The organism is Eubacterium sp. BIOML-A2, from assembly GCF_009680135.1.
GTDB classification, from domain to species: domain Bacteria; phylum Bacillota; class Clostridia; order Lachnospirales; family Lachnospiraceae; genus Faecalicatena; species Faecalicatena contortus_B.
The window spans coordinates 1-57,671 of the sequence record NZ_WKZK01000019.1 but is presented as its reverse complement, the minus strand read 5'-3'; the positions used below and the strand labels follow the sequence as shown (position 1 = coordinate 57,671).

Below are 57,671 nucleotides of genomic sequence, written 5' to 3'. Positions count from 1 at the left end.
AGACGTTCCCTTACCACCTGGAAATGGTTCAGATGATGAAAGAAAGAAACGTGGAAGAAGCACTGAAACGATACGATAAAATAGTGGCACTGGATTTGGAGATTTATAAGCGGATCGAGTAGGGGAGGGGCGCTGAGCAAAAGGAGACCAGATTCCGGCCGGATCTGTGTATGTTATTTCAGAACCCGCACTGTGTGTTTAGAATCAGTAACAGAAAAAAATAGAGGGCAATATTTGATGCGGTCATCAAATATTGCCCTCTATTTTTTTCTGTTACTGATTCTATAGCACACCTAAACGATATCTTTCACCCGCTCACAGTAGTACTGTACAATTTCCCACTTTGCGTCTTCGGGAATTCTGTGATCCGGACAGGGGATATAGCCCAATTCTTCTGCCATTGGTTTTAGCCTTTGGATTTCTTCGTCGATGGCGGCATAATCAAGGGACAGGAGGTGTTTGCGCATACCGCCGATTCCTTTCACTTGTTTTCCATACTTGGCACGCCAAGGGGATATGCTGGCGTCCCAGGTACCTACTTCGATGGGAAACATGGTGTTGACTCCGTTTTCCAGCCAGGCGGGGAGGAGGGAATCTACCAGGCCGTCACAGTCTACGCTGACGATGCGGATATGATGCGTGTATAAAAGATCTGTGATCTTTTTGTAATAGGGGGCGGTGTATTCTTCAAACATCATGGGAGAGAGCAGGGGGCCGTTTTTGTAGCAGACATCTTCCCAGAAATGTGCATAATCGAACTGCACGCCTGTTTCCAGTGTACGCTTTACGGACTGATAGCAGAGATCGCCCACGGTGCGGAACATTTCCTCCAGCAGCTCTTCGTCATCGGCCATCAGATAACTGAGGCCTACGATTCCAAGATAATCCCGGATCCGGCCGCAGAGGCTGCCGCAGTGGAGACCGATGGGGCGCCCCTTGGCCTGCTCTGTCTTTGCATATTCTAATTCGGCCTGAGAAAATCGCTCCTCTGTGTAGGTGAGCCTGGGAAGATAATGTTTTTCCCAAGAGTCTCTGTCGGTTAAGAGATGGTCTACTTCGGCGGGAATAGATTTTGCACCGGTTCTCTGGAGGACATAGACGCCGTCACAGTTCAGATATTTGTCAAAGCCATTGTCCAGGTGTTCTACTACTTTTTCCTCAAAGAAAGGAAATAATTCCGTCGTGGTTATACGGTTGGCATGCCATCCGAAATCAAACCCCAGCTTTTCGGAGAGAATGGCCTCGGCCTCAAAGGAGTACTCTTCGAGATCCAGTATGTCTTTGCTGACATGTCCCTCCCGGACCCATTTTTCAACGACCTCCGGCGTAAATCCAAAGTGTACAGCGGGCATGCGGTCCGGTTTTTCATAATTCATAATTGCGTGCAGACGTTCACGGTTGCTCATAATGACCTCCTATAAAATAATTGATTTATGCACTATCATTTTATATAATAATATCATCTATAACAAAGGAAATGTTTTGGATTGTTGCTTTAAAATATAGGAAAATTGCTATAAAGGAGACGGGATGAAACTACAATATCATTATGCATTGTCGGGAGATTCCTACGATGTGAGGCATACGTCTGGCGCGATTGCAAAGAACCTGAATTTTCATGTGGATTCGCTGGGGCATTACCATGCATATCCGGGATACTACACCGACAGAGAAGGGCTCGATACCTATCTGCTTTTATTTACTTTATCCGGTCAGGGGTATCTGGAATATCAGGAGCGGGAATATTTTCTGACGAAGGATACTGCGGCGCTGATCAGCTGCAGCGAACATCAGTTTTACCGCACAGAGTCTGAGGATTGGGAATTCAAATATATCCATTTTTATGGCAGCTCCGCCGATAAATACTATGAGATGCTGCGAACCCAGGGAGCAGTATTTCTTAATATTTCGGATCCCATCAGGATGAATGAACTCCTGAAAGAACTAAAGAGCTGGGCGGCCAAGAGCGGAGGATCCGCGGACATCAGGACGGCCAGTACCATGGAAAATATTTTCGCAGAACTTCTGGTAGAACAGCTGAATCCCAAACAGGATAAAGCATATATCCTTCACAGAAAAGCGATTATGGAAATAACCGATTATATACAGGAACATTATCAGGAAGACCTGACAGTAGATCTACTGGCAGATAAAGTATCCATGAGCAAGTATTATTTTATAAGAGTCTTCAAGAAAGCAACGGGGATATCCCCCTATGAGTATCTGAAATGCTGCCGTATCAATGAATCCAAGCGGCTGTTAAAAGAAACGGCCTATTCCGTGGGCCAGATCGCAGACATGACGGGATATAAAAATGTAAATATCTATATCCAAAACTTCAAACAATGCGTGGGGACAACACCGCTAAGGTATCGGAAGAAGGCGGTTTAAGGGGGGAGGTCGCCTGTCGGGCGCGGGACTTCTGCCGCGGCCCGGGAAACTTCTGTGTCCCTTTCCGGCTGCGGGACGTTTGCCTAGGCTCTCTAAATAAAAACTACATCCGATTGGGAGGCACCGGCGGCATTCACCCCGCAATTCTGATGAATTGCGCGGCTCAGGCCGCCTTAAATGCTGCTTCGGAAGCAGCATTTAGCCTCCCAATCGGATGTAGTTTTTATTAAGAGAGCCTACGGCGCACTCTATGCATCCGGAAAGGGACACAGAAGTTTCCCGGGCCGCGGCAGAAGTCCCGTTCCCGACAGGCTAGGTGCCTCCTGGGTGGAACGAGCCGGTAGGGGGAGGGGCGCCAGGGATCGTGTTGGGAGAATCTTTTTTCAACCGGGGCTACGCAGCTCCAAAAAAACGAATCCATCCACTGCCCCCGTAAAGAAGCCCCCCGGGCAACGAGTTATCCCTGCCGTCTGGATGCACCAGCGAAATGAAGGGATGGCCGCAATCCTCCCAAGTGCACACATGCCGTTTTGAAGCGCTAAAGCGGACCTTAGAAATTCTTGGAATCCGACAGCCAAAAAAGCAGGGAGATTTTGTGATCACCAAATCACAAAATCATGCGGCCCAGCGCGAGAAATCATCCGATTTCTCGTGATGTGCCGCATGTGCCCTGCTTTTTTGGCTGGCGGCTTCCTAGAATTTCTTAGGTCCGTGTCCGCGCATCAAAACGGCATGTGTGCACTTGGGAGGATTGCGGCCATCCCTTTATTTCGCGTCCCCCTCTACGCACTCACTCCTTTGCCCCCCTTCCCGCATATAATGATCTGCTGAAGGGTGAACTCCGGAAGTTTGACGATTGTTTTTCCATCCTGTTTTTCTGTTTCCAGAATCCGGGTCTCAGGATATACTATTTCGATCTGTCCAACAGGCTGTGTGATCTCAAGGGTTCCTCCGCTTAAGGGATAGGCATCCCCGTGGAAACGCTTGGGAACCATGGAAATCTGGTGGATGATCCAGCTGTCTTTGGTCTCGAAATAAGCGGTCCTTATGGCCTCGGGCAGGTCAGTTCGGTTCCGGACTGCGGGGGTGATTTCTTCCATTTCCAGAAGATCCCGGAATAGTTCATGTGGATATTGGAAGCTCTCCAGGGATGCCATGGTGAAAAAGTCAAAGGCCATGTAGTAGGTTCGGCCTTTCTCTATGCTGTTGCAGAGCAGGGCCGGAAGTCCTGCATCTTTTCCCGGCGGCGGGCTCCACCAGTTTACCCAGTGCTCTGCGTCACAGGCAACACAGGGGAGCACGAAAGTTAAAAGTGTCTCTGCTGCTGCAGCCGGTTCTGTTTCTATAAAGTGTTCGCTCACCGGTGGAGTGGTGCAGGACAGCAGGCCCGAAAAACTTCTGGTTTCTGTGTTTTTCAGGTAAGCGGACCAGCGGTTCGCGGTATATTCGGTATTAATAGCAGCATTTCCCGTTCCAAACAGCTCACTGATGGAGGATGCGGGACGCTTCGTGGAATCGGCGTTCCAGAGGCCGCTTTGGCCTGAACTGATGAGAAGGCCGCCGTTTGCCACATACTCTTTTAACAGTGCGGCGGTGTCTTCTTCTATGACGTAAACTTCCGGCAAGAGAAGCACATCGTACTGCGCCAGGAGTGACGGGGTTAATGTCCGCTCCGGCAGAACCATGTAGGGAACCTTGGCATGTTCGCACAACTGCATTGCACCCAGTACGGCATTCTGGTGCGGGTTGTGCCGCTTCATGCGGATAATGGCATCCGGATGAAGCGCGGGCAGGTTCACGGTCATGGACAGATCGCTCTGCAGGATGCCGGCACACTTAACAGGGCTGCGTCCCGTCAGATAGGGCTCCATTTTTTCGATCTCGGTAAATGCTTTTCCCAGGCGGCGGGCTTCCTCAAAATCCAGGGTGCCGTCAATGTGCTGGGAGCCGCTGTACATTCCGACGCGGCAGCCCTGGGCTGCGATCGAAGAAAGGTCACAGATGTATTCGTTAACGGAACTGTAGTTGTAGACCTGGGACGCTTCCCCGGGCACCAGGATCGGATACTGTCCGATGGCAGTGTCCCTCGCGTAGGCGGAGGAAAACCAGTTGTCCTTGAGCAGAGGCTCGGAAAACTGATAGTCCAGCATGTCACGGATTTCCTGCGGATAGTGGCAGGAAAAATTGATCGTAACAGCAAGTCCCGGATCAATGGCCTTAACCCGCTGCTTTAGTTCCTCCAGAAAATCTTTTGCGTTTTGATTTAAAAACTGTACGATATCGGCCTTGTGTGCCAGAATATCTTCGGTGGTTTCAGGAAGCGGATAGTGGTAAACAGAAGCAAATTTACTGCGGCAGGCATCACAATAACAGAGTGAAGCGCCGAAAATATCGAGAAACAGAGCGTCCGGTGTGTAATTTTTAACGATTTCTTCCAGCTGCGCGAGGCAGTATTCTCTGTACCCGGTCTGATAGCAGCAGAGGCTCCATTTGGCGAATTCATCGTCCCGGATCAGCGGAGAGCCGTCCGGCTGCCTTACACGCCATTCTGGAAATCTTCGGGCAGCACCCTCATCATATTCAATACAATAGTAGGCGACAAATTCAATGTCTTTTTCTTTCAAAAGAGTACTGACCTCGCGGATCCAGTCTCCTTTGATCCCTTGATGCTTCTGTGCTCCTTTGATATTACTTGGATAATAAGTTACCCCCCAGTGGTCCTTGCAGTATACCATAAGAGAGTCTATATGTGCAGTCTCAAAAAAATCCTCGTATTCTTTGATATCCAGATGGTTAAGTAAAACATCGGGGGGCTGCGGAGAATGATGGTCAATCAGGTAGCATCGCCTTGTGGCAGTGTATTTTTTACTCATCTTTTATTAAGCAATAGACAGTAAAAACTGTGTATTGCCTGCTCCTTTCTGAAATTTGGAAAATAGCAGTGCTAAAAAACTTAAGAAGTGAGAGCAGATAAGGGGAAGTATATTAAGCTAAGAATATAAAAATTAAACAGGGTTGTCAAGCGCATTTTAGAAGATGAGTAATAAAAAATAACCAAAAATGATGCGGATAAATTAGATAAAAAGTATAAAAATTACAAATTTATTGACAATTAATTGGTGAGATGTTAGTATAATTGCATAAGTGGTCAGACCGGAAATACCTCACACCAGTGACCGGCAGGACCAGGTAAGGGAGAAGTGTTACAAAAAAGGAAAAGAGTTCGGATCATTTGGTATTGTGGTCTGAAAAAACAGAAAAAGGAGAGGAAAGTATGAAAAAGAGATTATTGGCGGCACTCATGGCAGCGGTAATGGTAGGCGGTCTGCTTGCAGGATGCGGTTCATCCGAGAAGAAGGAAAAGACCGACTCAGATACGGCAAAAACAGAATCGGAAGTAACACTGCGTTTCATCGATGTCAGCCCCAGCCCTCAGCGTCAGAAGTATTACGAAGGCGTATTTGAGAAGTTCAAAGAGGAGAAAGGCATTACGGTTAAGTATGAGAGTGTTCCGTGGGATGATGCGGCAGATAAACTGACCGTGCTTGGAACATCCGGACAGCTGCCGGATGTTATTACAACACACCCGCTCTGGCTGGGACAGTTCACCGAGGCTGACTGGGTAATTCCGATTGATGATTATGTAGAGGAAAACGGCGACCAGTTCGTAGAGGCAGTACAGAAGATCAACTGGGCGCAGGAAAAAGAGAGATACGGACATGTATACTCCGTACCGGATGGTTTTATGGTTAAGGGTATCTTCTACAGAAAAGACTGGGTAAAAGAGATTGGATATGAGATCCCAACAGGGGATAAGTGGACATACGATGCATATTTTGATCTGATCAAGGCTCTGACGGACAAAGACCAGAAGCGTTATGGCAACTCTTTCAGAGGCGCCAGGGGCGCATTTGATCCGCTGCTTGCTTACTTACAGTCATTTACGGGCGGTTATGTATACGATGAGGAAGGAAACTTCATACTGAACACACCAGAATGCGTAGAAGCAGTAGAAAAATGGTGTGAGATCTATACAGACGGCTATGTGCCGGAAGATTCTGTTAACTGGGGATTTGTTGAGATGGTCGATAACTTTACCGGCGGCCTGACAGGTACAATTTCCAATGACTCAGAAGTGGCAATGGCTTGTGAAGAGAAGATGGATCCGGAACAGTGGGGCGTACTTCCGATGCCGGTATCAACCGTAGACGGAAAGATGATGAACACAGCAGGAAGCCCATATTCCTACACGATTGCAAAGACCTCTGAATATCCGGATGAGGCGCTGGAACTGATTGATTTCTTGGTTAGACCTGACAATAACATTGAGTACTGCAAGATGGGCGGCCTGATTCCGATCAAAAATGATGTCGGCGACGATGATACATATGGTGAAGACGGACCTTATGCAGTATTCTTAGACGAGCTGAATGACCCGAACTTTACAGTTCCGCCGATGTATGGCCCATTCAACTATACAGACCTGCACCAGGATATGTTCCATACTGAACTGCAGAAGTACCTGCTTGGACAGCAGTCAGCAGAAGATGTGCTGAACCACATCGGAGATGAGCTTACAACCAGAATGAAACAATACCTGGCAGATAATGAAGGATCTACGATTGAATCACCCAAGACGATGCAGTAGGCATTGGAAAGGAAATAATTAATCGTAAAGTGAGATATGAGTAACAGCTCAGGCCTGCCTGAACTGTTACAGATAAGAGTTAAAAGGGGGATTTAATGTGGAAACTTAAAAACATTAATCCCCCTGTTTTAGCTTCATAGTTAAAACCATTTGGGCTGCGCCTCGCAGCGGGAGTATCGGGGCATACATGAAAACGAACCGACAAAGGAGAGTGATACCTGCATGAAAAAGAAAATGGAACCGTGGTTATTTTTACTTCCAGTACTAGTTATTTTGCTTCTGCTGTTTGGCTATCCGCTGATTAACAGTATTATTATGGCGTTTCAAAATTATAAGCTGACTGCGCCGAATGATATCCAGTTTAACGGGCTTGAGAACTTTGCCAAGTTGTTTGGTGATCCGGACAGCATGATGATCCTGAAAAATTCCTTCATATATGTGATTGTATCCGTTCTCGGGCAGTTCCTGCTTGGGATGATGCTGGCGCTGGCGCTGAAAAAACAGTTCCGCGGCAGAGGGATTTACCAGTCCATCGTTTTTCTTCCCTGGGCTTTTTCAGGGTTTGTAGTCGGCCTGATCTTCCGCTGGTCCTTTAATGGGGAATATGGTGTTGTGAATAACCTTCTTATGAAATTCGGCTTGACCGATCATAACATCGCATGGCTGGGCACGCCGGGATTCTCATTGGCGGTTGTCATTATGGCCATGATCTGGATGGGAATTCCGTTCTTTGCCATTATGATACTGGCGGCGCTGCAGTCGATCCCTTCCGATGTATATGAGGCGGCGGATGTAGACGGCTGCGGGACGATACGGCAGTTTTTCCAGATTACGCTCCCATACATAAAGCCGACACTGATTACGACGGTTCTTTTGCGGACGATCTGGATCTTCAATTCCCTGGACCTGGTGGTGATTATCACGGACGGCGGACCCGCAAACACCTCGCAGACGCTTCCGGCGTACATGTATTCAAAGGCGTTTGGATCCTATGACTTTGGATTTGCGGCGGCGCTGGGTGTGATTCTGATGCTGATACTGGGAATCTATGCGATGGTATTCCTCAAGGTTACCAAATATGATAAGGCAGGTGATTTTTAAATGAGCAGAAAAACAAAGAATGCAATTGGCGGAACCATACGTGTATTGATTTTAATTTTCTTCTTCTTACTGGTTGTGCTGCCCATTTACTGGATCGTGGTTACCTCCTTTAAATCCAGCGGCGAAATACTGGACCTGAATAACATCACCTATTTTCCAAAGGCATTTACGTGGAAAAACTATACGGATCTGTTTGAGCAGTTTAACTATGGTGTTCTGCTGAAAAACAGCCTCCTGGTATCTGTGGCTTCCGCACTGGTCGTAACTGTATTTTCCATGTTGGGCGGATATTCACTGGCTCGTTATAAGTTTAAAGGAAAACAGACAGTCATCCTCTTTTTCCTGGTAACACAGATGATCCCCGGGATTCTGGTTATAATCCCGCTGTACATCATTTTCTCAAAGATGGGGCTGATCAATACCCATATTGGATTGTTTATCTTTTACGTGACGGCGAATCTTCCGTTCTGTGTCATTACGATGCGGAGTTTCTTTGAACGGATACCGGTAACCCTGGAGGAAGCCGCCAGAGTAGACGGATGCACAAAGATGCAGTCGCTGTTTAAGATTGTATTTCCAATCATGTTCCCGGGAATTGTGTCCGTATTTGTATTCGGATTCATCGGAGCATGGAACGAGCTGATTGCCGGTTCTATCTTTATCAGCACCCCGGAGATGTGGACGATTCCGGTGGGATTGAAGACGTTGATCGGAAAATACAATGTAGAATGGGGCCTTTTGATGGCCGGCGGTGTTATGGCGCTGCTTCCTACTGCGGTCATGTTTGCGGCCATGCAGAAATTTATTGTGGAAGGTATGACGGCCGGAGCCGTGAAAGAATAGGTGGAATCTATGAGAGAAGACAGATTGGCAGTGACACATCTGGGGGAAGACCAGAGCCAGTATTTAAATGCGGTGGTTCCTCCGGTCTTTATGAATTCTCTGCATATATTTGACAGCCTGGAATCCTATGCGGCTCATGGGGAGAACGAGGCCTATGTTTACGGCAGGGCGGCGAATCCAACGGTGAACATCCTGGAAGAAAAGGTGGCTGCCCTGGAGCAGGGCAGCAGAGGGATTGCATTTTCCAGCGGAATGGCGGCGGCATCGGCGGCAATCCTGGCCGTGTGCCGTGCAGGCAGCCATATTATATGTATGCGGGATGTCTACCAGCCGGTAAAAAATATACTGAACACCTATTTTATCCCGCGCATGGGCATGTCGGTTTCGTACTGGGACGGAACCGATATGGATGTGCTGGAGGGGATGATTCAGGACAATACGGATATGATTCTGCTGGAAAGCCCGGCAACCTTCGTATTTACGGTAACAGATATAGCGAAGACGGCGGAAATCGCCAGGGCACATGGAATCAGAACTTATATTGATAATACATTCTGTACGCCGCTGTTTCAGAAACCGCTGACAATGGGCATTGATATCGTGATGCATACGATGTCAAAATACATTGGCGGGCACAGTGATATTATCGGAGGTATCCTCGTTGTAAAAGATGAGAATTTGGGGAAATATCTGAAGGAAACCGTCAGAGCGCTTTTCGGGGGCATTCTCGGGCCGATGGAGGCGTGGCTGGGGATTCGCGGGCTGCGTACTCTGCAGGTGAGGGTGGAAGAACACCAGAGGACCGCCATGGCTGTGGCTCAGTATCTGGAGAAGCATCCGAAGGTAGAAAAAGTATATTATACGGGACTGGCGTCGCATCCGCAGGCTGAACTGATTCAAAGGCAGCAGACGGGACACACAGGCCTTATGAGTTTTGTACTGAGGGAGGCGCCCGAAAAGGCGGCGGAGACAGTCAACCGTCTGAGGGTATTTGAGATCGGATGTTCCTGGGGCGGGTTTGAGAGTCTGGCGCTGTGCCCTCTGCTGCACTACAGCCAGGAAGAATTGGAATTTTTAAATCTGCATGCACATGACAGCGGTCTGATCCGCATTCATTGCGGGCTGGAAGGCGCAGATGTGCTGATCGAGGATCTGGAGCAGGCGCTGCAGGCGAGGTAACGGTATTTAGAGAGGGAATCTATGACAAATCGAGAGAGAGAACAGGCAACTTTGAATTTCGGCCGGCCCCAGGGGCGCGGATCTGTGGAGGAGACATTCTATCCATGGGATCTGACTGTCGGCAGATTTCACGGGGAGGGCCTTCCCGAAGCAATCTGGAAAGGGCTTATACAGCAGGAAGAGGAAGCCTGTGAAAAGTATTTTAAAGTGAGTTTTGGAGAGCCGGTGCTGGCGTACGAATCTTATCTCGGGTTTGATCCGGTCAGGCGGGCGAAGTTTCTGCTTCCCCATGGCGGTGATTCCGGACTGCGGATTGCGTCCTCAAGCGATTGGGAGGCGGTTCGGGAGACCTCTGAAAAAGAAGTCGCGCGCTGGTTTACCGATGAAAACATAGGCAAGGTATATGGAAGCCTTGCGAAAGGGCATAAAGACGGGGATTATTCTGTGCGCATGAATATAGAGGGCTTTTTCTGGGTACCCCGGGAACTGCTGGGCGTGGAAGAGCATCTGTATGCTTTTTATGACGAACCGGAACTCATTCATGAAATTAACAGTTTTACCCTGGAGATATATGAAACATATCTTCCAAAAGTGCTGTCTGTGATACAGCCCGATCTGATCTATATTCAGGAAGACCTGAGCGGGAAGAACGGCCCGATGATATCGCCGGACTGTTTCAGGGAGTTTGTGGGTAATTATTACAGAAAATTAATTCCTTTGTTGAAAAAACACGGCTGCGGCAATGTGTTTGTGGATACGGACGGGGATTTTATGAAGCTGATTCCTGAATTCATTGACGCAGGTGTAGACGGATTTCTTCCCATGGATGTGAACGCGGGCATGGATATTGCTGCTGTGCGCGGCAGCTTCCCAAACCTGAAGTTCGTGGGCGGTTTTAATAAGCTCTGCATTGCAGAAGGGCCGGAGGCAATAGACAGGGAATTCGAACGGATTCTGCCGGTGATCAGGCAGGGCGGGTATATACCCGGGGCCGACCATCAGGTGGCGCCTTCTACTTCTCTGGATCATTACAGATACTATATCAGCAGGCTGCAGGAAGTTATGAAACAGGCAGGGAGGTTGAATCATTGAATAAAAAGGAGATTAGAGACCAGCTGTGCCATCCCCGCAGCGAGACAAGGGGCAGGACGCGATGGTGGTGGTACGGCTGTGCGGCAGATAAAGAAGAAATTGTACGGGAACTGGATCTGATGCAGGAGGCCCGGATTGGCGGAGTGGAGCTTCAGATACTTTATCCACTGCAGCCGGATGATGAGGAGAAAGGCATACATAATTACGAATATCTGTCGCCGGGATTTATGGATATGATACGGTTTGCGGCGGATGAGGCGGCAAAGCGAGACATGCAGTTTGATCTGACCCTTGGTTCGTCCTGGCCTTTTGGAGGCCCGTTCCTTAAGGAAGAGTTAAGCGGACAGAGCGTTCTGCCGTTTACGATTGATGTAGAAGGGCCTTGCACCTTTTATAAAGATCTGACTACGGTTATCTATGGAAAAGTAGTCGGGGCCGTGCTTGGCAAGATGGAAGGAGCCCGTATGCTTCCGGAAACCATTGTGGATATTACGGAGCGGGTGGTGGATAAGTACCTGTTTAACTGGCCCTGGGGAACAGAGATTGGCGAGATCCAGGTGCCGGAAGGACTGCATAAGATCGTACTGTTTGTTTCCAGTGATAAGAAACAGCGGGTGCTCAAACCCCTGCGCGGAGGTGACGGGCTGATTATTGACCACAACAGAAAAGAGTCTCTGCGGGCATTTTTGGAATACGGCGGAGACCCGATTGTGGAAGCAGTGGGAGAGGGGAAGATCGGGAACTTTTTCTGTGATTCCATCGAAGTATTCGGGCATAACTGGACGGATATTCTCTATGAAGAATTCAAAAAGAGGCGCGGATATGAACTCAGGCCGTATATCTATGCGCTCTGGGGAGAAATCCGCGGGATGACAGAGCAGGTAAGATATGATTTTCAGAAGACCATGGCAGAGCTGACGGTGGAGAATTTCTTCCGGGAACTGACGGATTGGTGCCATGAGAAAGGCGCGCTCTCCAGAATCCAGGCGCATGGAACCTGGGGGGATATCCTGCAGGCATATGGCGCGGCAGATATACCGGAGGGAGAGACCTTCTCGGCCTTTGACAGATATGAAGTCAATACGGTGCACAGAAGGCTGGCTGTTTCCGCAGGCCATGTATATCACAGGCCGGTTATATCCAATGAATCCTTCACATGGCTCCGTTTTCCGCGCTTTGTGGTATCACTTGAGAATATCAAGGCGGCCGCAGACAGCATATTCCTGGATGGAATCAACCAGATTGTCAATCACGGCTATAGCTATAGCCGGGCGGACGGTGATGAGATGCTGGCTTTTTATGCATCTACCAACATCAACCATACCAATACATGGTGGAAATACTATAAAAATATCAGCGTTTATATCAACCGGGTATGTGACTTCATGCAGCGCGGCGAGCCAGTTGTTACGACGGCGGTCTATCTGCCCCAGCATGATATCTGGGCAGAGACCCCCCTTGCGGATACGCATATGTGCATGAAGCTGGATGAGAGACTGGATGCGGCCTGTGTAGATGCGGTCCATAAAGCGGGCTACTGGTTTGACTATGTAAATGACGATGTATTGGAACATTGGGATGCATATCTGTACGACACCCTGCTCCTTATAGAATGTGACAGAATTCCGATCAGTACAATGAGAAGAATCCGGGAATTCGCGGAGCATGGCGGTAAGGTGATTGCAGCAGGCCGGCTTCCGAAGAAATCCTGCGGACGCATTGGGTACGAGGAAAATACAGAAGAGGTCCTGAAGATTGGACATGAACTGCAAAGCTGCGGCAGAGTGGTGGTTACGGAAGATAAATATGGCAGCCTCATCGCGGAACTGCGCAGGGTGAAAGTACCGGATGTCAGGATCGGAATGCACCCTGATATGGTGGGATATGTGCATCGCAGAACAGAGACGGAGGATATTTATTTTATATCTAATATCAATAAAAAAGGTTATGAAGAAACTATTAAATTTACAAATAAGAGGAACGGATTCTGCGTATTTGATCCCATGAGCGGTCAGGAAAAAGCGATACGGTCTGTATCGGAAGAGGTGGACGGAATAGAAGTTAAATTATATCTGGAAGCATTTCAATCCCTGATCTTTGTATTTGGCAGCGGGATGGAACAGCCTCTGACTGAGACGAAGCCTGAGGAGAGCGGACTTCTGGATATTTCCTGCGGATGGACGTTGGAAGTACCGGAGAGATCTGTACAGAGAAGCTATGACCAGCTGGAAAGCTGGGAACAGGAGCCGGAGCTTAAGTATTATTCCGGAAGCGGCAAATATGTGAAAGAGTTCCGGATTGAGGAAGGTCAGTGGGAGAAATTTTCGGGTCAGGACAGGATTCTGCTGCAGCTTGAGCATGTTGGGGAAACAGCCGAAATCTATGTGAATGGTCAACTGGCAGATACCCTGATCAAGCGTCCTTATCAGACGGATATTACCGGATTGTTACAGGCGGGAGAGAACAAAATTGAAATTGTCGCTGCAAACCTATTGATTAACAGGATGATAGATCCGGGGTATCCGGAAAAAGAGCTCGAAAAGATGATCCCCCAGTGGCCATATGCGACCGGCGGGCTGGATCAGTGCAGAAAAGAAAGGCTTTTTAACTGGCGGGAGAGAGAGATGATCAAGGAACCGCTTCCATCCGGGCTTTGGGGGAAGATTAAGATCATGGGCCTGAGACAGAAGCATTATGTATACCCGCAGGGTACTCCGTAATACATGCCCTGCGGGCGGATCCGCAGCAAGCTGCGGAATAAGGTATACCCAAAGGGCACCTCGTAATTCATGCCCTGCGGGCTGGCCTGCAGCATAGCTGCAGAATTAGGTATAGAATACACTGCCGGGAGCTGTGTAAAGTGCAGGAAACTGGATGTTGCTGCATTGAGATTTGAAACACTCTCCGGGGCAGAGGTGAAAAGGAGTGGTTGGTATGGCAGAGCAGAATACAATGTGGGCGCTGGTGAAGGAGAAACCGGAACCGGGGCTTTGGATGAGACGCGTGGAGATTCCGCAGGTCGGTAAGAACGAGGTAAAGATCAAGATCCTGAAAACTTCCATCTGCGGAACGGATGTACATATATACAACTGGAACAAATGGGCGCAGGAGACAATCCCCATCGGCCTGACGGCAGGACATGAGTATGTCGGCGAGATTGTTGAAACCGGTGAAAATGTAGAGGGATTCTATGTCGGAGAAAAGGTATCCGGGGAGGGCCACATTGTCTGCGGCAAATGCAGGAACTGCCTGGCAGGACTTCCCCACCTCTGCAGGAACACGCAGGGAGTTGGAGTAAACCGGAACGGGGCGTTTGCGGAGTATCTTGTAATCCCTGCAACGAATGTGTGGAAGTGTTCTCCTCAGATCAAAGAAGAATTGTATTCCTGCTTTGATCCGCTGGGGAATGCGGTGCATACGGCCCTGTCCTTTAACGAAATCGGCGAAGATGTCCTGATAACAGGGGCGGGCCCCATCGGAATTATGGCGGCTGCGATCAGTAAGCATGTGGGGGCCAGGTATGTGGTGATTACGGATGTGAATGAATACCGTCTTGCGCTTGCCAGGGAAATGGGGGCCACCCGTGCCGTCAATATCGCAAAAGAGAATCTGAAAGACGTGATGTATGAGCTGGGGATGAAGGAAGGCTTCGATGTGGGGCTGGAAATGTCCGGAAATGAAGCCGGCTTTAACGATATGGTAAATAATATGAAAAACGGCGGAAAGATTGCGCTTCTCGGACTTCAGAAATCCAATGCCCGGATCGACTGGAGCAAGGTGATCTTCAACGGTCTGACCATCAAGGGGATTTACGGAAGAGAAATGTGGGAGACATGGTACAAGATGGATACTATGCTTCAGAGCGGGCTGGATATTGAGCGAATTATTACTCATAGGTTCAATATTAAGGACTACGAAGAGGGATTTGCCGTTATGAACAGCGGAAATTCCGGCAAAGTAGTATTGGATTGGACATCCTTGTATTAGAGCGTGTCTGACAATTCATTTGCCCTGCCGGTTGTCCGGTAAGCGGGAATGCTCATTTAATAACAGTTCATTCTTGCATGAACTGTTACGATTATACACGTTTTAGCGGTATAGAATATATTGATATTGGGAGGAAGACTGAAATGAAAAGAGAGGACGCTCTTGCATACTATAAAAAAGAAGTGGATGCTATAAAAGAAGCCGGCCTGTTTAAGGGCGAAAAGCTGATCACATCACCGCAGGGGGCTAAAGTAAAACTGGAGGACGGCCGGGAGCTTCTGAATATGTGTGCAAATAATTATCTTGGACTTGCCAATGACTCAAGGGTCATGGCAGCTGCTGCCAAATCCTATGAGGAAAGGGGATATGGGCTTTCTTCTGTAAGATTTATCTGCGGGACGCAGGATGTGCACAAAGAACTGGAGGCTGCCATCAGCCGCTTTTTCGGAACGGAGGATACAATTTTGTATTCATCTTGTTTTGATGCTAACGGCGGGCTGTTTGAAACAATTCTGACATCGGATGACGCGGTGATCAGTGATGAGCTGAACCACGCCAGTATCATCGACGGCGTGCGTCTGTGCAAGGCAAAACGGTTCCGGTATAAGAACAACGATATGGAAGACCTGCGGGAACAGCTGAAAGCGGCGGATGAAGCGGGGGCAAGAATCAAACTGATTGCCACGGACGGCGTATTTTCTATGGATGGTATCATCGCGGACCTGAAGGGGATCTGCGATCTGGCGGACGAATATCAGGCGCTTGTAATGGTGGATGACAGCCATTCGGCCGGTTTTGTGGGCAGGACAGGGCGCGGGACAGCACAACACTGTGGAACCGAAGGCAGAGTGGATGTGATCACAGGGACCCTTGGAAAGGCTTTGGGCGGAGCATCCGGCGGGTATACCACCGGAAGAAAAGAGATCATAGACCTACTGCGCCAGCGCAGCCGCCCTTATCTTTTTTCGAATACGCTTGCACCGGCTATTGCCAGGGCCAGCCTGGAAGTGTTCCGGATACTGGAGAGCGATACTTCTCTGAGGGATCACCTGGAAGAGACCACGGCCTATTACAGAAAAGAGATGACAGAGGCGGGGTTCGATATTATCGAGAGTACGCATCCGATTGTGCCGGTGATGCTTTATGATGAGAAACTGGCGGGGGAGATGGCTGCTAAGATGATGGAGAAAGGGATTTATGTCGTGGCATTTTCTTATCCGGTTGTGCCTAAGGGGAAGGCGCGGATCAGGACACAGGTTAGTGCGGGACATACGAAAGATGATATTGATTATATTGTGAAGTGCTTTAAGGAAGTGCGGGATGAGGTGAAGGGGGACGCTGAGTGAAAGGCGAGTCTGGTTCCCTGCCGGGGAAGTGTATGCCATGTCAATGTCCTTTCCGTTCACGAAGAATCCGTAGGCGAAAAAGCAGGGAATATGGAGGGTGCTTGCCGCAGTTGGCCCGAATGCCGATGCATTCGCGCCGCCGGCGGCAACAGAATTTGCCTGGTAAGGCAAATTCTGCCCTCCATATTCCCTGCTTTTTCACCAACGGATTCTAACGCTTACTCTATGGACTTTGACATGGCATACACTTCCCCGGCAGGGAACCAGACTCGCCTTTCACTACGCTGGGCGCATCCGGGCGGGAGGGCGGCTTCACGGGAGAGTGATGGACGGGGGCGGCGTATTTGGGTGGGCTATTTGGAATGTTGTTTTGTGGGATGTGCATAAATTATTGGTGGTAAAATAGGTGGTTTTTACTATTGTTTTTTTTGTTTTGATTTGTTATAGTACATTTTGTAAGAAAATTGATTATATGGAATGTTATGATTCAGTTCAGCATGATCCGTTAAGATGTTTATTTCATAGTTTATATGGAATCGTCGTACGGGTCTTTTTTATTTTACTTTGGGGGAAAGCAGATGAAGATTTCCAGAGTTTTGAATAATAGTTGTGTGATTGTGTTAGATGATAATGAGAAAGAGCTGGTTCTTTTGGGGAATGGGATTGGGTATGCTAAGCGGCCGAAGGATATGGTGGATAAGACCAAGGTTGAGAAGGTTTTTGTTCTGCAGGAGGGACAGCATGTGGAACGGTTTGCGGAGCTGCTGGAACGGGTGCCGGATGGAATCGTGGATCTTGCAGAGGAATTGATTGAGACGGCACATGAAAGCCTGGGGACGGAACTGGATGAGTCTATTCATATTTCGCTGCCCGATCATATTGCGGGGGCAGTGGATAATTATAAGAATGATGTTGTGCTACACAATACATTGCTTTTGGAAATAAAAAAGTTTTATGAGAAAGAATATCGTGTCGGAGAGGCGGGGCTGAAGTTGATTGAGGAACGCCTGGGAATCAGGATGGCCGAGGATGAGGCGGGGTTTATTGCTATGCATTTTGTGAATGCCCAGTCTAATTCAGAAAATGACCAGACCAGGGCAGTGATTACGCTGGTGGATGAGATGGACAGGATTATTTCTCAGTATTTTGGTAAGAAGATGGCAGCGTTGGATAAGAATTCCCTGATTTATTGCAGATATATGACTCATTTGAAATTCTTTGCGCAAAGGGTGCTTACCAAGACTTATTTTGAAGAGAATGATGTGAAGCCGCTGAACCTTACGCTGAGGAAATATAAAGAAGAGTACGCATGTAGCAAGAAGGTGTGCGGGTTTATTGAGAAGAAATACAATTACGAAGTAAATGAGGACGAGGTGCTGTATCTGACCGTGCACCTGGTACAGATCATGAACAGGAAGCAGCAGGTGTAGAATGCTGTGTGTTACTATTACGGAGCCGTGCACCAAGCTACACGGCATTCGAGACAATAAAGTGGTGGGGACGGGCAGCTGACCTGAGGGGCGGCTGGAAGTATAAGTAGATAGTGAAACAGGAATGTTATGATTGAGTTCAGCATGATCCGGATAACCAAGGGGGCGGTTTAAACTGCCGTCAGGTTTTCTGGATCATTTTTTATATAATAGGAACGTGCTTAGCACTCTCCTAATTATATAAAACCCTCCGGGGGATGCACACGCCCCCACAAGGTATATAGCCGCAACGCGGTATCGCGGCGGCGCCAAAGTGTGCAAGCCCCTTAGGAGTGAGGGGATGGGGAGCTGAAGTGTGCTTGGCCGCTTTGTTATCATCAGGTCATTTTATATGACCTGCAGCTGATGCTTCCGGGCATCTGTAAACTTGGGAAATACCGCTGTTACGGTGTTTTAAAGTCTCCTGCAGGGACAAATAGATTTTACTTCGAACATGTGATGTTCTAAGGAAACACAAGAAATAAGTTCATACAATTTATCAGGAAGAAAGAGAGGAAGAGAATTATGGCAAAGGATTACAGCAGGCTGGCGGAACAGATTGTTCAGTGCGTCGGCGGAAAAGAAAATATTAAGTCCTTGATCCACTGCATGACAAGACTGCGGTTTCAGCTGCAGGATACGGAGAAGGTGGACACTGGGAAACTGCAGCAGACGGAGGGCGTTATTAAGTTAATGATCTCAGGGGAGCAGTATCAGGTCGTGATTGGCACGCATGTGGATGAAGTGATGGCGGCCATTGAGAAAGTGACCGGTGTTTCCTATGGCGGGAAAATTGATGCGGTGGAGCCGGAAGACGTTAAGAAGGGCTGGAAGGAGAGGCTGTCACCGAAGAATATTGTGAATGTATTTATCGATACGGTGGCGGGTATCTTCCTCCCGCTGATGGGCGCTATGATGGGCGCGTCGCTGCTGAAGGCAGTGGCTATTATGTGCTCCACTTTCGGATGGCTTTCACCCGATAACACAACCTATACGATTTTATATGCAATCGGGGACGGATTCTTTTATTTCATGCCGATATTTCTTGCATTTACGGCGGCAAAGAAATTTGACGCAGAGCGGTTCGTGGCGGTGGCGATTGCCGCAGCTATGGTATATCCGGATCTGACGGCGCTGTACAGCAGCGGCGCAGAGACACAGTTTCTGGGGATTCCGGTTGTACTGATCAGCTACACGTCATCTGTACTGCCGATTATCGCTGCGGTATATGCGCAGAGTAAGCTGGAAAAAGTTTTGAAGAAAATTTTCCCGAAAATGATACGTTCTATTTTTGTACCGGTTTTAACGCTGCTGATCATTGTACCAGTTTCCCTGATTGTAATAGGGCCTGTTACGGATGTGATTGGTTCCGGTATCGGGAACGGACTTGGATGGCTGGTTGAGACGGTTCCGGCGGTGGCAGGATTTGCACTTGGCGTTTTGTGGCCAATCCTGATTATCTTTGGATTCCACTGGGGGCTTGTACCGGTTGTTATGAATAATATCACCGTGTATGGAGGGGATATGCTTCTTCCTTGTACGGTCGGAACGAATTTTGCAATGGCCGGCGCAGCACTGGGGATCTGGCTGAAGACCAAGAAAACTTCCGTGAAAAGCGCCGCGCTGCCGGCAGCCGTGTCGGCACTGGTGGGCGGTGTTACCGAACCGGCTATTTACGGACTGAACCTGAAGTATAAACGGCCGTTTTTTATCGCATGCCTCTGCACCGGCGTGGGCGGTATATTTGTGGGAATGTCGGGGGTCATGTTCCCATCCGTTATGACAACCTGTATTCTGACCCTGCCGGCTCTGATCGGTCTGGGCGGTGCGTCCGTGGCTATTGCATCCGCAGTTGGGTTCTTCGGAAGCGCGGTACTAACGTATTTGTTTGGATTCAATGATTCTATGGTAAAAGAGGAGGAATAGCAATGAAGAAACCTGCAGTTAATCCATATCTGCCGTCCTGGGAGTTTGTGCCGGACGGGGAGCCGCATGTATTTGGAGACAGGCTCTATGTATATGGATCCCATGACCGTTCCCATGGAACGACCTATTGCGAGGAGGACTATGTGGGCTGGAGCGCGCCTCTGGACGATCTGGGAGACTGGAAATACGAAGGCGTGATCTATCGGAAAAATCAGGACAGAGAGAACCCGGACGGTAAGAAGTTGATGTTTGCGCCGGATGCCGCGCAGGGACCTGATGGACGGTATTATTTGTATTACGGGCTTTCGGATGTAGAATACATAGGAGTGGCGGTCAGCAGTTCGCCGGCCGGCCCCTTTGAATATTATGGGAGAGTGGCATATGAAGACGGCAGCGGCCTGGAGGGGCTGGCATTTGACCCGGGGATTCTGGCAGAAGAAGACGGGATCTATCTTTATTATGGGTTTTCACATAAAGCAGATGATAAAACCAAGAGACAGTTTGAGGTCATGAACAAAAAGATCATGCCGGGTGCATACATGGTGAAGCTTGACAGAGACATGAAAACAGCGGTTTCAAAGCCGGTTCTGATTGCCAATGGCTATTCTTCTGCGAAAGGAACCAGTTTTGAAGAGCATCCGTTTTTTGAGGCTTCCAGTATCCGGCGTATTGACGGGAAATACTATTTTGTCTACTCCAGCCTGCAGGGACATGAGTTGTGTTACGCGGTATCCGATTCCCCGGAGGGGCCGTTTGTCTACGGCGGAGTGATCGTATCGAACGGTGATATCGGCCTGGGAGAGGGGCAGAGGGCCTATGATGCGAATAATCACGGCGGAATCGTGGAGGTAAAGGGACAGTACTATATCTTTTATCACCGGCATACCCACGGAACCCATTTCAGCCGTCAGGGGTGTGCGGAAACAATACGGATCATGGAAGATGGCAGTATCCCGCAAACGGAGATCACAAGCTGCGGGCTGAATCGCGGCCCGCTGCCTGCAAAAGCACAATATCCGGCATACATTATCTGCAATCTGCACGGTCCCAAACCTGCCTGCCACATACCGTCTAAACCTCCTTATGACGAGACAGTGCCCTATCTGTGGGAAACAGAAGAGGAGGACAGGGAGCAGCGGATATTATATCTGAAGAATCTTCAGAAAAATGCGGCCTGCGGGGTAAAATACCTGGAATTTTCAGGCGTATCAGAGATCAAGGTCACAGTCAAAGGCGCATCCGGGCGGATTCATGTTTGCCTGGATGATGAAAAGAACAGCCCGTCAGCCGTGATACATGTGGGAAACACTTCCGAAGAATGGCAGTCCTGCACTGCGCCCGCAGTTATTTCCGACGGCATTCATGCAGTCTATTTCTGGTTTGAACCAGACACAGGCTCCATGGACATGCTGGATTTCAGGTTCTCATAATATGAAGAATATTTCTGAAATAAGAAAAATTGACGGTATATGGACGCTGCTTGTGGATGGGAAACCATTTACCATGTTATGTGGGGAAGTGCATAACTCGTCGGCGTCCGATGCCGGATATATGGAAGAGCAGGTATGGCCTTTTCTGAAAGGGCTTCATATAAACAGCCTTCTGGTTCCGGTTTACTGGGAAATGATAGAGGCGCAGGAGGATGATTTTGATTTTACTGTATTAGATGCTGTAATTGAACAGGCAGAAAGGGAAGGGGTAAAACTTGGTATACTTTGGTTCGGCCTGTGGAAAAACGGAATCTCCAGTTATGCCCCGGAGTGGGTGAAGAAAGATCCGGGACGCTTCTTTCGGTCAGAAGACAGATATAACCGGCCCATGGATGTCATTTCCGCGTTCTGCAAGGCGGCTGTAGAAGCGGATGCAAAGGCATTTGGCAGATTGATGGAACACATTGGCGAGAAAAATAAAGAGATGCAGACCGTCATTTTGGTACAGGTAGAAAACGAAGTGGGGCTGCTGGGCAGCGACAGAGACTATTCCCCGGAAGCAAATGCGCTATTTGCGAAAGAAATACCCGGGGAGATCTCGGGGATGTATGAGAGAAGCGGTTCCTGGGAGCAGGCGTTTGGAGAAGAGGCTGCCGAAGTATTCATGGAATATGCCTACGCTTGTGCCGTTGGGGGGATTGCCAAAGCAGGAAAAAAGGCATACCCGCTTCCAATGTGTGTGAATGCATGGATTGAGAAATTTCCATGGCGTCCGGGCGGATATCCAAGCGGCGGCCCAATCGCCCGTTTCCTTCCGCTCTGGAAAAGATTCGCACCCGATATAGATGCAGTATGCCCGGATGTGTATACCTCAGATTTTAAAGGGATCTGCAGGGAATATAAGACGGCGGGGAATCCGCTGCTGATTCCGGAGCACAGACGCGATATCAGGAATATCAGTCATTTGTTTTATGCAGCAGGTGCGTGCCAGGCTCTGTGCTTTTCACCCTTTGGCATCGAGGATTTTCTGATGCCGCCGGAGACACGGACAGGGATCGGCAATCCGGAGGTTATGAAAATCCTGAATATCGATAAGAGCGCATGGGAGTGTGAAAAGACAGGTGTTTTTCTGGGCTTGGCATATCAGCTGCTGGCTTCCTCCATGGATGTGATATACCGATATCAGAAAATGGGGAAAGTGCACGGATTTCTGCGGGAAAATGAACATGATAAGGGAACGGTCATACACCTTTCATCCTGCGATGTGCGGATCGACTATATAGACCAGAAGCCGGATACGCCGAAGTCGGCAGGTCTGATTATAGAAAGCGGGGACAGGGAGTTCTATGCCGCAGGCGTGAATTTTAGATACTCACTGCTTCCGCCTAAAAACAAGATGAGGGAGGCAGGCATATTAGAATACAGCGAAGGGCAGTTTAAAGATGGTGAGTTCCGAAGATGCCGCATACTGAACGGAGACGAGAGGTACTGCATGCTGATGTTGGAAAAACCGGAGCTGCAGCGAGTGAAATGGTATTTTTATTAGGAGGACATAGAAAAATGAAACAGATATTTCCGGAAACATTTTTGTGGGGAGGAGCGGTAGCGGCCAATCAATGTGAGGGCGCTTATCTGGAGGACGGAAAAGGGCTTTCCATACAGGACGTGACTCCGAGAGGGATTATGGGGGCGCCCACTGAAACACCTACCAAAGATAATATGAAACTGACGGGCATTGATTTTTATCATCGCTATAAGGAAGACATCAGGCTGTTTGCAGAGATGGGGTTTAAAGTGTTCCGGACTTCCATAGCCTGGTCCAGAATTTACCCGCATGGGGACGACAGAGAGCCGAATGAGAAGGGACTTCAGTTTTACGATGATTTGTTTGATGAATGCCATAAATATGGAATAGAGCCTTTGGTGACAATTTCTCACTACGAAACGCCCTTGCATCTCGCTAAAGAATACAATGGATGGACTAATAGGAAACTTATTGCTTTCTATGAAAATTATGTGAGGACTATTTTTGAGCGCTACAGAGGGAAAGTGAAGTATTGGCTGACGTTTAATGAGATCAATTCCGTCCTTCACGCCCCTTTTATGAGCGGAGCAATCATGACGCCGAAGGAGTCTCTCTCTCAGCAGGATCTGTACCAGGCAATTCATCATGAGCTGGTGGCAAGTGCACGGGCGGTCAGCCTCGCACATGAGATGATGCCGGGGGCCATGGTGGGCTGCATGATTCTGGGAAACCCCACATATCCGCTGACGCCGGATCCGTCCGACGTCATGAAGGCGATGAAGCGCGATCAGGAGAATTATTATTTTGCCGATGTACAGGTAAGGGGATATTATCCCCGGTATATGGACCGTTTTTTTGAGGAAAATAATGTGAAGATACAGATGCTTCCCGGAGACGAGGAAATTCTGAAAAATACGGTGGACTTCATATCTTTCAGTTATTACGGAAGCACATGTGAATCTGCAGACCCAAAAGCCAAAACGGGGGAAGGCAATATCATGGGAGGCGTGGCCAATCCCTGCCTGCCGGTCAGCGAGTGGGGATGGCCTATCGATGCGCAGGGGCTGCGCTACTATCTGAATCAGTTGTATGACCGATACCAGAAGCCTTTGTTTATCGTAGAAAATGGCCTTGGAGCCGTAGACCAGCTCAAGGCAGATGAGGATGGGGTACTGACTGTGGAGGATGATTACCGAATCCAGTATCTGGACGCCCATATCCGGGAAATGGCGAAAGCCATAGAAGACGGCGTAGATTTGCTGGGATACACTACCTGGGGCTGCATCGATCTGGTCAGTGCAAGTACGGCACAGCTGAAGAAGAGATATGGATTTATCTATGTGGACAGAAATGACGACGGCAGCGGCACGCTGAACAGATATAGGAAAAAATCATTTTACTGGTACAAAAACGTCATTGAAACAAACGGGCAGTGTCTGGAAGATGAAAAGAAAGGAGTGTAGGGCTATGTTATCATTTTTAAAGAAAAAGAACCAGGAGGAAACCGTAAAAGAGCTGAAAGCATGTATATCCGGCAGAGTCATTCCGATCACGGAAGTAAAAGATCAGGTGTTTTCATCCAGGGCGCTCGGGGACGGCATTGCGATAGAACCAGAGGGCAATATCATAACAGCCCCTGGTGACGGCGTCATATCGGTTGTCATGGAAGATACCCGCCACGCAGTGGGAATGACACTCAATAATGGTGCCGAGATTTTGATTCATGAGGGGCTTGATACCGTAGAAATGAATGGAGAGGGATTCGAGTTATTCGTGAAAGCAGGTGAAAAGGTAAAGGCCGGGGACAGGCTGCTGAAGTTTGATGCGGATCTCATATTGGAGAGAGGGTTTGAGAAGACTTGCGTTCTTGTATTGACAAACACGGATGAGTTTCCTGACGTTACCTTTCATACGGGGATGCTTGGGGAGCAGAATCAGACGGTAGTGGTTAGCTTCTGAAAAAAATATATAGGACAGCTTCCGGTCTTTGCTTTCCTGTACAAAAGTTATTCGCGTTCCGTCAATATATTTATTATCATTTAGAGGCGCATTCTATAAAAATTCCTACTTGTCCTTTTAAAAAAAATAGTTATACTTATAAGTATAAACATATAGGAAAGTTGGGATGTTGCTTTATGGCAAGCAAATACGTAAAAGTCTACAGTGCATTAAAAAAGCAGATTGAGCTTGGAGAATATGGCGTAGGTCAGCTGATTCCCCCGGAAGGGGAGCTGATGCAGGAATACATGGTATCCAGGGACACGGTGCGCAAGGCGCTGGGGATGCTGGAAAACCAGGGGTATATCCAGAAGTCCAGAGGAAAGGCAGCGGTTGTTGTTGAGAAAAAGGACTACAAGTTTCCGTTCGCTGAGATTGCCAGCTTTAAGGAGCTGAATGAAAATCTGGGGCGGCGGACGGAGACAGAGGTGGAGAACCTGGAGATTCTGACGGATAAGAAGCAGATCATGGCAGTTTTTGAGGATGACAGGGAAAAAGAAGTCTATGAGCTGCTGCGCATCCGGAAGATCGAAGGCGAACGGGTGATTATCGACCATGATTATTTCAAAAGAAGCGTGGTGACGAACCTTCCTCTCAGGGCCTGCAGGGATTCTGTTTATGCATACCTGGAGAAGGAGCTGGGAATCCGGATAGGCTATGCCTCCAAAGAGATATCCGTGGAAACAGCAAATGATGAGGATAAAAAGTATCTGGATCTGGGAGAATATAACTTGGTGGTTGTAGTGAAAAGTTATACGTACATGCGGGACCATTGTTTGTTCCAGTTTACCGAATCGAGACACAGACCGGATCACTTCCGCTTTGTAGGATTTGCACAAAGAAAAGAATAGAAATTTATGAATGGTGCCAAAAATGAGTGCGGCACCATTTTTATTTTCTAAAATGCTTGACTAACAAATACGTATATGATAGCTTTATATTAACATATACGTATAAGTTAACAAAGGAGATTCACTTCAAAATAGGAGGAATAGGGAGAATGGCTGAGTTTTCAAAAGACGCTGAAAAGCTGTTAGAATTGATCGGAGGAAAAGAGAATGTGGTCTCTTTCACCCACTGTGCCACCAGAATGCGCTTTGTTCTCGCAGATGAGAAAAAGGCAGATGTAAAAAAGATCGAGGAATTGCCTTCTGTAAAGGGAAGTTTTACACAGGGAGGCCAGTTCCAGGTAATTATAGGTAACAAAGTATCCGTTTTCTTTGATGAGTTTTCCAGAATCAGCAGGATGGACGGCGTAGATAAACAGGAAGTAAAAGCGGCGGCCAAAGGCAAGATGAACCTTCTGCAGAGGGGCGTTGCGAACCTTGCGGAGATATTTGCGCCAATCATTCCGGCCATCATTGTCGGCGGTCTGATCCTGGGATTTCGGAATATCATTGGTGATATCAAGCTTCTGGAGGACGGCACCAAATCCATCACCGAAGTGTACCAGATATGGGCGGGAATCTACAATTTTCTGTGGCTGATCGGCGAGGCCATATTCGTATTCCTGCCGGTGGGTATCACATGGTCCGTATGTAAGAAGATGAATGTGGACCAGATGCTGGGCATCGTGCTTAGTATCACACTCGTCTCCCCGCAGTTGATGTCGGCAAGTGATTACATTGCTGCTGTGGAAGCCGGCGAAGCGGTGAAAACATGGGACTTCGGGGCATTCCACATCAACATGGTGGGATACCAGTCCCAGGTCATACCGGCCATCTTAGTCGGCCTTGTTTTCGCGGTGTTCTACCGGTTCCTGAAAAAACGTGTGCCGGAAATGATCTCCATGATTGTCGTGCCGTTCTGTTCCCTTGTACCGGCGGTGCTTTTGGCACATACCGTAATCGGCCCATTCGGAAGGATGATTGGCGACGGCCTTGCAAGCATTATCATGGCAGGGTTCAGCTCCTCATTCAGCTGGCTCTTCAGCGGAATTTACGGGCTCCTGTATCCATTGCTGGTGATTACCGGGCTGCACCACTCTATGCTGCCGATCGATCTTCAGACCGTTGCGGTCATGGGCGGAATCTATACATTCCCGGTTGTAGCTTTAAGCAACATTGCACAGGCCTCCGCAGTTATGGCTTTTGTATTTCTTCATAAAAAAGACGCAAGGGTCAAAGAAGTGGGGATTCCCTCATTTGTATCAGGGTTCCTGGGAGTTACGGAGCCGGCAATGTTCGGTGTAAATTTGAAATATTTATATCCATTTATCGGAGCTATGCTGGCAAGCGGCGTCATGGGGATTATATCCCGCGTATTTGGGGTGATTGCAAACAGCGTCGGAGTCGGCGGTATCCCTGCATTTTTATCCATGCGCGGAGATAAGATGCTGCTCTATATCGTATGTATTGTGATTGACATTGTTCTGGCATTTTTATTTACCGTTCTACTGTCTAAGACCAAACTGAAAGATTACGGAAATAAATAAGAAGTACTTCAATGAACATAAACGAACATGAATTAAAATGAAGATTATGAATCGATAATCATTATGACCAGGAGACTGTGAGAAGGAGAAGATATATGAATTTAGGAAATAAAGTCGTTTATCAGATTTATCCAAAGTCATTCCAGGATTCCAATGGGGACGGCTTTGGAGACCTGGCAGGGATCATCAGCCGTCTGGATTATCTGGCAGAGCTGGGAGCAGACTACCTCTGGATTACGCCCTTTTTTGTATCCCCCCAGTATGATAACGGGTACGACATAGCGGATTACCGCAGGATTGATCCCCGCTACGGCACGATGGAAGAATTTGAAACCCTGGTAGCCGAGGCGGGAAAGAGGAATATGTATCTGATGATGGACATGGTGTTCAACCACTGCTCCACCCGCCACGAATGGTTCCAAAAAGCGCTGGAAGGAGATCCATATTACCGTGATTTCTTCATCATCAGAAAAGGAAAAAACGGACTGCCCCCTACGAACTGGGTATCCAAGTTCGGAGGGAATGCATGGAGTTATCTGCCTGAGACAGACGAGTATTACCTGCATCTTTTCCATGTGACGCAGGCGGATTTGAACTGGGAAAACCCAAATGTGCGAAGGGAATGCTATGATATCATACGCTTCTGGATGGACAAAGGGGTAAAAGGGTTCCGTTTTGACGTGATCAACCTGATTTCCAAACCAGAGGTATACGAGGACGACCTGATTGGGGATGGGCATACATTTTACACGGACGGCGCGAAGATCCATGAGTATCTTCATGAGCTGAACCGGGAGACATTCGGCAGATACGACGATATCGTTACGGTTGGAGAGATGTCGTCTACAACCCTGGAAAACAGCATCCGCTATTCCAACCCGGAATCAGAGGAACTGTCCATGATCTTCAGCTTCCACCATCTGAAAGTAGATTACCCGTCCGGGAATAAATGGGCGGTGGAGCCTTTTAGATTCCACGATCTGAAGAAAAATCTTTTTACCTGGCAGAGGGAGATGGAAAAAGGCGGAGGATGGAATGCGCTGTTCTGGTGCAATCACGACCAGCCAAGAATCGTATCCCGTATTGGGGATGACAAAGAATACCGCCTGGAATCCGCAAAAATGCTTGCCACAACCATACACGGACTGCGGGGGACCCCCTATATCTACCAGGGGGAAGAGATCGGGATGACCAATGCCGGATACACGGAGATCGGCCAGTATCGGGATATAGAGTCCCTGAATTACTTCAACATCCTGAAGCAGGAAGGCAAGAGCGAGCAGGAGATCTACGAGATTCTGGGCAAAAAATCCAGGGACAACTCCCGCACCCCGATGCAGTGGGATGACACAGAACAGGCAGGGTTTACCGATGGAACCCCGTGGATATCCGTAATCCAGAATTATAAAGAGATCAACACACTGGACCGAAACCGGGAAGACTCTATCTTCCAATATTATAAAAAACTTATAGAACTAAGAAAAACCTATCCGGTCATTGCTGACGGAACCTTTGAAGCACTTCTCGAAGACCATCCGCAGATCCTGGCCTATAAGCGGGCCAATGCAGACAGCGAACTTTACGTGTTCTGCAACTATTATCCCGGGAATGTAGAAATACCAATGGAAATACCGGGAGACTGCAGAATCATCCTGTCAAACTATCCCCGGAGCAGTCGTTCCGTGCTCCGGCCTTATGAGGCAGTTATGCTGTATCGGGAGATTGGAACGGAAGAATAGGAAGCGGTGATGGCCGTTTGGCTTCCTAACTCCGCTTATACTTAGTGGGCGGTTCTCCATAATGTTTTTTAAATAATTTGCTGAAGTGGTAAGCATCGTCATACCCCACCATTTCCGCCACATTCTGGATACTGAGTCCGGGAGCTGCTTCGAGAAGCTCCCGGGCTTTTTCCATCCTTAGCTCAATCAGATAATTGATGGGCGTGTCGCCGGTCTCGCTTTTGAATATTTTAGAAAGGTAAAACGTACTCAGATACATATTACGGGCAATCCGGTCCAGGGAAATCTTTTCCTGGTAATGCTCATTAAAATAGCGGATCATCTGATTGACAACGTATTTTTTATTCGGTGATTCAAAGATACATCCCTTCGTATTCTTGATCCCCTCAGCCGCCTCCTTCTGCTCCCGGAGCAGCTGAAGAATCAGCTGGATGAGGTAGGCTTTCAGCATAAAATAGCGCCCCGGACGGTAGGCCTGGAACTCTTTCCCCATAGATGCACAAATGCGGAACACCTCCTGCCGGATGACTTCCTTCATGGGAAGAATCACATTCCCCCCGGGGAGTGGGAATGTGTTGGGAGGCAGATCCCGCAGATGAATATCCGAGAATGCAATATAATATTCAACGGCACTATCGTCGGGGCAGGTGTAAAGGCTCTTATGGTAGGCCCCCGGATTCAGGATGATCAGGTCGCCCTGTTTGACCGGGTATTCTTTGCCGTCTATGTAAAAAGTACAATGTCCTTTCTTCACAATCGACAATTCGATGTGTTCATGACAGTGGTAATTGTTTTCAGACTCCGTGCGCTTAAGTTCACAAAAAAACAAAAACGTGGGGTTCAAATCATCGTAGGTCAGATCATATTCCGGTCTGCACATATTGAGGCCTCCTAAAAAGTATTTAGATGCATTATACTCCATGATCCGCCGGATGAAAAGAGAAAATCGGGAATTAGCAACGGGCTTTAGTCCCGGGGCGGATGGAGGGGGACGCTTACCGTGAGCCAGGAGATGCTGCGGCAAGTGCCTGCCCTGTTGGAAATACAGCCCGCTGCGCCAGGCAGCAGTAAGAGGAAATCCGCAGAACCAGCCGGAACCGAACACATTCACCGCTTAATCTGATGATTAAGCGCCTCAGGTGTTCTAAAAAGCTGCTTCGGGAGCAGCTTTTTTCCGGCTGGTTCCACGGATTTCCTCTAACTGCTGCCAGGCTCGCTAACATGCATTTCCAACAGGGCAGGCACTTGCCGCAGCATCTCCCGGCTCACAGTAAGCTGGTTCATCCGGCTGGTAGGTTAGGACCCGTTACTGAGATGGGGCCTCAAACGGAGGCAGCGGATGTGGATTGGCTATGCGTATTTTTCATCTTCAAGATGTGTATTGAATTATTTTGATACTGGAACCGTATCCCATTGCTTATGTACACCTACTGGGGACATAAAAGTCCCGCCAATTCAATACCATACGCTGCCCCCGCTTGAGGCATCTCCTTAGAAACGAGCTTTTTCCTGCCGGTTGGATGCGCCAGCTCCATGAAGGGATAGCCGAAAACCTCCCGGAGAACATCCATGTCCTTTCAAAAACGCTCAAAGCGGACCTTAGAAATTCTTGGTGGGAAACAGCCCGGAAAATGGAGAGATTTTTGGATTCCGAATCCAAAAATCAGCTGACCCAGCGCGAGAAATCATCGGATTTCTCGTGATGTGTCAGTGGTACGGTTCTTTCTTAACTTTGGATACCATGAGATTTCTGTTTTGCCCAATGCCGCCTGGCATGGGCAGTTCAGAAATCCTATAAGGTATGAATTATCCAAACATGAGAAAGAACCGTGGTGCTCCATTTTCAGGGCTGTTTCCCGCCTAGAATTTCTTAGGTCCGCTTTGAGCGTTTTTGAAAGAACATGGATATTCTCCGGGAGGCTTTCGGCTATCCCTTCCTTATGTAAAGATTACCATAATAAAGGTTATGTAAAGAGTTAGATTATGTAAAGAAATACGGTCTCAGCCCAGCATTTCCAATGAACTGGGCTGAGATTTCTTTACATAAAGTTTTTTCATGTCACCATATTTCTCTAAACCATACCAGAAGGTAAAGATAAATATGGTAACAAATATTGAAGAACTCGTTGCACTTTGCGATGAAGACTTTTCTGAGGATGATCTGATGTATATAAGAGATTTGCTTGGGCACTCAACCATGATGACAATAGAATTCTATGCAAGAACCGATGCTAAGCTGAAAAGAAAGGCTATTGAGGCGGCAGGCAAAGAAATCCTCCCACTAGAAGATGCAGTTTGGGATACGGACGCTAACTTAAAAGCATGGTTAACGAGTTTCAATAAGCGATAACTTTATGTAAAGAAATCTAAGCTCAATTCACTGGAAATGCTGGACTGAGCTCGTATTTCTTTACATAATCTAAATCTTTACATAACCTTTATGGAGCGTCCCCATCCGCGCCGAGACTAAAGCTCGCCACTAAATCCCGGTTTTTTTGGTATTGTTTTGGCGGCATCCCTGTCACCCGTTTGAAGACTGTGATAAAGTAGTTATAATCACAAAATCCACATTCTGATGCGATCTCCGCAAGAGTTAAATCGGGCTGCTCTGATAAGAGCAGCTTGGCTTTCTCAATGCGGAGTTTTCTTATATATTCGGCAATCCCAATCCCATAATTTTGTTTTGCAATTTCATAAATCTTTGTTTTACCAATTTTGAAATATTGTGCAATAGAGACTGCGTCAATATCTTCAGTAAAGTGCGCCTGGATATATTCGTCAATTTGAACAGGAAGCTCCTGTTGGCGAAGGGATACCATGCGCTCTATACACAGAAACGAACTAACCGCCTGCATGATATGAGAGGCGGAAGTGATGTAGTCTGCCTGAATAATAGGCAGGCGCCTGCAAGCTGCCTTCAAGTCTTCCATTGATAGTTCGTAGGATTTGCATAGCTTTTGAATTTTATTCCAGCCAGCTTCATAGGAAGGGTAGGAAAAGACTTGGCCGAACAGAAGATATCCGATTACAATATTTCCCATAAGGATGGGCGTGATGCTTTCTGTCAGACCTGCGTGGCAGCGGTAGGTGTATAATGTTCTTTTTTTTGCGGCAATTTTACACGCACGGGCATCACATTCATGGCATATTGCAGCACCGGCCGAGGAAGAACGAATGATCTGGCAAAAGGGTGCAATTTCATCTGGATAAGAGGTTAATTCGTGGAAAGCATCGTCAAATACAGTAATACGAATTTTTGTCAAATTATAAAAGTCTTTAAGTAAAGAATGGAGTTTGCTGATGTCGAAGCTTGATATCATGGGATCCTCCTATCCGTAAAATAGAAATGTTTTAATCATCATAATTTTAACATATTCACGAACAACATCAAAGTAAAAAGAACTGGGAAAACCATTATATATCGGAATTAAAAATTGATTTTGTATGCGTAATAATAGGTACATTATTTTAAAAAATGATTTTTCTGGTATTCCTTTGGGGTCATATGGAAAACTTTTTTGAAACATTTATAAAAGTAAGTTTTATTTGAAAACCCAATCTTTCGCATAATTTCGTTGATGGAAAGCTGTTCTTTAATTAAAAGATCCCGAGCATATTTCATGGCAAATTCATTTTTGTATTCGCATAAGGACTTCCCGGTAAATTTGTTTATCGTTTTGTTGATATAGTTGCCACTATAGTGCAAAATGGATTCCATGTCTGCACGACTGACATTTCCATGATAAGTTTCAAGGATATGAACGATTTGGCGAAATAAATATTCTCCGGATTCAGCGTCTAAGAAAATATTTTTACCATTAAAAAATGTTGTATTACCAAGAAGCGTAAAAAATTGCATGATATACCCGGCAGAAAAAAAGGTTGAAGAAACATTTGTGTGTTTACAGTATGACATGATATGATCAAATATTTCCTGGAATACAGCTTGAACTTCGGTGTTGTAGCATCGTGGACGAAAGTCAATGTAACACTTTTTATAACTGGAATTTTGAATGAGTGTTAATAATTTTTCGAGGATTGAGCTGCTCTGGAGATTTATACTTTTTGGTGAGTTAAATAAGTGATTAAAACGTGAAAGCATTGTTATAAAGTCATCAGACAGGAGAAGAAAAATGGCTTTATAGTCGCTGGAGTAGGATTCGATATGACGAATCCATTTGTTTAAAATGCAGCATTGTCCTGCATTACAAAAATAGCGCTGGTCTTCAATACGGTGTTCAACATATCCTTCTAATACGAACATGATTTCAACCGCATCATGTTGATGAAGATCAGTAACAAGGCTTGGATCAACATCTTTATTGCTCCGAATTACTTCGTGTTTGTAATAATTGGGAGCAGTACAGATGTAATCCATATAAGAACGCGAATTTTTTACGTATTCGGCTACTAAAGCATAAGGGGCGGAAAGTTGAAAGAATGCATGCGGAATACTTCCTAGCTTTGTGACCTTCAGAGGAGTGTAATCTGTACAGGATAATTTGTCAGAAGAAGAAATCGTTGGCATAATAAAAATCCTTTCTTGATTTTGAAATTTAAAATCCCAAATCTGATACTTAATTTATAAGTTGCGTGATATAGGACATTGAATGAGGAAATTCTTGAAGATATACTGAGTTTATGAATTAAGTATACAACAATATTAAAAGAAAAGAGGTGAAAAAATAGCAAAAACAACAAAAAGAGTATCATATATGGGAATATATTACAAGCAATGAAGAGAACGATGAAAAATAAAAATCATGTTTAGTGTAAAAAAATATAGGAAGGAAAAAGCGGTAAGAAAATGATAAAAAAAGACTTTAATAATGGTTGGTCAGTAACGAATACAGGTGATATGGTAGGAGCGTTATTAGGAGAAGAACAATTACCACCAAAGCCTGTAACACTTCCACATGATGCAATGATTTTAAATCCGAGAAAGAGAGAAAATCCATCTCAGAATTCAGGAGGATTTTTTCCGGGAGGAGATTATATTTACACAAAGGAGTTTATGGTTGACCAATCCAGCGAAGGCAAGAATTTTTACTTGGAATTTGAAGGCATATATGAGAGAGGACAGGTATATATAAATGGAAATTTTGCCGGTTCTATAGATTGTGGATATACCCGTTTGATTATTGAGATTGCGGATTATTTGATTTTCGGAGAAAAGAATACTATTTCTGTCAGGGCATATAATTCTTCGCAGCCAAATAGCCGCTGGTATACCGGTTCGGGATTATATAGACCGGTAAACTTATATATAGGCGATTCTATGAGGATACCAATAGATGGAGTAAAAATAACTACTCCGGAGGTTGCTGAGGATATTGCAAAAGTTGTGATTAACACGCAAATTGATTATACGGGAAATGTGGTAAAAAGAATTGTTTTACGGACAGAAATAATGTCTGGGGAGGATATGGTTGCATATGAAGTTACTCCTGTGACAATACAAAGAAATAAAAAAATAGAAGTGGAACAAAAAATTTATGTTAGAAATCCACTCTTATGGACAATAGATTGGCCCAATATATATGTATGCAAAATTAGATTAATAGAGGATGAACAGGAATTGGACGTAGCGGAAAATACGTTTGGAATACGAAAATTAAGGCTGGATCCGGTAAATGGACTTCGTCTAAATGAAGATGCAATCTTACTTAGAGGGGCGTGCATACATCATGATCATGGGGCACTTGGCACAGCATCTTTTTCCAAAGCAGAGGAAAGGAAAATAAAATGTCTTAAGGAGGCGGGCTTCAATGCCGTTCGAATCTCACATCATTCAGCAACAAAATCGTTACTGGACGCATGTGACAGGCAGGGAATGTTAGTAATAGATGAAGTTTTTGATGTGTGGAACCACTGTAAGGTTCATTATGATTATTCGCTGCGTTTTGCAAAAAACTGGGAAAGAGATATAGAAGACCTGGTAGCAAAAGATTTCAATCATCCTTCTGTATTTATGTATAGCTATGGAAATGAAATTCAGGAATTAGCTTCTGTAGCAGGGGCTTTTTGGAGTCGAAGGATTGCAAAAAAACTAAGAAAATTGGATTCTACACGTTATATAACAAATTCTATAAATGGTTTGTCTGCTCTGGAAAATAAAAATGGTGAAATTGCTGCCGATATGGGACTTCTGTCGAAGACGGAAGTGAAGCAGTTGGAAACAGGCGAATTCAAAGGCGATATTAATGAACTGATGACTGTTTTACACGGAGCTATGAATGAGATGGCGGCACATACGATGATTGAAGATGCTATGCATGAAGCATATTCCTGCTTAGACGCATGTGGTTTAAATTATATGCGGGACTGTTACGAATTATATCAGAAAAAATATCCAAATAGAATAACATTTGGATCAGAGACACTTCCGCCAGATATTGCACGAAACTGGGAAAAGGTAGAAAAACTTTCAAGCTGTATAGGAGATTTTACATGGACGGGCTGGGACTATATCGGTGAATCCGGCGTAGGAATTATTGGTTATGATAGTGTGGATACATTCTTCAAACCGTATCCGGCATATTTAGCGTATGTGGGGGATTTGGACATAACAGGTTACCGACGCCCTGCCAGTTATTTCAGAGAAATTGTATTTGGATTAAGAAAGATTCCTTATTTAGCTGTACAGGATCCGAAATACTATGGGAGAAAAGAAAGTAAAACACCATGGACAATTTCGGATGCCATTTCAAGCTGGTCATGGCCAGGTTGTGAAGGAGAAACATGTAAGGTGGAAATCTATTCCCCATCCGATGAAGTGGAATTAAGGCTAAATGGCACCGCGATTGGGAGATATCCCACGGGGAAAGAAAATCAGTTTACGGCTCTGGCTGAAATAGAATACGAGCCGGGAATTATTGAAGCAGTTCCATATACGGATGGCAAATCGGGAGAATCCTATCAGTTATGTACAGTTTTAAATGATTACAAGTTAAAGATTGTTTGTGAGGACAAGGAACTAGAGGCGGGAGAAGAAGATCTTGCTTATCTGATGATTTATATAACGGATCAAAAAGAAACGATTCATACAGAACAGGATTTTAAAGTTTCTGTAAAAGTGTTGGGTGCGGCGGCTTTGGCCGGCTTTGCCACTGCTGATCCGGTCAGTGAAGAGAATTTTTACGATACGGTCAGAACAACATATGAAGGGAGGGCGCAGGTGATTGTTCGTTCAGGGGAACAGGCTGGAGATGCGGAAGTGTTAATCGAAGCAGAAAAATGTGAGCCGGTTTCAATATATTTGAAGGTAAGAGACAGGAAGTAAAAAACAATTGGATAAACGGGTAAAGGAGAGGTAAAATGGGTAGTAAAAAATATTTGAAATGGTATAACCAGGTGGGATATGGTTTCGGAGCACTTGGGAATAATATTTTGTATGCGCTTCCAACATATTTTGTTATGATTTATATGACTGATAGTGTTGGGCTTAGGGCGGGGATGATTGGTACACTGATGGTTGTTTCCAAATTGTTTGACGGATTTACGGATATTGTTTGCGGAAGATTAATTGATCGTACTCATACGAAAATGGGAAAAGCAAGACCGTGGATGTTCTTTTCAATGTTTGGCGCGGCCGTTTGCCTGACGGCAACCTTTGCGATTCCGGAAAGACTTGGGACAACTGCAAAATATGCATGGTTCTTCATATTCTATACATCTGTCAATGCAATCTTTTATACAGCAAACAGTATTGCCTATAATGCATTAACAGCTCTGGCAACAAAGAATGAGAGTGAAAGAGTTGGAATGGGAACTTGGAGCGTCGTTGGCGGATACATTGCACAGATAGGATTAGGATACTTAGGTGTCTCGCTTTCGTCTGCATATGGATGGAGAAATACAGCGATTATTTTTTCAGTTATAGCACTTGTATTCAACTCAATAACTTTTTTGACGATTAAAGAGCTTCCGGAGGAAGAACTAAATGCAAGCGATGAAACGGAAGAGGAACAGGAAAATGCAACAGATGAAACTGGAGAAAAGGTGTCTTTCTGGAAGGCCATGAAAGTTCTTTTTACCAATCGCTTTTATATTATTATTCTTGCAATTATGATCCTTGTGTATGTATATGCAGGATTGAGCAGTGTCGGAACATATTGGTTTACTTACATCATGGGAGATGCGGGCAAACTGGGTACCTACTCTCTGTGCATCGGAATTCCCGCTTATGTTGGAGTGTTACTGAATGTACCATTGGTAAAGAAATTTGGCGTATATAAAACCGTTTTTGGAACAGAGATTCTTACAGCACTTTTTTTTGGAATTGCAATACCATTTGGACTTTCAGGTAATTTTGCTTTGTTTGTTGTAATGTGTGCTTTGGCGAATTTATTTAGCAGCCCGTACAATTGCTGCCTGAATACAATGATTGCAAAAGCCTCAGATTATTCATTTAATAAAGATCATGTGCGTTTGGCCGGAACGATGTATTCCTGTACATCTGTAGGAATTAAAGTTGGTTCTGCATTAGGGACAGGTCTATGTGGATGGCTTCTTGAATTGGGGAATTATGTGGCAAATGCTAAAGTGCAGCCAGCGAGCAGTATTGCGGTATTAAATTTCATGTTTGTTATTGCACCGTTTATCATTTTCGCAGTGATTGCTTTATTGTGCGGACTTATGGATATAGATAAAGCACAGGCAAAGCTAAACAAAACAATAGTAGCAAAAAACGAATAGCAATAAAAAGGTAAAGAACGGATTGTAAAATCCGTTCTTTTACATATATGGAAGCAGTAGAAATTCCTGGTCATACAAAAGGTGGTTTAGGCTTTTATATGTAAGGAAGAGAGCAGGATGTGTATTATAAATCCGAACAAAATCAGAGTAAAAAGAACAAATGTCTATATATTCTAAAAGCAGAAATTTATAAAATAAATACATACCCAAGGAGTTCCGTTATTCATTCCTCTGCGGTGCGGGGGTGCAATGAAACTAAAAAGGGGGTATGTATGAATAAAATGCAGTATTTAAATTCCAGAGGCAGTAAAAGAAAATAAAAAAGGATTCGTTCAGGAAATTTGCTTCATTGTGCTTTTACAAAACAAAATCAAAGGAGGATTCACAATATGAAAAAAATGACATTTGCACTGTGTTTCTGCAACAGAGGATTTATGCCGGGCGAGCTGATTTATGAGGCAAGGGAAGACATGATTAAAGCGGTCACGGATGCGGGATATGATTACATAGCCATGGATGCAGAACTGACCCGGTATGGCGGGGTCGAGACAAGGGAAGAGGGCCTTTTATACGCAAAATGGCTGAAAGAACATGAGGGAATGTATGATGGCGTGATATTCTCAATGCCCATTTTTGCGGACGAGAACGGAGCCATTACCGCATTGCAGGACGCGGGAGTGCCGATTCTAATGCAGGCATATCCGGATGAAATTGGAAAAATGGATTTCCAGCACAGAAGGGATGCTTATTGCGGCAAGTTTTCCGTAACCGATGTTTTTACGCAGTATGGCGTGCCGTTTACGGTGATGAAACCCCATGTCGTTCATCCGCTGTCGAAAGCATTTGCCGGAAATTTGATGGATTTTGCTGCGGTCTGCCGGGTAGTAAATGGCATGAAACGGTTTAACCTTGGCTGTATTGGGGCAAGGACCACGGCATTCAAGACGGTGCGGTTCGATGAGATTGCAATGCAGAAATACGGGATCAATGTGGAGTCGTTTGACTTATCCGAGGTGTTTTTCAAGGTAAGAAGTATGGCGGACGATGATGAGGCAGTTACTGCCAAAATAGAGCGCCTGAAAAATTACAGTGATTTTTCCCTTGTTCCGGAGAGTAATATGCTGACATTGGCGAAGATTGGGGTAGTGATTGACCAGTACATTGAAGAATATCATCTGGATGCACTGGCGCTGCGCTGCTGGAACGAGATGGAGACGGAGATGCGGGTATGCCCGTGCGTATTGCTCAGTGAACTGAATGACAGGGGAATTGCAGCGTCCTGTGAAATTGATATGTGTTCGGCGCTGACCATGCGGGCTATGAGCCTGGCGAGTGAACAGCCGACGGCCGTCCTGGACTGGAATAATAATTATGGCGAAGATGAGAATAAGGTGATTCTGTTCCACTGCGGTCCGGTTGCGCAGTCTCTGATGACCGGAAAGGGGACGGTCACCGAGCACAAGATGTTTGCAAAGAACGATCCGGGATCCGGCTGGGGATGCAATGAGGGGCGGATCAGGGCCTTTGATACTACGCTTTCCAATTGCCAGACCAGGGATGGGAAAATTATCGTATATGCAAGCGAGGCCAGATTTACAGACGACCCGATAGAAGATGCATTTTTCGGGTGCGGCGGGGTAGCGGAAATTCCTGATCTGCAGAACAAGCTGATGAAGCTGGCCAGAGGTGGATTTAAACATCATACTTCCATAGGCGCAGGACATATGAAAGAAATATTGAAAGAGGCATTTACTACTTATCTTGGTTATGAATGGGTAGAAATCGACTAGTACATCGTATAGTTAAGGATAAAGTTGCCGGCGGACAAAAAGCAGCAGCAGGTGGCTGAGAGCGGTTACCGGCAGATAAAAGCAGCAGGTGGCTGAGAGCGGTTACCGGCAGATAAAAGCAGCTGCGGGCGGTTAAGAGCGGCTGCCGGCGGGAAAAAATAGCTGCGGGAGGAGGAAGATTATGAAAGTGGCGGGGCTGGATATCGGGACAACAGGCTGTAAACTGACAGTTTTTGACGAAGATGGTACTTATCTGGATGAATCCTATCAGGACTATTCTGCGAAAAGGAACGATGGTGTGCATGAAATAGATGCGGCTGCAATCATGGAGAGCGTATTCGGGGTGATCCGTGCAATAACGCGCACGCATCCGGACATTGCAGGGATTGGGGTGACCAGTTTTGGGGAGACCTTTGTTATGGCAGACGCAGAAGGGAATCCCCTGCATCCGGCGATGCTGTATACGGATCCGCGCGGGGAGGAGGAGTGCCGCTATTTGACAGAGCAGATGGATGGGAAGACCATTGCTTCTATTACAGGGGCAAAACCGCATGTCATGTACAGCATTTCCAAAATGATGTGGATGAAAAAGCACAGGCCGGAGATATACGGGCGGGCAGAGCATATCTTCCTGATGGAGGATTTTGTGGTGTTTGCACTGACCGGCCGGGCACAGATCGATTATTCTCTGGCGGCCAGGACGATGGCATTTGACATTACGGCGTTGAAATGGAGCCGGGAGATCTTTGCTCTTGCGGGAATCGACATGGAACTGATGTCAAAGCCGGTGCCCACGGGAACCAGCGCCGGAAGAATCCGGCCGGAAATTGCGCAAAAAACGGGCCTTTCCAAAGACACGCAGATCATATCTGTGAGCCATGACCAGGTGGCTGCTGCTGTGGGATCCGGGGTGTTTTCATCCGATAAAGCGGTGGATGGAGCCGGTACGGTCGAGTGCATGACACCTGTTTACGACAGTATACCGGAATTGGAGGTCATGTATGAGGGAAATTACGCGGTTGTCCCGTATGTACTGCCGGGAAAATATGTCTGCTATGCATTCTCTTACACCGGCGGAGCGCTGATTCAGTGGTGTGCAGATACACTTGCTAAAAAGGAGAAAGAGCTGGCAGAGGCACAGGGCATTTCGGTGAACGAGTTCTTAGAGCAATTGTATGAGGCAGAGCATGAATGCCCGGAAAATGCAGCCGGTACGGATGTTCCCATGCCTCCTACGGGAATATTGGTTCTGCCGCACTTTGCCGGGGCGGCCACGCCCTATATGGATACCGGGTCAAAGGGGGCAATCGTGGGAGTGACGGCCGCGACTACAGTCAGTGACATATACCGCGCATGTATGGAGGGTGTTGTTTACGAAATGATGTTGAATATGGAATGCCTGGAAGATGCGGGACTTCAAATGAAACGGCTGAATGCCACGGGGGGCGGCGCAAGATCAAAAGTCTGGATGCAGATGAAGGCGGATGCTCTGAATGTAGAGATCACTGCGCTAAAAACAGTGAATGCGGGAACTGCAGGGAGCGCGATGCTGACAGGAATTGCGGTGGGATGCTTTCAGAACCTGGAGGATGCGGCGGCGCATATGGTAGAGGAGACCGAAACTTATATTCCAAATCCGGAAATGACGAAGAAGTACAGGGAAGTTTATAAAAGATACCGGCAGCTGTATAAGGCAGTGCGCCCTTTGGTATGAATGGGCAGCAGTTCAGAAGTGTATGAATTGCCGTGTGAAAGGACAGCAGCTCGGCATTGTCTGAACTACCGCGTGAAAGGAGAATTTTGATGAACCCATATATCGGACATGATTCCCAAGTGTATGGAATCGAGGAACACCGCCTGGTGGGCGGTAAAGGCGATGGAATGCGCCTTCTGGAAATAAATAACGGAAAAGGGGCGGAACTGACGGTTGTTTTGGACCGCTGTGCAGACATCTCCCGGCTGCGTTACAAAGGGGTTAATCTGTCCTACTTCTCGCCCTGCGGCTATGTGGCCCCGGCGTATTATGATGCAGCAGGGGCAAACTGGCTGAAATCATTTACTGCCGGTTATCTGACTACCTGCGGGCTGCAGGCGGTCGGCTCTCCCTGCACGGATGAGGGGGAAGAGCTGCCCCTGCATGGTTCCATCGCCAATATGCCGGCAGAACAGGTATATTGGCTGGAAGAAGAGGGGGAGCTGGTGGTTTACGCGACGATTAGGGACGAGGGGATTTTCGCACCGAAACTGCGAATGTCCAGAGAGATCAGAGTCAGCCTTAGGAGTAATGAATTTTTGATTCAGGATACCATCGAGAATACCGGAGATACAAAGCAGCCCTTTGAGATTCTGTATCATATGAATATGGGCTATCCAATGCTTGATGAGGACAGCATACTGGAGATTCCGTCTGCCGAAGTGCTGCCCCGGGATGAGCATGCGGCGGAGGATATCGGGAATTGGATGCACATGATGAAGCCGGAGGCAGGATATGTGGAGCGGTGCTACTACCATAAGTTCCCGGATAGAAACGGAAAAGCCGGCATATACCAGCCAAAGCTGGGAAAAGGGCTGGAAATCACCTTTGACGCAGAGGAACTGGATGGGTTTGTAGAATGGAAGATGATGGGAGTCCGCGATTACGTGCTGGGGCTGGAATGCGGCAACTGCTATCCCGATGGGCGCGATGTGATGAGAAAGACCGGTATGCTGAAATTTTTGGAACCGGGAGAGAAAAAAACGTATCAGGTGAAAGTGCGTATGTTTGAGCGTTTGTAAAATATGGATGTACTAGAAAGGGTGAAACAAAAATGTTAGTATCGCTGAAGCAGATATTGAATCTATGTGAAGCAAAAAAATGCGCGGCAGGTTCTTTTAACACGCCGAATCTCGAGTCGGTTATGGCAGTGATTGGCGCAGCAGAGGAATTGGACGTGCCCGTGGTGATCCAGCATGCAGAAGTGCATGAGGAAATTATGCCGATTGAGATTATCGGGCCGATCATGCTGGAGCTTGCGGGGAGGGCAAAAGTACCGGTGTGCGTGCATTTGGACCATGGAGAGACATTAGAATATGTATGTAAAGCTTTGAATATCGGTTTTACCTCTGTGATGTACGATGGTTCGGTTCAGCCTTTTGAAGTGAATATGGCTAATACAAAGATGGTTGTTTCATTTGCGGCACAGACAGGGGCCTCTGTGGAGGCGGAGATCGGCTGCATGGGAAAACGGGAAACCGGAGCAGGAACAACTGGAAACGGGCCGGATCCGGAGAAGATTTATACAGATCCGGAGCAGGCAAAGCTCTTTGTGGAGGAGACGGGGATAGATGCCCTGGCCTGTTCCTTCGGGACGACACATGGGGTGTATATTACAAAACCCAAGTTAGACTTTAATGTAGTAAAAAATGTGCGCAGGAAAGTAGACATTCCAGTCGTCATGCACGGAGGCTCCGGTGTCAGCCCGGAAGAATTCCGCATGGCCATTGAGAGCGGGGTGCGCAAGGTTAATTACTATACATATATGGCGATGGCGGGAGGTGAGAAGATAGCAAGCCAGTTCCAAACGGGGTGTATTCCGGTTGAAAAAGGCGGGCGGCATTATAAATACTGCTATTCTTTGATCGAGAGCGATAAGGATACGCCGATTATGTACCATGATATTGTGCAGTATGGGACAGAAGCTATGAAAAGGAATTGTAAGGAGGCGATGGAGATATTTGCTATGAGGTAAGAGAGTTCTGATTAACTATACATAAAGAGGCGGCAGGAAAACACATGTGGTTTTCTACATTTTTAAGAGGGTGCTGCAAAATCATCAAAATGATGAGTTTGCAGCACCCTTGTTCTATTTTTTATATAAAAATTATTCTGCCCTCCGTGCTATATACGCATCGGTATTCGTGCAAAATACTACATTCATTGAACAAGAAACTACATTCTGCTTTTTCAATTAATGCTTATAATAGAGTATGTTTAGAAAAAGACAGGAGGTATGGATATGACGAAAAAAATGACAGAAGGCAGCCCGGCAAAATTGATTGTAATGTTTACGATACCTTTGCTGATCGGAAATATCTTTCAGCAATTATATAGCATGGTAGATACTTTGATTGTGGGAAGGACCCTGGGGGTCAATGCCCTGGCGGCGGTGGGCTGCACGGGGAGCATCAATTTTTTGATCCTCGGTTTTGCAATGGGAGTGAGCGCAGGACTGGCAATTATTACGGCACAGCGCTTTGGCGCAAAGGATGAGAAAGGGGTCAGAAGAAGCGTGGCCTCAGGAGCCTGGATCAGCCTTATGGTTACGGTCGTGCTGACAGCGGTTTCCGTTCCTATGACCAGGAAGATTCTGGAACTGCTGAATACGCCGCCCGAAATAATTGACGGTGCGTATGACTATATTGTTATAATATTCTGGGGAATAATAGCTTGTATGCTATTTAATTTTCTGTCGAATATTATCCGGGCGCTGGGGGACAGCCGGACGCCGCTTTTGTTCCTGGTTATTGCATGTGTATTGAATATTATTCTGGACTTTGCGTTCATACTTGGGGGAGGGATGGGGGTTGCCGGCGCGGCCTGGGCCACAATTATCTCACAGATGGTATCGGCACTCCTCTGCCTGTGGTACATCAAAAAGAAGCTGCCGATTCTGCATTTAACGAAGGATGACTGGAAGGTATCCGCATGGGATCTGAAACAGCACTTTCGGATCTCTATGCCGATGGGGTTCCAGATGTCGATTATCGCCATCGGTGCTGTGGTGCTCCAGTTCGTACTTAACGGGCTTGGTTCCGCCGCTGTGGCAGCATTTTCTGCGGCACAGAGAATTGACCAGATCGCCGGTCAGCCTATGAATTCTTTTGGCACCACAATGGCTACCTATGCGGCTCAAAATTATGGGGCAGGGCGGATAGACAGAATTAAGAAAGGCGTTCTGCAGTGCAGCCTGATATCGGTAGGATTCAGTATTGCTGTGGGGCTTCTGAACATATTTGCGGGTTATCAGATGGCAGGCTTCTTTGTCGGGGCCGGGGAAGAGACGGTACAGTCTATGGCTCAGACTTACCTTCAGATTAACGGGGCTATGTACTTTGTACTGGCACTGCTGTTTATCTTCAGATTTACCCTGCAGGGGCTGGGGAAAGGCGTTATGCCGACTGTGGCGGGTGTGATGGAACTGATTATGAGGACATTTGCTGCGGTATATCTGACTGCGGCTGTCGGCTTTGCCGGGGCATGCTGGGCCAACCCGCTGGCATGGGCGGGGGCATGTATCCCACTGGCAGCGGCATACTTTTTGACTATGCGGCGGCTGTCTGCCGGAAACGGAAATGCGGATTCCGGCAGTGTGTGCAGGAAAGCTGAAACCAATGCCGCCTGAAAATTGCCTGTAGCATAAAAATAGTAAAACCCCGGTCAATGTTAAATTACTGACCGGGGTTTTACTATGAAAAATCAATCCTGTAAGTGAAGTATAAAGTTTAAAGTCATCATGATGTGCTCTGGTCTAGGAGTTCAGCCATCAGGTAATGCAGCTTTATAAAGTCAGGGGTAAAGCCTCTTCTCAAAGTTACCGGATACCGAGCAGCCTTCGGTAAATATCATAAATGCATTGGGATCAATTCCCCGCACAATTCTTTTTAACTGGCTGACCTCATATTTTGAAATCACAACGAACAGGATGTAGGAGGCCTGATTTGTATAGGCTCCGGCTCCGTCCCAGTTGGTGACTCCCCTCCCCATCTGTTCGATGATAGCCTGGGAGATGCCCAGCTTTTTGGTAAATATCATGACACTCATATTAATATTCTGGATATGTACTCTGTCGCAGGCGATGGAATATACAACGCCGTAAATCAAAGAATAAATCACGATCTCGATGTTAAACATCAAAAGGCATATTCCGTAGACGAAACAGTTGATGATGATGGAGACCTTGCCGACGCTGAATCCAGGGAATTTTTTTGAAAAGTAGATGCCCAGAATGTCCTGTCCGCCTCCGGAACTGCCTCCCCGGAGAATCATGCCGGATCCGGTTCCCGCGATAATACCGCCAATGACACAGGCGGTCAGATAATCGTCAATGACCGGGCTGGATGGAATCGGGATAAAGGTGAGCGCTGCGGTCTGGATAATAATGGTTATAATGGAACGTGCAAAAAAAATCCTGCCCATTTTACTCCATGCCAAATAGATCAGGGGCAGGTTGATCAGAAAGTAAATGATACCTGCAATATCTGTCTGCCCGAGAGAAAAGGGCAGTACTTTAATCACTAAGGTACGGATCAGCTGGGAGATTCCCATGAAGCCGCCATTATATAAAGATAGCGGTATGATAAATACATTCAGTCCAAATGCAAACATGACAGAGCCCGCAGTTGCGTAGCCCATACCAAACAGACGCTGCCTCTGCCGCTCACTTAAAGAATTAAAAAATGACATATTATTTTCCCCCACTAAAGCGATAAAGTTACCGATGTGTATATATTCTAGCACTTTGATTTCGGCAATACAAGACAAGATACTGCAAAATCTTATAATAGTTCATTATGAGTGTATAAATAGCCATTATAAGGGAAATCCCCGGCGTACGCCGCACATGGAGGTAGTCGGTCTGAGCAGTAATATATGTAACTGTTCTTGCCTGCATTACCTGTTACATATATGGAAAAATGCGCATAGTGAAAGAAAATAAAATGGTTTAATGTGGAAAAAAATCATGATATAATTATCTTATTTCATGGTTACTAAAGAGCGTGCCTAAAGAGCACTCCTAAAAAGATAAGAGGTGTACTTATGACTCAATGGTCACTGGCGGGGGAATTTTGGGCTTTTATAGTTATCGTAATTCTAATACTGTATTTTTATGAGAGGCGTCTGGCCGTAAATGCCAGGGACAAGCTGTACCGGAACTGCCTTTGGATGTCCATGCTCTGCATTGGCCTGAATGTGTCCAGTGTGGTGCTGCTTCAATATCCGGAACAAGTGCCGGGGTGGCTGAATATACTTTTGAACAGCGCTTACTTTCTGGCGGTTGTGGCTGCATGCTCGATGGTGGCGGCGTTTGTATTTATGATGATGATGGAGCATGTCTATGAAAAACACTGCCTGAGACGTGCATTTACGGGGCTCTTTGTTGTAAATATACTGTATGCGGCTGCTGTGTTGTGGAATATAAAGTCCGGCATCCTTTTTTATATTGACAGTGCTGGCATCTATCACAGGGGAAGGCTGAACGGGCTGGGCTACGCAGTGCTGGCAGTGGAAATTGGCATGATATATTTTTGTTACATAAAGAACCGTCCCAGCGTCAGCAAGTCGATGGTAAAGGTGATCTGTACGATCCCGCCGGTTACGGTTCTCTTATGCATGTTCCAGGCGCTCTTTCCTGAGATTATATTGAATGAGACCGCCATGGCGGTAGCCAATCTGGTTCTGTTTATCGGATTTCAGAACAGAGCAGTCAGAAGGGATTATCTGACTATGGTGGGCAACCGGGAGAGTTTTTATGAGAACCTTACGCTGAGGCTGGCCGGGAAACAGGAGTTCCAGCTGATTCTTCTGTCTCTGCGGCAGTATGATTTTGTAAATCAGAATTACGGGCATCAAAAAGGGGATGAGATTCTTTATACAATTGCGACCGGACTTGGCCGCCTGATACCGGGAGGAGAAGTATTCCGGTTTGGGAATGTGGATTTTGCTATGATTATTCCTCTGAAGTCGGCAGAAGAGGCCGCATCTAATTTCAAAACAGTAAAAAAACGGTGTGGGCAGACGTGGACCGTTGGAGATATACACGCTCACGTGCGCACCGTGTTTCTGTATCTGGAATATCGGGGAGAGCCGTGTACACCTTCGCAGATGATGGAGTATCTGGAATACGGTATTCGCAAAGCAAAAGAGAAGCCGGGAGCCTGTATTCATTTTACAGATGCGCTGCTGAAAGAATATGAAGAAGAAAAGCGGATTCTGGAGATCATGCAGCAGTCGGTGGAACAGAAGCGCTTTAAGGTATGGTACCAGCCGGTGTATCATCTTGGGGCGGGAGTCCGGTCCGCGGAGGCGCTTTTGAGGCTGGATGACTATGAGGGTAACCCGCTGCCGCCATCCAGGTTTATTCCAATCGCGGAGGAATCTGGGTTGATTGATGAGCTGAGCTGGATCGTTCTGGAGGAGGTGTGCTCGTTTCTGGAACAGAGCAATTCTAAACGGATAGAAAGCATATCTGTCAATCTGTCAATGCAGCAGTTTGCCGACATTGGGATATCTGAGCGGATTCAGGAATGTCTTAAACGTCACAGCCTGAGTCCGGATCAACTGAAAATAGAGGTGACAGAGAGGGTGCTTCTTCAGGATATGGGGTATATGAAGCATGTCATGCGGGATATGAACAGAGCAGGCATTGGGTTCTATCTGGATGATTTCGGTACCGGCTATTCTAACCTTTCCAGCGTGCTGGAGTTCCCGTTTGAGTGTGTAAAACTGGATAAGAGCCTGCTCAAAGAATTTCCTGGGAATCCGGATGCTGAGATGATGGTCAGGACTTTAACCGAACTTTTCCACAGCATCGGCAATCAAGTTGTTGTGGAGGGGGTTGAGGAGAAAACACAGGCGGAGCTGCTCGGGGTAATAGGAGCGGACCGGATACAGGGATATTATTACAGCAGGCCTTTGCCCCAGGATATATTTGCAAGGGAGTATAGTTGAAACTATTGTACTTCTTTCCAATAAACTACCAGATCGAACGGTTAATGTGAAATTTGAAAAAGGAGAAGGAAAAGTACTTTTGAATGAAATTTGAGTGAAGATTCCAGTGCAGTTGTAGGCTGAGGTGTGGCCATTTTTAACAGGATTACGATTATTTCTGGAAATAGATGATAATGATTGAACTGTGCGTGCACGATGGGGTATAATATAATTAACAATGAGGCGGTGTTATAATGTCAGAGATAAGGAGTTGATAATATGACAGACCACACGATTATTACCATTGGCAGACAGTTTGGGAGCGGCGGGCACGAAATTGGGAACCGCCTTGCAGAACGGCTGGATATTCCGCTTTATGACCACAACCTGATCCGGATGGCGGCTAAAGAGCTGAAGGTAAGCGATGAGGAGGCATCCCGTGTTGATGAAACTATACTGGGGAGGTTTTTATCCGCATATGTAGTCGGGACAGGAGATTATACGGCATTTATGAGCCAGGAAGCTTATGGTGTGCCTTTAAGCGACCGGATGTATGAGACGCAGACGGAGATCATTAAGAAGCTGGCGGCTCAGAGCTCCTGTATTTTTGTGGGCAGGTGTGCAGATTATGTGCTGGGAGATTATACGAATTGTATCAATATTTTTATTCATGCCTTTAAGGATGACAGAATACGCCGGGTCATGAATATCTATAAGCTGACTGAAAGACAGGCATGGGATAAGATCAAGAAAGTGGATAAGGAGCGCAGGCTTTATTATGAAGCGCATACCGGACGCGAATGGGGCAGCAGTGAGTCACATGAGATCCTGTTCAATGCCAGTCTGCTGGGAGTGGATGGAGTTGTGGACGCAATGGAAGCAATTTATAAAACCTGGGAAGGCAGAAAGTGATGAAAAAACATGGAAAGAAGATGATAGCGCCAGTCATTATAACGATTTTGCTGCTGCTGTATTTTATCGGGTTTGCGGCGGTGGTATTTATGCTGAGGCCCCCTCTAGCAGTATGCATTTTTGGCGCAGTCATACCTCTTGCACTGGCAGGAGTGGCGCTGGGAGTATGTATCCAGCGGATTAAAGAGATAAGGAGTGGAGAAGAAGATGATCTTAGTAAATACTGATTATATTACAGGAAAGAATTTTGAAATGCTGGGTCTTGTAAAGGGAAGTACGATCCAGTCAAAGAATGTGGGAAAAGATATAACACAGGGCTTTAAAACCCTGGTCGGCGGCGAGCTGAAGGCCTACAATGAGATGATGAATGACGCGCGGGCGCTGGCTACAAAGCGCATGACGGAAGAGGCGGAGAATCTGGGAGCCGATGCCATTATTAATATCCGCTATGCTTCCTCCGCAGTTATGGCCGGGGCTGCAGAAGTTATGGCCTACGGTACTGCAGTGAAGTTTACGGAACCGTAAGCAAGGCCTGTATTTTTAAGAAGAATCAGATATGCAGAGCAGGAGATTCTGTCTGATATGGCAGAGTCTCCTTTGCGTATACGCAGGGCTTATGAAGAGGGATACCGGAAAAGACAGAATTATAATAAGGGGATGGATCAATGGACAGAAGAAACTGGAAAAAGAGAATTCTGGCACTTATACTGCCGGCCTTTCTGATGCTTTTTGGATTTGCATCAGGTGCGCAGCAGGCCGACACGGTAAAGGCAGCAGGTGGGAATAACAGGCTGGAAGTGCATTTTATGGATGTGGGGCAGGGGGACGCCACACTGATTATGACGGACGGCCATGCCATGCTGATCGATGCAGGAAACAACGGTAAGGGTACGGCGGTTCAGAACTATCTGCAGAAACAGGGCATCAAGAAACTGGATTATGTGATCGGTACACATCCGGATGCCGATCATATCGGGGGGCTTGACGTTATCATATACAAATTTGACTGCGGAAAGGTTCTGCTCCCGGATTACCAGAAGAATACGAAAACCTATGACGAAGTAGAAGACACTTTAAAAGCTAAAAGCTATCGGGCGGCGCATCCGGCAGCAGGGGATACTTATCAGTTAGGAGACGCGGTATTTACCGTAACCGCGCCGGCTGATAAAAAATTTGACAACGCCAACGATTATTCGATTGCAGTACGGCTTGAGTACGGAAAGAATGCATTCTTGTTTGTGGGTGATGCAGAGGAGGATTCCGAGAATGAGATGTTGAAAAGTAAGCAGGATATCAGCGCCGATGTGTATAAGGTGAGCCATCATGGGAGTAAAACGGGAACATCCGAAGAATTTCTGGAGAAAGTAGATCCCAAATATGCCGTGATCAGCTGCGGGGAAGACAATTCCTACGGGCATCCCCACGCAGAGGTTCTGAATCTGCTGCGCCGGGAAGGCGTCCAGGTATTCCGTACAGACGAGCAGGGTACCATTGTGGCTGTTTCCGACGGCAGGAAAATCACCTGGAACATGTCCCCGGATGATAGCTGGAAGGCCGGTGAACCAAAGGGAACCGCCGGCGATCAGGACAGCGGTGGTTCGGGCGCTGTACAGAAAGCAGAGAAAAAGGCGGCAGGGCCCAGGAGTGTGGATGGATATATTTTAAATACCAGTACAAAGAAAATCCATCGGCCTTCCTGCAGCAGCGTAAAAAAGATGGCGGAAAAAAATAAAAAAGAGACGGACAAAGAGATAGAGGAACTGAAAAAGGACGGGTATAGTCCGTGTAAAAAATGTCTGTAACCACAGAATAGGATTAGGGGGACGCCAGGCGGACTGTAAGGTCTTACTGTCTGAAGGGATATCTCCTGCGGTTGTCCGCCCTGTAGAGCGGCTTGGTATTGTTGGGAGTGCCGGTATGGGGGCATTGGAGTACTATCCGGAATTAATGCAGCTGGATGCTGCGCAGCAATTAAATTTTGACAGGATGTCTCAGGAATGTGAAAAGATTTTGAAAGAAGAAGAGAGTAATGAACTGGATACATTATTTAAATTAGGCGGATCATCAGGCGGAGCAAGGCCAAAGGCATTAGTTTCCGTGGACGGTGCTTCATGGATCGTGAAGTTCCCTTCTTTATATGACCGCAGGACAATAGGGGAAGAGGAATATTGTTATATGAAGTGTGCCGGAAAATGCGGAATAGATGTACCGGAAGTGAGATTATTTCCATCAGAGTACGGTATAAGGGGTATTTTGCAGTAAAGCGCTTTGACAGGGGAAGCAGGGGCAAAGTGCACATGATTACGGTAAGCGGGTTGCTGGAAACTTCCCATAGAATCCCCAATCTGGATTACAGGGATTTGATGAAATTAACATATATTTTGACAAAAGATAATCGCCAGCTGGAAGAGATGTATCGAAGAATGTGCTTTAATGTCTATGCACATAACCGGGACGACCACGCAAAGAACTTCTCATTTTTATATGATGAAGAGAACAGCAGATGGATACTTTCTCCGGCGTATGACTTAACTTACAGTAATTCTATTGTCGGAGAACATGCAACCTGTGTAAGCGGGAATGGAAAGAATCCAGGAGTAAAAGAGCTTGTCGGGACAGGGACGGCGGCAGGAATTGCGCAAAGCAGAGCGATGAGGATCGCAGGAGAAGTGGAAGAGATTGTGGCATATGAATTAAGGGGAATTCTGGATTCATATTCGTAGGCGGGGCGTATAAAATGTAAATGATGTGTGCAGGAGTGTATTTGTAACAGTTTAGGCCTGCTTGAACTGTTACGTGTATTTCATGAAATGTAAGCAGAGCCTATTCGTAGTTTGGGGCAGTGTGCCGATTACTATGGATAGGCTCTTTTTATTTTATAGGGAAGTTTGCCTATCAGATAAAAATGCTCTCCCGGCGGGATGTGCACTGTGGCGTAAGAGGCAGGTGCCGCTATGCGGCCGCCGCAGGCGCGAGTTTCGCAGGCAAAAACTTATTTTTGTGCAATTTGTATAAAGTTTTTTGGGTTTTTGGAAAAATGATAAGAAAATGAAAGAAAAATATCATGTTTTGTGCGGATATGTTGATTTTTTTGATTAACTAGTGAATATAAAATAGAAATATCTTATTAAGATTTTATACTCATCAGAGCGGTTATTAATTTTAAGACGTAATAGGAGACGGCGAAAATAAGATCCGTATCAGATGAAAAGCAAAGAAAGGGGGCATGAAGCATGCACAGTCTGAAATTCATCAACTGGTATGAAACGTTTCTGGGCGAGGATGGCCCGAAGGTTTATGCGGAGACTGTTTTGGACAAGCGGGAGATGAGAACGGTTCATATGTTTCAGATTTCAGGCAGCGAGATTACGGTTGAAGATGCTATTTTACAAAAGGATGATAAGGTTGAGGTCATCCGCCGTGTTCGTTCAAATGGAAAAGCAGATACAGGAATTGAAAAAAACGGGATTGCATTCGGTATGGAGATTCTGCTCGGGGAGGGAAAACAGTTACGATACGGCATTCCTTCCTGCCGGTATTCTTCGGGACAGGCGGGGAAACATACCTATATGGAGGAACGGCTGACGGCACCGGTCATTATGGCATATGATGAAAGTGCCAGGACAGCAGTATCTGTGGCCAGGACCAGGCCGCCTGCGGATACGGGAAAGGAAGAACGAAAGACAGGAGACTCCCGCTATCTGCACGAGACGGAGGTGGGATCTCTTGGATATGAATGTCAGGAAGGCAGGGAAAATATCCTGTGTGCCCGCTGGCCATATGAGGAGATGGAAAAGAGTGTGGCGCTGGATGCCAAGGGGACCCCTGTTCAGGCCTTTTACCCTATAACCGGGAATGCCTGGGAGATGGAGCTGCATTATGAACTCCAGCAAACCTGTGACAGAACATTTACTGACGGTTTGTATCACGTTTTTAAGGGGCTGGCAGAGCACTTTGAAACTGAAGGACACCGTACAGTCAGCCTTCCGTTTACTTTGGAGGAAGAAATTATCTGCCGTGAGACAAGCCTCATGCGGAGCTACCGGGAATTTGGAGATGACGGGGCGGGATTTTTCTTTCATTTTGATCCGCGCAAGGGGTACGGTTCCGAACCGTCCGGTTTTGGAACCTCTTTCAATACAATACCCCACAGCACGTATGTACACATTCTGGAATACGGTTTTACCGGCCGGCAGAATCATACGGCGCTGATCCTGGCCAGAGATAAAGGCGGTGAATGGATCGAAAAGGGGGAGAAAGTAGTGGACTTTTTCCTGAAGCACTGCATGAAGGAGAACGGATGGGTGTATTCACTTTATGACCTGGAACGGGAGGAGCCTTTCTTTTCCTTTGGGGATCTGGATGCTCCAAAGCTTCATTATATGGATTACCGGGGAGCAAAAGGGAACTATCTCAGAACAATGACGGAACCGGTAAATGATGTACTGGAATACTGCAAATGGTATCGGGAACAGGGGCGTGTTAAGCAACAATGGCTGGAGGCTGTCATGCGCTACGCAGACCTGCTGGTCTCTCTGCAGAATGAGGACGGTTCCTGGTACCGGGCGTACGAACCGGACGGTACTCCTGTTTTTATGCTGGAGGAACCGTGGATGACAGAGCAGGAAAGAGAACGGGGCCGAAAAGCCGCGTCAGCCATTCCGATCGTGTTTCTTTGTAATCTGGCAGAATATCTGTCCGAAGGGGAGTTCAGTACAGATGCTGCGAATACAGAGCCGGCCGGTTCGAAACGATCCGTCTATCTGCGCGCCGCAGTGAGGGCCGGTGAATATGTCCTTTCCAGGGGATGCAGGGAAGAACTCTTTCAGGGAGGCACGCTGGATAATCCCAATGTGGTGGATAAAGAGGCGGCACAATATGCGATGGCCGGATGCTGGCGCTTATATGAACAAACCGGTGAGAAACGGTTTCTGGATGGTGCGGTGACGGCCGGGAAACAGTTCGTGACATGGAATTATATCTGGAATGCACCGGTGAAAGCGGGAACAGTTCTTGCTGAAAAAAAGTTCCGGACAAAGGGAATGGGAGCCATCAATTCCATCTGGTGCGGAGGCGTGGTCGATATCTACTCCCTGTTCCATATCCGGGAGCTGTATCTGACGGGCCGGGAGACAGGGGATGAATTTATGATCCGGATGGCCGACTGGATCAGCACGGCCGCACATCAAATCATGTCCTGGCCGGGAGACCGGATGGGATTCGCAGATATCGGGATGCAGCCGGAAGGATTCGGCATATGCCCCCAGGGAATGGATGAGGGAATGATACAAAAAGGAGATATCTGGGGAACACTCGGATGGATTTATTCCGCCGGAATAGACGGCGTGGATAGATATATAAGAGAACTGCCTCAGGCAGAATAAAAGGAGGAAAAATGATGAAGAAAAAAGTATTGAGTTTGATGCTGGCGGCAGCTATGACAGTTACCATGCTGGCAGGGTGCGGTTCATCCAAACAGGAAGAGCAGAAGAAAACAGAAAAGTCTGATTCAGGAGCTGTTGTCCTGAATATGTACCACAGCTGGAGTACTGACTCTGAAAGGGGTGCAGCACTGGATAAGCTGATTCAGGAGTTCAACGAAGAGAATAAGGGAAAGATCGAGGTGGAAGTGACCGTAAATCCGGATTTTCCGGCATATCAGGAAAAAGTAAAGACCATGATCTCCACAGATACAACGCCGGATATCTTCCATTATAATTTTAACCCGAACGATCTGTCCAGGCAGGAATCCGGCAAGCTGATGGATTTTTCAAAGTATATGGATGATGAGTGGGCGGAAAGATTCGGTGAAGGGGATCTTGAGACACTGACCGTGAACGGGGAAATCTCATCCATTCCATTTGAAAAGGCGGGAGCAGTTTTTTATTACAACAAAGAACTTTTTGCGCAGGCAGGAATCGAAGAATTCCCTGACACGTGGGACGGACTTCTGGATGCATGCGCAGCATTAAAAGAGAAGGGAATCACTCCATTTTCCCTGTATACGGCGGACGATGCCTGGTATACATGTAATTTATTCACTTATCTTGCGGCAAGTTATGCAGGAACAGAGACGCTGAATGAGGGCGGAAGCATTGACACTCCGGAAATGAAACAGGCGGCGGAAATGCTAAGAAAATTCTGGGATTATACGACAGGGGATGCAATCGGGGCCAATTACTCCGTAGCCATGAATAATTTTGCTTCCGGCAAGACAGCCATTGCTATTGATGGACCGTGGCTGATCGGCTCCCTTTCAGAAATACAGGATAAAATCGGAATTGCGAAGGCGCCTACATTTGGCGATGGAAAAGTGGCTGAGAATTATCTCGTGACGGACGCACAGACACCGTGGGCAGCAGCTAAGACAGATGATCCGGAAAAAGAAGAGGCCATCGTTGCATTTATGAAATATATCACCTCTGAAGAAAGCGTGAAACAGCTGACACTGGAAGGTGCAGTTTTCCTTTCACCGAAGCTGAATATGGAAGACCCGGATGTAAAGAATACAGAAGGGCTTCTTGGAGAATATCTTGCCCTGAATTCTGTGGTAGAGGGAAGTACAGTTAATATCCAGAGAAACCTGACGACTACGGCAAATACAAAACTTCCGTCTCTTCTGGAAAGCCTTGCACTGGACAGTGTAACTCCGGATGAATTCATAGAGCAGCTGTCCAAAGAAAATCAATAGAAAAAGAAAGGGGCGGACGAACGATGAAAAGACGGCAGACCGTATTATATATGGCGCCTGCAGTGATTCTGATAGTTGCTTTCTTTTTGGGGCCGCTTTGTTATCTGGGATATGTAAGCTTTTTCGAGTGGAACGGCCTTGGGCCAAAGACATTTGTAGGAATAGATAACTTCCGATATGTATTCTCAGATCCGGTTTTCAGGATGGCGTTTAAAAATACTGTTATCTGGCTTCTGTCAGCCCTTTTTTTACACATTCCCTTCGGGCTGCTTCTGGCGCTGCTTTTAAATAAGCAGCCCAGGGGATGGAAATTTCTGCGGGTGATGTATTTTATTCCCAATGTAATTTCAACGACGGCAGTTGCCTTTCTGTGGTATTTTATCTATCATGTTGATGTGGGACTCTTAAACAGTGTGCTGAAAAGCCTTGGGCTGGGAAAGCTGGCACATGCATGGCTGAATGATCCGGGAACCGCACTGATCTGTAATCAGGTTCCGTTTATTTTCTATGTAGGGCTGACAATGATTATATTCCTGACCCAGTTGTCTACCGTGCCGAAGGAACTGAAAGAGGCTGCCATGGTGGACGGCGCCACAGGATTTCAGATTGATATTCATGTATATCTGCCAATGATGAAACCGGCAGTCATTACGAATATTATGCTGAACCTGGCATTTTGCCTCAGGACATTCGAGTATCCGTTTCTGATGACGGGCGGCGGGCCGGCTAACAGTACAACGAATCTTTCTTTATATATTTACAGGGAGATGGTCGGATCCAACAGGTATGGGATATCTATGGTAGCAGGACTGATTACCGTACTGCTTGGTTTTGGGATTATGCTGCTGGTTAATGTGCTTCAAAGAGAAAGGAGGAGCCGTCATGAATAGCAGGAGAACACCGGGGCGCACAGTGATGTACATATTTCTTGCTGTGGTGCTTGTCTTTATGCTGGTACCGTTTTTATGGCTGCTGGTTTCTTCCTTCCGGCCCAACGCGGATCTGTTCAACGAACCGTTTGCGGTGCCGCAACATCTTTCGCTGGAGAACTTCAGGGCAGTGATGGAAAGCCATCCGATGGTATTATACTTTTTCAATACGGTGGGAGTGGCAGCCCTGGCAACGGTTATTTCGATCCTGTCAGCCACTTTGGCATCCTACGCCATGCTGTACAGATTCAGCAGCAGAAAAATCCTGACCGTACTTTTTTCCATGTGCCTGTTTATTCCAACCAATGCATTTCTGGTTCCGTATTATGTCATGATCAATAAAATCGGACTTTATGATAACATTCTTGGCATAGCGCTGGTGTATGCGGGCGTGAACCTGCCAATGAGCCTGATGGTTATACGGGGGTATATGGAGACGATTCCCGGAGAGCTTCTGGAATCGGCAAAGATAGACGGCGCAACTGCGGGACAGGCCTTTCGGAGGATTATACTGCCGGTTTCGAAACCCGGCATTGTTACGGCATGTGTATTTATCGTCATCAATTCATGGAATGAACTGCTCTTTGCAAATCTTTTGAACCAGAGCGACTCTTCCAGAACGATCCAGGTGGCGATCCGATCCTTTTTAACAACCTTTGAGGCCAATTATGCCTATGCGTTTGCTGCGATGGTGATTTCCATACTTCCTACCATTGTGATCTATGCAATGCTGACTGACAAGATTATAGGGGGGATGACAGCCGGCGCCGTGAAAGGCTAGGCGCGTCCAGAAAAGGGCGGTTGGTTTAGTGGGTGGAAATCCCATACGGCAAGGTGTAGCGAGCCACCGTTAGCGAG

General features: G+C 46.8%; 44 protein-coding genes (1 of these 44 running past the window's edge). 38 read left to right on the top strand and 6 right to left on the bottom strand.

What is annotated here, in order from left to right:
• Nucleotides 1-122 carry the 3' end of a GntR family transcriptional regulator gene (locus GKG43_RS09020; protein ID WP_050641440.1) on the top strand. Its footprint begins 586 nt before the window's first position, so only the last 122 of its 708 coding nucleotides appear in the window; its start codon lies beyond the left edge, outside the window; its stop codon occupies nt 120-122.
• A gap of 171 nt (nt 123-293) precedes the next feature.
• Here GKG43_RS09020 and GKG43_RS09015 read toward each other — a convergent pair whose 3' ends face one another.
• Complete coding sequence (locus GKG43_RS09015; RefSeq protein ID WP_129879024.1) at nt 294-1,406, bottom strand: uroporphyrinogen decarboxylase family protein; 1,113 nt, start codon at nt 1,404-1,406, stop codon at nt 294-296.
• Nucleotides 1,407-1,530: 124 nt separating this feature from the next.
• On the opposite strand from GKG43_RS09015, the gene GKG43_RS09010 reads away from it, so the two are divergent.
• Entirely contained in the window at nt 1,531-2,391 is an 861-nt protein-coding gene (locus GKG43_RS09010; protein ID WP_050641438.1) for an AraC family transcriptional regulator, read from the top strand.
• Nucleotides 2,392-3,173: 782 nt separating this feature from the next.
• Here GKG43_RS09010 and GKG43_RS09005 read toward each other — a convergent pair.
• Nucleotides 3,174-5,264, bottom strand: coding sequence for an alpha-amylase family protein (locus GKG43_RS09005; protein ID WP_129879023.1), 2,091 nt, complete (start codon nt 5,262-5,264; stop codon nt 3,174-3,176).
• Between the two features lie 401 nt (nt 5,265-5,665).
• Here GKG43_RS09005 and GKG43_RS09000 point away from each other — a divergent pair, with 401 nt between their 5' ends.
• The 17 genes from GKG43_RS09000 (at nt 5,666) to treC (ending at nt 29,108) form a co-directional block, all read left to right on the top strand.
• Nucleotides 5,666-7,039, top strand: a complete 1,374-nt coding sequence (locus tag GKG43_RS09000) for a sugar ABC transporter substrate-binding protein (protein ID WP_050641436.1) — start codon at nt 5,666-5,668, stop codon at nt 7,037-7,039.
• A gap of 222 nt (nt 7,040-7,261) precedes the next feature.
• Nucleotides 7,262-8,140, top strand: a complete 879-nt coding sequence (locus GKG43_RS08995) for a sugar ABC transporter permease (RefSeq protein ID WP_050641435.1) — start codon at nt 7,262-7,264, stop codon at nt 8,138-8,140.
• On the top strand, nt 8,141-8,983 hold the full coding sequence (locus GKG43_RS08990; RefSeq protein ID WP_050641434.1) for a carbohydrate ABC transporter permease: 843 nt from the start codon (nt 8,141-8,143) through the stop codon (nt 8,981-8,983).
• A gap of 9 nt (nt 8,984-8,992) precedes the next feature.
• Nucleotides 8,993-10,162, top strand: coding sequence for a PLP-dependent aspartate aminotransferase family protein (locus tag GKG43_RS08985; RefSeq protein WP_050641433.1), 1,170 nt, complete (start codon nt 8,993-8,995; stop codon nt 10,160-10,162).
• A 21-nt stretch (nt 10,163-10,183) separates the two neighbouring features.
• Nucleotides 10,184-11,254 (top strand): uroporphyrinogen decarboxylase family protein, encoded by a 1,071-nt coding sequence (locus GKG43_RS08980; protein WP_050641432.1) that lies wholly within the window; start codon nt 10,184-10,186, stop codon nt 11,252-11,254.
• A complete protein-coding gene (locus GKG43_RS08975) occupies nt 11,251-13,974 on the top strand; it encodes a glycosyl hydrolase (protein WP_242843869.1) in 2,724 nt (907 codons plus the stop codon). Before GKG43_RS08980 ends, GKG43_RS08975 begins: the two co-directional genes overlap by 4 nt.
• Nucleotides 13,975-14,206: 232 nt before the next feature.
• Nucleotides 14,207-15,241, top strand: a complete 1,035-nt coding sequence (tdh, locus tag GKG43_RS08970; protein WP_202976923.1) for an L-threonine 3-dehydrogenase — start codon at nt 14,207-14,209, stop codon at nt 15,239-15,241.
• Nucleotides 15,242-15,384: 143 nt separating this feature from the next.
• Nucleotides 15,385-16,587, top strand: coding sequence for a glycine C-acetyltransferase (locus tag GKG43_RS08965; protein WP_129879021.1), 1,203 nt, complete (start codon nt 15,385-15,387; stop codon nt 16,585-16,587).
• Nucleotides 16,588-17,165: 578 nt separating this feature from the next.
• Nucleotides 17,166-18,017 carry a PRD domain-containing protein gene (locus GKG43_RS08960; protein WP_173020092.1) on the top strand — a complete coding sequence of 284 codons (852 nt, stop codon included), beginning with the start codon at nt 17,166-17,168 and terminating at the stop codon, nt 18,015-18,017.
• 564 nt (nt 18,018-18,581) lie between these two features.
• Complete coding sequence (locus GKG43_RS08955) at nt 18,582-19,982, top strand: PTS transporter subunit EIIC (RefSeq protein WP_055153836.1); 1,401 nt, start codon at nt 18,582-18,584, stop codon at nt 19,980-19,982.
• 2 nt (nt 19,983-19,984) lie between these two features.
• Complete coding sequence (locus tag GKG43_RS08950; protein WP_055153834.1) at nt 19,985-21,412, top strand: family 43 glycosylhydrolase; 1,428 nt, start codon at nt 19,985-19,987, stop codon at nt 21,410-21,412.
• Nucleotide 21,413: 1 nt separating this feature from the next.
• On the top strand, nt 21,414-22,958 hold the full coding sequence (locus tag GKG43_RS08945; protein ID WP_173020091.1) for a DUF5597 domain-containing protein: 1,545 nt from the start codon (nt 21,414-21,416) through the stop codon (nt 22,956-22,958).
• Between the two features lie 14 nt (nt 22,959-22,972).
• On the top strand, nt 22,973-24,400 hold the full coding sequence (gene ascB, locus GKG43_RS08940) for a 6-phospho-beta-glucosidase (protein WP_055153830.1): 1,428 nt from the start codon (nt 22,973-22,975) through the stop codon (nt 24,398-24,400).
• Between the two features lie 4 nt (nt 24,401-24,404).
• Nucleotides 24,405-24,896, top strand: coding sequence for a PTS glucose transporter subunit IIA (locus tag GKG43_RS08935; RefSeq protein WP_055153828.1), 492 nt, complete (start codon nt 24,405-24,407; stop codon nt 24,894-24,896).
• Between the two features lie 176 nt (nt 24,897-25,072).
• Nucleotides 25,073-25,786: a trehalose operon repressor gene (treR, locus tag GKG43_RS08930; RefSeq protein WP_050641429.1), complete on the top strand. Its 714-nt coding sequence runs from the start codon at nt 25,073-25,075 to the stop codon at nt 25,784-25,786.
• Between the two features lie 149 nt (nt 25,787-25,935).
• The gene (gene treP / locus GKG43_RS08925; RefSeq protein ID WP_129879018.1) at nt 25,936-27,369 is read left to right on the top strand and encodes a PTS system trehalose-specific EIIBC component; all 1,434 of its coding nucleotides are present in this window, start codon (nt 25,936-25,938) and stop codon (nt 27,367-27,369) included.
• A gap of 95 nt (nt 27,370-27,464) precedes the next feature.
• A complete protein-coding gene (gene treC, locus GKG43_RS08920) occupies nt 27,465-29,108 on the top strand; it encodes an alpha,alpha-phosphotrehalase (protein ID WP_050641427.1) in 1,644 nt (547 codons plus the stop codon).
• Between the two features lie 25 nt (nt 29,109-29,133).
• On the opposite strand, the gene GKG43_RS08915 is transcribed toward treC, so the two are convergent.
• A complete protein-coding gene (locus GKG43_RS08915; protein ID WP_050641426.1) occupies nt 29,134-29,988 on the bottom strand; it encodes an AraC family transcriptional regulator in 855 nt (284 codons plus the stop codon).
• A gap of 1,221 nt (nt 29,989-31,209) precedes the next feature.
• Here GKG43_RS08915 and GKG43_RS08910 point away from each other — a divergent pair.
• Entirely contained in the window at nt 31,210-31,458 is a 249-nt protein-coding gene (locus GKG43_RS08910) for a hypothetical protein (protein ID WP_055153820.1), read from the top strand.
• An 88-nt stretch (nt 31,459-31,546) separates the two neighbouring features.
• On the opposite strand, the gene GKG43_RS08905 is transcribed toward GKG43_RS08910, so the two are convergent.
• Both GKG43_RS08905 and GKG43_RS08900 read right to left on the bottom strand, forming a co-directional pair.
• Nucleotides 31,547-32,428: a PocR ligand-binding domain-containing protein gene (locus GKG43_RS08905; protein ID WP_129879017.1), complete on the bottom strand. Its 882-nt coding sequence runs from the start codon at nt 32,426-32,428 to the stop codon at nt 31,547-31,549.
• Nucleotides 32,429-32,571: 143 nt separating this feature from the next.
• Complete coding sequence (locus GKG43_RS08900) at nt 32,572-33,636, bottom strand: AraC family transcriptional regulator (protein ID WP_129879016.1); 1,065 nt, start codon at nt 33,634-33,636, stop codon at nt 32,572-32,574.
• Nucleotides 33,637-33,915: 279 nt separating this feature from the next.
• On the opposite strand from GKG43_RS08900, the gene GKG43_RS08895 reads away from it, so the two are divergent.
• The 7 genes from GKG43_RS08895 to GKG43_RS08865 all read left to right on the top strand — a co-directional run bounded on the left by GKG43_RS08895 (nt 33,916) and on the right by GKG43_RS08865 (nt 44,976).
• Complete coding sequence (locus tag GKG43_RS08895) at nt 33,916-36,390, top strand: glycoside hydrolase family 2 TIM barrel-domain containing protein (protein WP_055153814.1); 2,475 nt, start codon at nt 33,916-33,918, stop codon at nt 36,388-36,390.
• 35 nt (nt 36,391-36,425) lie between these two features.
• Complete coding sequence (locus GKG43_RS08890) at nt 36,426-37,805, top strand: MFS transporter (RefSeq protein ID WP_055153813.1); 1,380 nt, start codon at nt 36,426-36,428, stop codon at nt 37,803-37,805.
• 389 nt (nt 37,806-38,194) lie between these two features.
• Nucleotides 38,195-39,595 carry a hypothetical protein gene (locus tag GKG43_RS08885; RefSeq protein WP_242857605.1) on the top strand — a complete coding sequence of 467 codons (1,401 nt, stop codon included), beginning with the start codon at nt 38,195-38,197 and terminating at the stop codon, nt 39,593-39,595.
• A 181-nt stretch (nt 39,596-39,776) separates the two neighbouring features.
• A complete protein-coding gene (locus GKG43_RS08880; RefSeq protein ID WP_055153809.1) occupies nt 39,777-41,309 on the top strand; it encodes an FGGY-family carbohydrate kinase in 1,533 nt (510 codons plus the stop codon).
• An 89-nt stretch (nt 41,310-41,398) separates the two neighbouring features.
• Nucleotides 41,399-42,370, top strand: a complete 972-nt coding sequence (locus GKG43_RS08875) for an aldose 1-epimerase family protein (protein WP_055153807.1) — start codon at nt 41,399-41,401, stop codon at nt 42,368-42,370.
• 32 nt (nt 42,371-42,402) lie between these two features.
• Nucleotides 42,403-43,323: a class II fructose-bisphosphate aldolase gene (locus tag GKG43_RS08870; RefSeq protein ID WP_050641422.1), complete on the top strand. Its 921-nt coding sequence runs from the start codon at nt 42,403-42,405 to the stop codon at nt 43,321-43,323.
• 267 nt (nt 43,324-43,590) lie between these two features.
• Entirely contained in the window at nt 43,591-44,976 is a 1,386-nt protein-coding gene (locus GKG43_RS08865; RefSeq protein ID WP_050641421.1) for an MATE family efflux transporter, read from the top strand.
• 164 nt (nt 44,977-45,140) lie between these two features.
• Here the strand turns inward: GKG43_RS08865 and GKG43_RS08860 are convergent, their stop codons facing one another.
• A complete protein-coding gene (locus tag GKG43_RS08860) occupies nt 45,141-46,037 on the bottom strand; it encodes a YitT family protein (protein ID WP_050641420.1) in 897 nt (298 codons plus the stop codon).
• A 354-nt stretch (nt 46,038-46,391) separates the two neighbouring features.
• On the opposite strand from GKG43_RS08860, the gene GKG43_RS08855 reads away from it, so the two are divergent.
• From GKG43_RS08855 to GKG43_RS08805, 11 genes are all read left to right on the top strand, one after another.
• On the top strand, nt 46,392-48,302 hold the full coding sequence (locus GKG43_RS08855; protein WP_055153805.1) for a GGDEF domain-containing phosphodiesterase: 1,911 nt from the start codon (nt 46,392-46,394) through the stop codon (nt 48,300-48,302).
• A 258-nt stretch (nt 48,303-48,560) separates the two neighbouring features.
• Nucleotides 48,561-49,193 (top strand): cytidylate kinase-like family protein, encoded by a 633-nt coding sequence (locus tag GKG43_RS08850; protein WP_055153803.1) that lies wholly within the window; start codon nt 48,561-48,563, stop codon nt 49,191-49,193.
• The gene (locus tag GKG43_RS08845) at nt 49,193-49,420 is read left to right on the top strand and encodes a hypothetical protein (RefSeq protein WP_153920964.1); all 228 of its coding nucleotides are present in this window, start codon (nt 49,193-49,195) and stop codon (nt 49,418-49,420) included. Before GKG43_RS08850 ends, GKG43_RS08845 begins: the two co-directional genes overlap by 1 nt.
• Nucleotides 49,401-49,718, top strand: coding sequence for a YbjQ family protein (locus GKG43_RS08840; RefSeq protein ID WP_050641416.1), 318 nt, complete (start codon nt 49,401-49,403; stop codon nt 49,716-49,718). The genes GKG43_RS08845 and GKG43_RS08840 overlap by 20 nt, the downstream gene beginning before the upstream one ends.
• 140 nt (nt 49,719-49,858) lie before the next feature.
• The gene (locus GKG43_RS08835; protein WP_055153801.1) at nt 49,859-50,995 is read left to right on the top strand and encodes a ComEC/Rec2 family competence protein; all 1,137 of its coding nucleotides are present in this window, start codon (nt 49,859-49,861) and stop codon (nt 50,993-50,995) included.
• A 115-nt stretch (nt 50,996-51,110) separates the two neighbouring features.
• Nucleotides 51,111-51,455 (top strand): HipA domain-containing protein, encoded by a 345-nt coding sequence (locus tag GKG43_RS08830; protein ID WP_055153799.1) that lies wholly within the window; start codon nt 51,111-51,113, stop codon nt 51,453-51,455.
• Nucleotides 51,386-51,916 (top strand): HipA domain-containing protein, encoded by a 531-nt coding sequence (locus GKG43_RS08825; RefSeq protein ID WP_083487105.1) that lies wholly within the window; start codon nt 51,386-51,388, stop codon nt 51,914-51,916. Before GKG43_RS08830 ends, GKG43_RS08825 begins: the two co-directional genes overlap by 70 nt.
• A gap of 510 nt (nt 51,917-52,426) precedes the next feature.
• The gene (locus tag GKG43_RS08820) at nt 52,427-54,577 is read left to right on the top strand and encodes a hypothetical protein (RefSeq protein WP_055153795.1); all 2,151 of its coding nucleotides are present in this window, start codon (nt 52,427-52,429) and stop codon (nt 54,575-54,577) included.
• 14 nt (nt 54,578-54,591) lie between these two features.
• Nucleotides 54,592-55,884 carry an extracellular solute-binding protein gene (locus GKG43_RS08815; RefSeq protein ID WP_050641412.1) on the top strand — a complete coding sequence of 431 codons (1,293 nt, stop codon included), beginning with the start codon at nt 54,592-54,594 and terminating at the stop codon, nt 55,882-55,884.
• A gap of 23 nt (nt 55,885-55,907) precedes the next feature.
• A complete protein-coding gene (locus tag GKG43_RS08810; RefSeq protein ID WP_055153793.1) occupies nt 55,908-56,774 on the top strand; it encodes a sugar ABC transporter permease in 867 nt (288 codons plus the stop codon).
• A complete protein-coding gene (locus GKG43_RS08805; protein WP_055153791.1) occupies nt 56,767-57,594 on the top strand; it encodes a carbohydrate ABC transporter permease in 828 nt (275 codons plus the stop codon). Before GKG43_RS08810 ends, GKG43_RS08805 begins: the two co-directional genes overlap by 8 nt.
• The last annotated feature ends 77 nt before the right edge of the window (nt 57,595-57,671 follow it).

Coding starts and splice junctions, on each gene's coding strand:
- GKG43_RS08815 (WP_050641412.1), top strand. CDS start 54,592: ATGAAGAAAAAAGTATTGAGTTTGATGCTGGCGGCAGCTATGACAGTT.
- treC (WP_050641427.1), top strand. CDS start 27,465: ATGAATTTAGGAAATAAAGTCGTTTATCAGATTTATCCAAAGTCATTC.
- treP (WP_129879018.1), top strand. CDS start 25,936: ATGGCTGAGTTTTCAAAAGACGCTGAAAAGCTGTTAGAATTGATCGGA.
- GKG43_RS08830 (WP_055153799.1), top strand. CDS start 51,111: ATGGGGGCATTGGAGTACTATCCGGAATTAATGCAGCTGGATGCTGCG.
- ascB (WP_055153830.1), top strand. CDS start 22,973: ATGAAACAGATATTTCCGGAAACATTTTTGTGGGGAGGAGCGGTAGCG.
- GKG43_RS08995 (WP_050641435.1), top strand. CDS start 7,262: ATGAAAAAGAAAATGGAACCGTGGTTATTTTTACTTCCAGTACTAGTT.
- GKG43_RS08955 (WP_055153836.1), top strand. CDS start 18,582: ATGGCAAAGGATTACAGCAGGCTGGCGGAACAGATTGTTCAGTGCGTC.
- GKG43_RS08980 (WP_050641432.1), top strand. CDS start 10,184: ATGACAAATCGAGAGAGAGAACAGGCAACTTTGAATTTCGGCCGGCCC.
- GKG43_RS08875 (WP_055153807.1), top strand. CDS start 41,399: ATGAACCCATATATCGGACATGATTCCCAAGTGTATGGAATCGAGGAA.
- GKG43_RS08890 (WP_055153813.1), top strand. CDS start 36,426: ATGGGTAGTAAAAAATATTTGAAATGGTATAACCAGGTGGGATATGGT.
- GKG43_RS08885 (WP_242857605.1), top strand. CDS start 38,195: ATGAAAAAAATGACATTTGCACTGTGTTTCTGCAACAGAGGATTTATG.
- GKG43_RS08805 (WP_055153791.1), top strand. CDS start 56,767: ATGAATAGCAGGAGAACACCGGGGCGCACAGTGATGTACATATTTCTT.
- GKG43_RS08860 (WP_050641420.1), bottom strand. CDS start 46,037: ATGTCATTTTTTAATTCTTTAAGTGAGCGGCAGAGGCAGCGTCTGTTT.
- GKG43_RS08950 (WP_055153834.1), top strand. CDS start 19,985: ATGAAGAAACCTGCAGTTAATCCATATCTGCCGTCCTGGGAGTTTGTG.
- GKG43_RS08870 (WP_050641422.1), top strand. CDS start 42,403: ATGTTAGTATCGCTGAAGCAGATATTGAATCTATGTGAAGCAAAAAAA.
- GKG43_RS08845 (WP_153920964.1), top strand. CDS start 49,193: ATGAAAAAACATGGAAAGAAGATGATAGCGCCAGTCATTATAACGATT.
- GKG43_RS08820 (WP_055153795.1), top strand. CDS start 52,427: ATGCACAGTCTGAAATTCATCAACTGGTATGAAACGTTTCTGGGCGAG.
- GKG43_RS08960 (WP_173020092.1), top strand. CDS start 17,166: ATGAAGATTTCCAGAGTTTTGAATAATAGTTGTGTGATTGTGTTAGAT.
- GKG43_RS08865 (WP_050641421.1), top strand. CDS start 43,591: ATGACGAAAAAAATGACAGAAGGCAGCCCGGCAAAATTGATTGTAATG.
- GKG43_RS08850 (WP_055153803.1), top strand. CDS start 48,561: ATGACAGACCACACGATTATTACCATTGGCAGACAGTTTGGGAGCGGC.
- GKG43_RS09015 (WP_129879024.1), bottom strand. CDS start 1,406: ATGAGCAACCGTGAACGTCTGCACGCAATTATGAATTATGAAAAACCG.
- GKG43_RS08905 (WP_129879017.1), bottom strand. CDS start 32,428: ATGATATCAAGCTTCGACATCAGCAAACTCCATTCTTTACTTAAAGAC.
- tdh (WP_202976923.1), top strand. CDS start 14,207: ATGTGGGCGCTGGTGAAGGAGAAACCGGAACCGGGGCTTTGGATGAGA.
- GKG43_RS09010 (WP_050641438.1), top strand. CDS start 1,531: ATGAAACTACAATATCATTATGCATTGTCGGGAGATTCCTACGATGTG.
- GKG43_RS09005 (WP_129879023.1), bottom strand. CDS start 5,264: ATGAGTAAAAAATACACTGCCACAAGGCGATGCTACCTGATTGACCAT.
- GKG43_RS08855 (WP_055153805.1), top strand. CDS start 46,392: ATGACTCAATGGTCACTGGCGGGGGAATTTTGGGCTTTTATAGTTATC.
- GKG43_RS08810 (WP_055153793.1), top strand. CDS start 55,908: ATGAAAAGACGGCAGACCGTATTATATATGGCGCCTGCAGTGATTCTG.
- GKG43_RS08935 (WP_055153828.1), top strand. CDS start 24,405: ATGTTATCATTTTTAAAGAAAAAGAACCAGGAGGAAACCGTAAAAGAG.
- GKG43_RS08895 (WP_055153814.1), top strand. CDS start 33,916: ATGATAAAAAAAGACTTTAATAATGGTTGGTCAGTAACGAATACAGGT.
- GKG43_RS08910 (WP_055153820.1), top strand. CDS start 31,210: ATGGTAACAAATATTGAAGAACTCGTTGCACTTTGCGATGAAGACTTT.
- GKG43_RS08990 (WP_050641434.1), top strand. CDS start 8,141: ATGAGCAGAAAAACAAAGAATGCAATTGGCGGAACCATACGTGTATTG.
- GKG43_RS09000 (WP_050641436.1), top strand. CDS start 5,666: ATGAAAAAGAGATTATTGGCGGCACTCATGGCAGCGGTAATGGTAGGC.
- GKG43_RS08825 (WP_083487105.1), top strand. CDS start 51,386: ATGCGGAATAGATGTACCGGAAGTGAGATTATTTCCATCAGAGTACGG.
- GKG43_RS08945 (WP_173020091.1), top strand. CDS start 21,414: ATGAAGAATATTTCTGAAATAAGAAAAATTGACGGTATATGGACGCTG.
- GKG43_RS08915 (WP_050641426.1), bottom strand. CDS start 29,988: ATGTGCAGACCGGAATATGATCTGACCTACGATGATTTGAACCCCACG.
- GKG43_RS08835 (WP_055153801.1), top strand. CDS start 49,859: ATGGACAGAAGAAACTGGAAAAAGAGAATTCTGGCACTTATACTGCCG.
- GKG43_RS08840 (WP_050641416.1), top strand. CDS start 49,401: ATGATCTTAGTAAATACTGATTATATTACAGGAAAGAATTTTGAAATG.
- GKG43_RS08985 (WP_050641433.1), top strand. CDS start 8,993: ATGAGAGAAGACAGATTGGCAGTGACACATCTGGGGGAAGACCAGAGC.
- GKG43_RS08900 (WP_129879016.1), bottom strand. CDS start 33,636: ATGCCAACGATTTCTTCTTCTGACAAATTATCCTGTACAGATTACACT.
- GKG43_RS08880 (WP_055153809.1), top strand. CDS start 39,777: ATGAAAGTGGCGGGGCTGGATATCGGGACAACAGGCTGTAAACTGACA.
- treR (WP_050641429.1), top strand. CDS start 25,073: ATGGCAAGCAAATACGTAAAAGTCTACAGTGCATTAAAAAAGCAGATT.
- GKG43_RS08965 (WP_129879021.1), top strand. CDS start 15,385: ATGAAAAGAGAGGACGCTCTTGCATACTATAAAAAAGAAGTGGATGCT.